The following is a 53,954-nucleotide window of genomic DNA, read 5'->3' as shown; positions in this document are numbered from 1 at the left end:
CCGGTTTAATATCTCGATGAATAACAGGTTGTGGTTGATTTTGGAGATAGACTAAAATTTTTAAAATTGAAATAGCAATCTTTTTAATTTCTTGAGGTTGCCACTGACGATAAATTACAGCAGATTCGGCATTAATATATTCTTGAATCATGCAGAAACCATCGGTAGTTTGAAAGGAGTCTAAGTATTTAGGAATCCCTGGATGCTTAAGACTTTTTAATACAGCTATTTCTTGTTTGTAGGCATCATATTCTGCCCAAGTTGCTCCTAGCTTGGCAAATTGAAATTGTTTGATAACTACGTTTTTTTGAGTCTTGATATTTTCAGCTAAATAAGTGACTCGCCCACCAATATTATTGTGTCCGAGTTCTCTAATTATTTGATAGCCATGAGAAGAAAAATTGGGGTAATTATTCATGGGTTTTTAGTCGGTTTTTAGGGAATAGGAAGCAATTAAATTATTGGATATACTTCCTGTAAGCAGTCAGCAGTCAGCATTCAGCGGTCAGCTATTTATTTTAGTTTCAGATAAAAGCTTTATTAGCTGAGGTAAATTTAATCTTACTATCAAAGCCGACTTTAAAGGTTATATTCATTTAAAGGTTTAGATAGGGTTTGCTGAGAGCTGATGGCTAATAGCTGTTTGCGCAGCATTCCGCAGGAAATACTTACTTTTTCCTAATACTTACATTTCGATTATACCTTAATTAATTTTTGCTCAGATTTTTGTAGCTAGCTATTATTTTCATAAATTTTAATCTTATATAAAATAGAAGTATTAGGGTAATAGAAAAAGAAGCGATCGCTCCGACTACTAATAGTTCTATTTCTCCTCAAGTTATGCAGTGTAGAAGTTCAAAATAATCTCTCCACAACCAACAAAAATTATTACCGAAAAATTTTGGTATAAGAGCTGACTCTTTTAAAGTTATGCAGTGTAGAAGTTCAAAATAATCTCTCCACAACCAACAAAAATTATTACCGAAAAATTTTGGTATAAGAGCTGACTCTTTTAAGGAGATAAAAAAAGAGTATTCCCTATTTTCAATTTACTTTGCTTTCCTACGAAATGCTGCGCAAAAAGCCTTAGGTACTGATAACTGATAACTGATAACTGATAACTGAAATGACCTTTCCGAACTCCATATATTACACTCAGTAGTATAATGTAACCATGAATCCTCAAAGTCGGGGAATATGCAAAAATAATCAAGAAAACAAGACTATCGAAAATAATACGGAGAAAAACTGTGGACTCCAAATATAACCCTGTATCCATTGAACAAAAGTGGCAAAAAATCTGGACCGAACAAAACCAAAATCAAACCCCTACAGACAAGAATAAACAAAAATTCTACGCTCTATCCATGTTCCCCTACCCATCCGGGAACTTACACATGGGTCATGTTCGTAACTACACAATCACCGATGTCATTGCCCGACTCAAACGGATGCAAGGTTATCGCGTCCTGCACCCCATGGGTTGGGACGCATTTGGACTACCCGCAGAAAACGCAGCCATTGATCGTGGCATCCCACCCGCCCAATGGACCTACCAAAATATTGCCCAAATGAAAGAACAACTAAGACGTTTGGGTTTCTCCATCGACTGGGAAAAAGAAGTCGCCACCTGTTCCCCCGAATATTACCGCTGGACCCAATGGATATTCCTCCAATTTTTCCAAGCAGGTCTCGCTTATCAAAAAGAATCCGCCGTTAACTGGGACCCCATCGACCAAACCGTACTTGCCAACGAACAAGTAGATGGCGAAGGTCGTTCCTGGCGTTCCGGGGCAAAAGTCGAACGTAAATTGTTGCGTCAGTGGTTCTTCAAAATTACCGACTACGCCGAACAACTCCTCAACGACTTGGACAAATTGCCTGGTTGGCCAGAAAGAGTTAAAACCATGCAGGCCAACTGGATAGGTAAATCTGTCGGTGCTTACCTCGAATTCCCCATAGTCGGTATGGATAAAAAAATTGGAGTCTTTACCACCAGACCCGATACAGTCTACGGCGTAAGTTACGTTGTCTTAGCTCCCGAACATCCTTTAACAGCACAGGTGACAACCCCAGAACAACAAACTACCGTCGAAACTTTCATTCAAGAAGTAGCTGCCGAAAGTGAACTAGAACGTACCGCTGAAGACAAACCAAAACGTGGCGTTCCCACTGGTGGCAAAGCTATCAACCCATTCAATAACCAAGAAATTCCCATCTGGATCGCCGACTATGTACTCTATGAATATGGTACAGGTGCAGTTATGGGAGTACCCGCTCACGATGTACGCGACTTCCAGTTTGCCAAACAATACGAGCTACCCATTACAAATGTTATTCTGCCAGATGATTCGGATAATGATGACTGGGAATTTACAGATGCTTATACCGATGTTGGTGTCATGGTCAACTCCGGTCCGTTTAATGGTCAAAAATCTACTGTTGCCAAAAAAGCAATTATTGAACTTGCAGAAGACGAAGGTTATGGAGAAGGTCGCGTACAATATCGTTTGCGAGATTGGTTAATTTCGAGACAACGTTATTGGGGCGCACCAATACCTATTATTCACTGTCCGAACTGTGGTGCTGTACCTGTACCAGATGAAGATTTGCCTGTGAAGTTGCCAGATAGTGTAGAATTTTCTGGTCGCGGTCCGTCACCGTTGGCAAAATTGGAAGATTGGGTGAATGTTCCTTGTCCGAGTTGTGGCACTCCTGCAAAACGGGAAACGGATACCATGGATACTTTTATTGATTCGTCTTGGTATTATTTGCGTTATCCAGATGCAACCAACGAACAACAGGTGTTTGACTCGGAAATAGTTAATGACTGGTTGCCTGTAGATCAATATGTAGGTGGTATCGAACACGCAATTTTGCATTTGTTGTATTCCAGATTTTTTACTAAAGTTTTGCGCGACAGAGGTTTGTGCAATTTTGACGAACCATTCCAACGTTTGTTAACTCAAGGAATGGTACAAGGTATCACTTACAAAAATCCAGTTACGGGTAAATATATTCCCTCTGCTGAAGTCAACCCGGAAGATGCCAAAGATCCGAAAACTGGAGACGAGTTGGAAGTCTTTTTTGAGAAGATGTCTAAATCTAAATATAATGGTGTCGATCCTTTAGATGTGATGTCAAAATATGGAGCTGATACCGCGCGGATGTTTATTTTGTTTAAAGCGCCACCGGAAAAAGATTTAGAGTGGGATGATGCAGATGTGCAAGGACAGTTTCGTTTCCTCAACCGGGTGTGGTTATTGATAACTGAATTTGCAGAAAATCATAGTTTAAGTGAGTTGAAAGTAAAAAATAGCGGTATTACTCAAGCAGACTTGAAACAGTTGGGTTGGTCTCGGTATTTGATTACTGAAATCACGAAAAATCTTGCTGCTTTTAAACTCAAAAATGTGGTGAAAGTTTATGCTGCTGCTGATGTGAAAGCTGCAATAGAAGCAAAGTTTAATCATCCAGAAACTCAACAAGAGACTAAGAATGATTTACAGAAAGGGTTGAGTTGGATAGCAACTAGGTTTGCTAAAGAGTTAACTAAAGCAGAGAAAGATGTACGCAGGGCGGTACATATTGCTATTAAGGAAGTGACAGAAGATTTGGATGGAGATTATCAGTTTAATACTGCTGTTTCTGAGATGATGAAATTGAGTAACGCTCTTGCTGATGCTAGTTGCAAAGATTCCCCTATTTATGCGGAAGGTTTGGAAACTTTGCTGTTGTTGTTGGCGCCGTTTGCACCTCATATTATTGAGGAGTTGTGGCAAGTTGCTGGTAATTTTGGTTCGGTGCATACCCATTCTTGGCCTAAGTTTGACCCGGATGCTTTGGTTGTAGATGAAATTACCTTGGTGATTCAGATTAAGGGTAAAACTAGGGGTACTATTCAGGTGTCAGCGCAAGCAGATAAAGCGACTTTGGAAAAGTTAGCGCGAGAGTCGGAAGTCGCACAGCGTCATTTGGAAGGTAAGGAGATTAAAAAGGTAATTGTGGTACCTGGAAAATTAGTTAATTTTGTGGTGTAGAAGAAGGAAGAAGGAAGAAGGAAGAAGGAAGAATTTTCCGTTGTCTGAGTTTTAAGCTTTTGATATTTCCTAAGCTTTGTTTTGACTGCTATAGCTTGATTTATCAAAATAATTGGGTCGCGCAACCTCGCTTTTTAAGGCAAAATATTTTTGGAGCGAAGCTCAAATACCTGTTACAAAAATAACTTCTGACTTCTAACTTCTGACTTCATTAAGGTGGGGAGTTTCTGTGCCACTTCCCTACTATTCCTAATTATATAGAACCCATTTGGTATCTTTTATACATCTGCTCCAAAAGTAGGGACGTTGTATGCAACGTCTTTAGAGAGTGAGGAGTAGAGGGAAAGAATTGATAAATAAAAGTGCAATAATTGATTTGATTTTTTATGATTGGAGATATTTAATGATAATTTGATATATTGAAAGTAGAAAAATGCTCCCTCTCCCCATCCCCCCCCCTCTCCCCATCCCCCCATCTCCTTCTCTATTTTTAAATAGATCCAAAATGGGTTCTATATAGTACGTTTTTTGCTTAGGACAATAAATCTGGGTTAAAAGGCATTCTTGCAAAAGCTAAAAAGCAGCATAAGAATGTACTAAATTAATGCGTAGAGACATATAGCGTATTCCACTTTGATGAGATACACCCCGAAGCGAGCAAGATACACCCCGAAGCGAGCAAGATACACCCCGAAGCGAGCAAGATACACCCCGAAGCGAGCAAGATACACCCCGAAGCGAGCAAGATACACCCCGAAGCGAGCAAGATACACCTCGAAGCGAGTAAGATACACCCCGAAGCGAGCAAGATACACCCCGAAGCGAGCAAGATACACCCCGAAGCGAGCAAGATACACCCCGAAGCGAGCAAGATACACCCCGAAGCGAGCAAGATGCTCGCACTGATAGGATTTAATTATTAATATCTGTACTTCATATACTTGTAATTTGCTGTATCTGTTTTTTATATTATTAATATATGAAGTTTTTGTTGGAAATATTCCTAATTCCCGATCTGTTTTTCGGAATCTGGATTTTATGAATTGAAGGTTAAAAAGTTGAAATTTTCTACAGAAAGTTTCAAAAATAGTTATGATTTAGATTCTTTAATTCATCTACCTTTTCTTTACCTAACAATGACTACTCCCGACAAATTACCAGATTTTAACAATAATTACGAACAACAATAATCGTATCCAGACATTCTGATTGAATGGCTTGAAACTAATCCAGATTATGAATATATGGTTCGCAAAGCAAGAGACAAAGCTAAAAGAAAAACATGGTATAGTACTCAGAGATTCTTAGGAAAGTTATGGATAGCACTACATGGATTAATATTTGCAAATGCGAGGGACTTTGATGGTGAAGAATCACCACCAGACAGCCTAAAAAAAGATTCTGATATCACAGCGGGAGTAGTATCAGGAGCAACTTTAATCAATGCAATAACAAACTTACCAATACTTTTTTATGCCTTCAAAGATTTAAGTATTTCTAGTTTAGCTCTATTAACCCCAGGTATTTTAACAACCTTAGCGCCATTGTTAATCAACCTAATTTTACTCAATTGGACTAATAAATCAGGCACAGCAGCATCAGACATAAAACATGGTGAAAAAAAGTTTTTTTTAGGATAGGAGCATCCTTATTTTTTGTAATAAGCATTATACAATCTTTAGTCGCTGGTGTTGGTTCTGAACTAATTAATAATAGAGGTGAGCTAAGTTACCAACTAGCACAGGAGAAAATTGAAGAGCAAACTGCATTAAATAGCAGATAAAAACACTCAAAATATAACCAATATATTATTGCTAGAGACACCTGTGCAAACAACAGAAAGCTACTTCAAAATACATCTTTCAGCAGTCAAGAACGATCGTCGTTGTACTTAGAAACTTATGGTAGCTATGAACAAAAGCAAAGTGGGATGGACTGGAGCGAATACCCCTTAGAAAGCATACCCTGGTGTCCCAAAGCGGACATTCTAAAAGAGGAAGTAGAAAAGAGTGAAAACGCATGGAATGAAAAACCTGAGAGTCGCAGCGAGATAGGAAACGATTTACAATTCCTTAGTCAAGAAACAGATGAGTTATACAAACGTCATTTTGACGAGAAAGGTAATATAAAAGTTGGTTCAGAGGAACTAAGGTTAGCCTTTGAAAACTTCTTTAGTAAGGCAATAGAAGGGGATTTAGACGGTCTGGGGTTCTCCCTATTTTTCTTCCTGATATCATTAATTACCAGCTTTGGAGCAGTCTCCTTAACAATGGCTCATGCTTACAGAAAAAGTGCAATAAGTATAACAAAACCTGAAGTAAATGAGGTAATTACAGTATGGTTACAATACATTTGGAAGTTAAGCCTAATAAGAGGAAATAAGGAAGATTCAGAATATCAATATCATAAAATTCTTATTGGTATGTATGTATCGAAATACCATCAATCACAAAGATGCGATTACCCGTTTTTAAAAGTAATTGCTAGACTTTCGGAAGATGGTAAATCCATATTCCCCCCTTCTCCATATCAGTTTGAAGCAACTTTACAAAAGCTAGACAAGTATATAACAGACATCTACAAATCTATAAATGAAATAGAAAGTACAATTTATGAAATTAATAATCAGTCAAAAAAAGCTAGTTCAGCTTCACCGAAATCATTTAAATAATCATAAGAACTATTAAAAATGAACATTGATTTTCTCACTCAAGCTCTAGTATCTTTGTTAAAGATGAGCGAAGAAAACAACATAATAAAAATTAAATTAGATAGCAAAAAAAACCAAGATACAACTAACTCTTTAGATACTAAAGATAGGATAAAACAAATATGGCAACGTCTCAACAAAGAAGCTCACTACCTATTCCAAAAATCAATCGATAAAAATAGTAATTCAATGCCAGATATTAAAGAAGATACGATATACCAATTACTAGATGAACTACCAGGTTTATGCTCCAGCCTGAAAGCAGAGAGACAGGAAGAAATTCAAAAAAAAATTTCAAGATAAATGAAAATTATTTAAGTTAAATAACTTCAATTTTTTTATGATGATAATTAATAGAAAGGCTATTTTCTGATAGATTAGAAAAAGTATCAAAATTTATAAACATGAGTCTAGTTATACCATTTGGACAATCTCCTCTGTTGCAGGTTCATAAGCAGGGAACAGGAAACAGGGAACAGTAGGAAAAACTTTTCTCTATCTAAACTTTATCATGTGAATATCTACAGGAAATTCAAGGTTTTTTCAAGCTTTTAAGCCTTCTTCCTTCTTCCTTCTTCCTTCTTCCTTCTTCCCTCTTCCCTCTTCCTTCTTCCTTCCTCCTTCTTCCTTCTTCAAATGACTATTTATTCAGAACATTGCAAATTAAATTACCCGCACCATTACGTTTAAATTTAACAATCTTACCATTTTTTTGTATTTTCTCTTTAGTGCGACAATTATAAATTTCCAATGGTTTTCTCCTACCATTAATACTAACTTCTGCTCGATATTCCCAATAGTTTTTAGCACTGCGCTTAATATTGAGAATACAAATTTTATTGCCGTTATAGTTACGACAAAAAGATGCTGCTGCGGGGGGTGCAACAGCAAAAAAGAATATGAATAAAAAAATTGACAAGATAATGTATTTCGGCATTTTGATATGCTATTTATTTTCTGAGCTAGCGATCGCATGGAAGTCAAAAGTCAAAAGTTAAAAGTTAAAAGTTAAAAGTTAAAAATCAGATTTTATCAGCTCAAAACTTTTACTATACAATAATTTCAGCAAATTATTTCACATTTAAAGTTGGAAACTATTTGTGACATCTTGAAAGTGAATTGGTATATCTACAAAATCTACAAATAAAAAATCAGGACTTATATCATGTCCGAAGGCAATCGTTTGTGTAAAAGTTAGCGTGGATATCTACAAGAAATTTAAGTTTTTTTCTTGCCTGTTGCCTGTTGCCAGATGAGCTGTTGCCTACCTTTGCTATACAATACCGATGCTACCGGACATGATATTACACATGAGGTACAAAAAACCAGAATGTGAGATTGCTTTCCGTTCCAAACTGCTCCGCAAACCCTGTCAGTCGCTTCAGACAAAAATACGTTGCAACTGCGTAAGTCCTAAAAATCAACTAAAGTCCGAAGCTCAATTTATCAATATCATAAACTCTTACTTCTGCATCTTCAGCTAAAAGTTCTGATATTTCTTCAATTAAAGGTGCAATGTAAGGTTGCTTAAGATGGGAATTAAGAGCTTCTCGATCTACCCATTCTTCAAAATACAAAAACGTATTAGGATTATCAAACTCTTCATATAAAGTATAACTAATATTTCCAGCTTCTTTGTGAGTTTCTTCAATACCAGGTTTTGCGAGTTCTAAAAATCGTTCTCGTTTTTCCGGTTTAATTTTGTATTTCCCAGCTAAAACAAGTGTAAATTTTTTGTCTTCATTTGCTTGATTCATGTTTAAGTCCTTGAATTTTGGGCGTTGGTGATTTGAGTTATGATATCATGTCCGGATAAGAGCGCGAACAAAAAAACTTTCTCTTCTACTGCTCTTTGCTTCTTAATATCATGTCCGGTAGCATCGGTATTGTATAGTGAAGCAAGGAAGAAGGTATCCCCCATACCCTCCTTTGAAAGGGGGGGGAAGAAGGCTTAAAAGCTTGAAAAAACGTAAATTTCCTGTAGATATTCACCCTTTATTTTACACAAAAACGCCCCAGCGAACATGATATTATTTTTTCCCTCCTGACTCCTGACTCCTGACTCCTAAAGAATTGCTTTCCGTTCCAGACTGCTCCGTAAACCCTGTGGATCGCTGCCGACGAAAATATGTTGCAGGTGCGTAAGTCCTATTACAGTAGTTTTCGAGTCTTGGAGGCACAAAGTTTGACTGCTCTAGGGAACACCGGAGCTGGGAACAGGAAATATAGGATAAGAATAGTGTTACAACCGTACCTCAAGCTTCCTTAAAAGTGCTGTAATTTTAACAAATTAAGTATATACAAAATTTATCATATAGGTTATAATAACAGCCTTTATATAAAATATGATTACAGTTAATTTATTCTCATCAACTTAGAAAAGCTTAACAATACTTAAATGCTTGTAATTAAGTAATAATAAAAAACGACAAAAATGATTTAGATCATTGTTAATTTAGATCACTAAGTAACATTTTAGAATATTTATCGGAAAATATCAGTTTATTCTAATAAAAAAATCATAAAATCAATTTAATTAATGAATTAATGTAAGTTAAGGTGATAATCTAGTTGATAGAAAAAATGTTTCGGATATGTCTAATAGATTTGCCTCACATCTGAACAGCAAATCAGATAGGTCAGAAGTGTGGACAATGATATTATTTAATATCTCGATCGAGTGGCCGTCATCTGCTCGGGTAAAGGCCGATAACTTACTAAAAAATTAGATGTTAAACTGTGTAAGAAAGCGATTATGCTAGGTAATGCTAACGCGATATTGCTCTAGAACGCTGACACAAACACAGTATTGAAACGAACATACCATAGCAAATTGGAAAAATTAAGCGGATAAACTATGGAATACAAAAACGCAGTCCTAGATGACAAAGCTCTGCAAGAAGGTTTAAATGGTATCAACCCCAAATTCGGGGACTTTTGTACTCGTGTGGCAGGTGAAGCATGGGGTCTACCACTCATAGACCAAAAAACCAAAGCTCTGATTACAATAGCAATTGATGTAGTCAATCAAGATCATGTAGGTCCGGGAAACCCTTTTGGCGCTCATGTTAATATGGCAATGCAACAAGGAGCTACCCGTGAAGAAATAGAGGAGTTATTATTATTCACCTGTGTTTATGCAGGATTTAATAAAGCAGCAGGTTGCTTCGGCGCTCTGAATGAAATTTTAGGCCCCTCCGCTTAACGAAGTCAGAAGTCAGAAGTTAGAAGTTAGAAGTTATTTTTGTAACGGGGATTTGAGAAAAGCTCCAAAAAAAAACCCAAACAATTTTCAGCACCCTGTAGACGGTGGGGTATTAAACCTGCCACAGAAAAGATAAATATCGTTAATCGCGATCGGGGGTAAATACAGAAAGCAAAAACTTATCTAAAGTTCATCAAAATTACTCATAATTATAGCTATCAAACTAAAATGAGTAATTTTGCTCAATTGTCTATTCATTGAGTCGTTATCAGCTACAATTAGGATATGAAGCTAGTTGAACGTCATGTTATTACCAAATCACATTATTTGTGGTCAGAAATAGACCACAAGGCTTTTTTGTCGAAAAATTTATTCAATTTAGCTAACTATTATTATCGCCAATATTTCTTTGAAAACAAAAAGAAACTTAGCTTTAATCAACTTTATCATCTAGTATCTAAGACGGATGATTATCAAGCTTTACCAACTAAAGTTAGCAAGCAAATAATCAGAAGATTAGACTCAGCTTGGAGTAGTTATTTTGCAGCTTTAAAAGCATGGCAAAAACAGCCAAATAAATTTTTAGGGAAACCAAAAATCCCCAAATATAAACATAAAACAAAAGGCCGAAATATTCTGCCCTATCCAGATGAATCAATATACAAAAAAACCTTAAAAAAAGGAATTTGTCACCTGTCGATGAGTGAAATAAAAATACCCACTTCACAGACAGAAATAATAGAAACCAGAATTATCCCCAAAAGTAGCTGTTACATAATAGAAATAGTCTATGAAAAATCCGATTCAACAACAGAAAATCAACAAATAGCAGGAGTAGATTTAGGAGTAAATAACTTAATAGCTGTAACTACAAATCAAACAGGAGTTTCACCTCTTTTGATTAAAGGCAGACCATTAAAAGCAATTAACACCTTTTATAATAAACAACGCTCTTATTTACAATCTCAATTAAATAGCCACAACCAAACTAATTCTCATCGGTTAAAAAAATTAACTCACAAACGAAATAGTCGAGTAGAAAACTATCTCCATACAGCAAGTAAAAGGGTAATAGATTGGTGTATCAACCATCAAATAGGAACCTTAATTATTGGCCATAATCAGAATTGGAAACAAGAAATAAAATTAGGGAAAAAGAACAATCAACAGTTTGTGAATATCCCTCACTATAGGTTAATAGAGATGTTAAGGTATAAAGCCCAACTAAGAGGAATAAAAGTAATAATTACCGAAGAATCCTATACATCTCAATCAAGCTGTTTAGATGGGGATGATTTGCCTAAATATGGAGAACAAAAACCGAAATTTAGTGGAAAAAGAGTAACAAGAGGATTGTATAAAACCAGAGAAAATAAATTATTAAATGCAGATGTAAATGGGTCGTTAAACATTATTAAAAAAGTAATTCCTGATGTTTTTGACCAGGGAATAAAGGGTTTGCCGTTTAACCCTGTAGTGGTTGATCCACTACGAATGACTAGACTTTCAGACCTTTAAGTAAGTTTGAGTAAGTTTAGTTGAGCGGTAGACACAAAAATTTACTAATATCTTCAAGCTCGAAGAAAGCACAATTTTATACTAATTCAGTTTAGAGATGTCACAAATAGTTTCAAATCTAAGATGTGAAATAATTTTCTGAAATTACTGTATTGTCAAAGTTTTGAGCCTGTAAAATCTTACTTTTTAAGGGCGAATACCATTCGCCCCTACGACTTCCGTGAAACGGTGAGGTTTCTTTAGCGATCGCTCGTCTCCCCCAGCAATTTTGTTTCAATCAATGAAAAAACAACTACAAATCTAGATATTATGAAAAAGCGCACAAATTACTACAAAGACCTAGCAGTAGATTATTCTCGAGCTGTTCCAGCAGCTGCTGATGTTGCTACAGAGATGATTGCTCTAGCAGAAAAAATCATTGCTATGAAAGAAGCAACATTACCAGAGCTAGGTCCTGACTACACATTAGAACAAATAGAGAAAGAAAATAAAGAGTGGTGGCCTACTCATTGTGAAGCTTTGAGACAGGGACGCGGTGATATTCTCACGGCGGAATATTATCAAGATTTAGTCTATTTGTGCCAAGACGGACAATATTTTGGTCTAGAGGAACAAAAAGAAAGGGAACAGCATTGGTGGGCGTTAATTTCTCAACCAGGAGTTATTATGTGTTGGCCAATTGTTATGTTTTCTGGAGAACATACATTCTTCGAGTGGAAAAGTGTGGATCTCGAAACCAACGAAACTATTGCCAAGGGAAATGTCACTTGGGTACGTCGTGGTCACAGAGGTGGTTGTTACTTAAAGACTGAGCAATTAACATTCTATCGTGATGTATTTGCTCCTGATTCACTCTTGAAGTTAATTACAACATAAGAGAAAAAGTTAGATAGTTGAACTGAAGGGAGTTGATAATAGTTTCCAGCTCCCTATTAACTATTTTTTTTTGCAGAAAAAGTATTTAATCTCAAATCTATTGTTTGACAGCAATATTAGAGTCAAAAAAAATCACAAAGGTAGGCTGTCAGATAATAATTGAGACACAAATAAAAAGTTAAAACTTAGAGGTTGTCTGAGAAGTCTCATTTACTACATCAAAGCCCCCTAAATCCCCCAATTTTGGGGAACTTTTACCAGCTAATTGATTCTTGTTCCCCCCAGAATTGGGGGGCTAGGGGGGCAAAATTCAGTATTAAACAACTTTTCATATATCCTATTAGGTAATTGAAAGAATTAGGTTCTATAGAGACTGAGTTATTACATCTGAGTTTAAATCTAAAAAGAGCAACTAAATAGCTATTTTTTGATAATAATGATGTGTAAAATTATAGTTACTCAGAATCAATGAGGATAATGTTATCCCTCGTAGATTCATTGTTTGATTATATTTTGTAAATAGTAAGGAGTAAAAAAGAATGACTACTGCAACAAAAGGTAAAATTGGAGTCTTAATAGAAGACCATTTTGATCCTACAGAATATCTGAAATTTAATGAATTTTTCCCTAAAAAAGGCTATGAAGTAGAATATATTACTCATTTATGGGGTAACAAAGAATTACATTTTGGCTCTAACCCAGAGAATAATATTGTCGAACAACAAGTTACTGTTTCTACAGAAGTTAATGATATTAACCCCTCAGACTATAAAGGGATAATTTGTATTGGCGCTTACGCTATGGATAGATTGAGATATCAGGTAAACCCCAAAAAAGGTGAACCAAACCAAGCACCAGCAGTAGCATTTCTTCGCAAAGCTGTCAATACTGAAAATGTAAAATTAGGAGCAATTTGTCATAGTTTATGGCTATTTTGTGCCGACAATGAAATGATTAAAAATAAAAAAGTCACCTGCGCTCATAACATTATTTGTGATGTAGAAAACGCTGGAGCAGATGTAATATTTGATGGAGATCAAACAGCAGATTTAGTGATAGATGGAAACTTAATCACAGCCAAACATCCAGGGGTAACAGATGAATTTATGGAAAAATTTGTAGAAGCGATCGAAGCTAACAATTAATATTGCTTTTTGTGGTGGTAGGTGTTACCTCAAGATTTAGGATTAAATTAGAGGATAAAAATTAAAACCTGCCACACTCAATACTCAATATAGAACCCATTTGATATATCTATTTATTTACAGCGGGTTCCACCTTGGTGAGATACACCCCGAAGCGAGCAAGATGCTCGCACTGGGAACATTTAATTTTTCATATCTGTACTTCATATACTTGGAATTTGCTGTATCAAAGATAGGGAGTGGAGGAGATAGGAGAATTTTTTGGTAGTGGTGCATTTTCATTGGTCGTGTATTGTCTGGCAATGTTTGTGACAAAAACAGTGGGAGCATCTTGCTTCCGTGCCAGGTATCCGTTGTTATTGTATACAATTATGCGACCAGGACTACTCATTTTTCTACCTTTTTCTTCTATTCAGGACTTACGCAAATTATTAGATAAAACGCTATCTGTAGAGGTAAAATGCAATTTACCCCTACTATATATGGTGCTTGGTGCGTAAGTCCTGCTATTCTCTAACTAATACCAATTCAGTTAAAATTTGACTTCTGACTTCCGTGAAACAGTATAAATTTCCTGACTTCTGACTCAGTCATCCAGGAGGACTGCTACCAAAAGCACATACCGCGTCCAAACATAGCAAATGGGTTCTATACATAAGACTTCTTGCAAAAGTGTTAATTCAATCAATTCAAGACAATATAATATATATGTAAACAATTTAATCTCCCTATTCCCTATTCCCTGACTTCTACAAGAAGTCTATAAAAAAACTCGTAAACACAGTTAAAGATAATCAAAAATGACTACCCAAATAGAATTTAGCTTTTCTGACTTAATCGCAGGATATGTTACCAAATACGACTCAGAAACAGATATTTTTGGTATCAAAACAACAGACGGCAGAGAATTTCAAGCCAGACTAAGTCCGATCTCTTACGCCAAACTCGTACAAAACTTAGACGAAGCATACCCAGATGCTACAGGTTCCATGCGGTCAATGTTAGTACCCGGTCGGTATTTATTCACTTATGGAGTATTCTTCCCAGATAGTCCCATATTTGAAGCCAAACAAATTATATTTGTCGGTCGTCAAGCAGATGACTACGTTTTTGAGAAACCAAACTGGTGGGTAGACCAGGTGCGTTCCCTTGCTAATTTTTATGTCAAAGCTCAGTTTGGCGACGAAGAAATTGACTACCGCAACTATCGCACAACCCTAAGTCTATCCGGTGCAAAATCTCAGGTAAACTTCTCTCAAGAAACTGATACTATTTCCCGGATGGTTTACGGAATGGCAACTGCTTATATGATGACTGGGGAAGAAACTTTTCTAGAAGCAGCAGAAAAAGGCACCGAATATCTGCGAGACCATATGAGATTTGTAGACCTAGACGAAGGAATTGTCTATTGGTATCACGGTATTGATGTACAAGGAGAGCGGGAACAAAAAATCTTCGCTTCAGAATTTGGCGATGACTACGATGCTATCCCTGCTTACGAACAAATTTACGCCCTTGCAGGTCCGTTACAAACATATCGACTCAATGGCGACCCTCGGATCATGGACGATACCGATAAAACCATCAAACTATTCAACAACTTCTACCTGGATAAGAGCGATCGCGGCGGTTACTACTCTCACCTAGACCCCATAACTCTAGACCCCCTCAGCGAATCATTAGGACGAAATAAAGGTACCAAAAACTGGAACTCAGTGGGGGACCACGCACCAGCATATTTAATTAATCTCTGGTTAGCAACAGAAAAACCAGAATATGCTGATATGCTCGAATATACCTTTGACACTATTGAAAAGCGGTTCCCAGACTACGAAAATTCTCCCTTTGTCAATGAAAAATTCTTTGAAGACTGGAGTCCAGACCATACTTGGGGATGGCAGCAAAACCGAGCAGTGGTTGGTCACAATATGAAAATTGCCTGGAATTTGATGCGGATGAATAGTCTCAAAGCTAAAGATTCTTATGTGGATTTGGCCAAGAAAATTGCCGATCTTATGCCAGCAGTGGGCAGCGACCAACAACGGGGTGGTTGGTATGATGTGGTGGAGAGGGTATTAGGTGAAGACGAAAAAATCCACCGTTTTGTTTGGCACGACCGTAAAGCTTGGTGGCAACAGGAACAGTCTATTCTTGCATATTATATTCTCGCAGGAGTTTTGGGAGAGCCAGAATATCATCGTTTAGCGCGGGAAGCTGCTGCTTTTTACAATGCTTGGTTCCTGGATACAGAAGATGGCGGAGTTTATTTCAATGTTCTTGCTAATGGTATTCCTTTCTTGGCAAGTGGTAACGAACGAGGTAAGGGGTCTCACTCCATGAGTGGTTATCACTCTACAGAGTTATGTTTTCTTTCTGCTGTTTATACTAATCTTTTGGTTAATAAGCAGCCAATGGATTTTTATTTTAAACCTATTCCTGGTGGTTTTCCCGATAATATTCTGCGGGTTTCGCCAGATATTCTACCTCCGGGTAGTATTAAAATTGGCTCTGTAGAAATTGATGGTCAACCCTATAGTGATTTTGATGCTGAGAAACTGAGTGTCAAATTGCCTGATACTAAAGAAAGGGTGAAAGTTAAGGTAAATATTGTGCCTACCTGAAGGAAGAGTGTGGGGAGTGTGGGGAGTGTGGGGAGTGTGGGGAGTGTGGGAAGTGTGGGGAGTGTGGGGAGTGTGGGAACTCAAAAAAATATAGGGTTTTCAATAATTGATAATTGATAATGGATAATTGATAATTACCTCTCCCTAAAACGGAATTGATTGAATAAAAGGAAAAAATTTATTTTTTCCCCTTGAAAGGGGAGGATTTTTACCTGAATTATTGAATTATTGAATTATTGAATTATTAATTCTTCGGTAAATATTCTCTCCAGGCAAAGAATTTGCCCTGTCCTACTCCTCTACTCCCTACTCCCTACTCCCCTACTCCCTACCCGGATTATATATAATACTTGTGTGTTGGGTTTTCTCCTTATCCTGTGGATAAGTTGCCCTAACGGAGACGTTTCACATTGGCATTAGTCTGTCCTAGACAAACGTTTCTCAACCCAATCTATCTAAACACCTGAGTATTATTAGACTAAATCCAATGGCAATCGAAATTAATATTAGAACAATAGAAGAAAATATTACAGTAGTAGAACTAACAGGGGACATTGACGCTAGTACAGCACCTAAAGTTTCAGAAGAAATTCTCCCCCTAGCGACTCCTGGGTGCAAAATTCTGATAAATATGAGCAATGTGCCATATATGTCTAGTGCAGGGTTGCGCACATTACTATCATTGTACCGACAAACAACAGCAAAGGAAGGAAAAGTTGTATTAGTTGGACTTTCTGAAGAGCTTCAAGATACTATGTCTGTGACTGGGTTTCTAGACTTTTTTGCCACTGCTGAAAATGTTGAGTCAGGAATGGCAACACTAAATTAAAGAAGGCAATAGTTCAACAATTAATAATTAATAATGGCTTTGTTGCACAAAAGACGATCTGGTAAGCTATTTTTTTGCTAGTCCCTTACTCAAGCGATCGCTCAGTTTCGGGAGATGGATGGGGTGATTTATCTATTATCCAATAGTTATGTTGAGTTTAGATAGAGTCAGAGTCAAGCGATAGAACATCCGTTCCGTTTCACGATCGCTCAGTTTCGGGAGATGGATGGGGTGATTTATCTATTGTCCAATAGTTACAGCAGTTACCGCGCATTATTGTTGTACATCTCGGGAGTCTAGTCGCAGCTATATACTTTCATGCAACAAAGCCATTAATAATTAATAATTAATAATTACTGGAGAGTACAAAGTTATTCAAAAAAAATGACTTAATCTCAAGGCTGAAAATATTACTAGAAAAGACTTGCAGCACATACAGTTCCTAAAGTGCTAGTTTATAACCTTAAGATTGCCGAAAGCTTTAGCTAGCAATAGTTTTTCCAAGAAGTTTGTACTGTCTATTCATTAATTGATAATGGATAATTGATAATTACCTCTGGTTAAAACCGCTACGGAATTGAATATAAGGAAATATTATTTCTTTTCCTTAAAAGGGGAAGCTTCAAGGCGCGAATTATTTAATTAGGGTTTGCTGATTAAATCTAAAAGAACTGACATATAAAGGTCTTAGCATTTTTTAGTTAAAAAAAGTCCAAGCTTTTAGGTCACTTAGGTTCAAAAAATTAGCATTTTAAGCGCATAGTTGCGCAGAAAAATCAAGGGATTATTCTTCCTCCTACCTCCTCTATCATTCCCATTTCTCCTGACTCCTGACTCCTGACTCCTGACTCCTACCCTCACCCATAAGACTTTTTGCTGCAAACCCTAATTATTAATTATTAATTATTAATTATTAATTATTAATTACCTCTCCTTCAAAATAAGAGGATCGACTTTAAACCCTAATTATTTGGTAAAATCTTGTTAAGCTGTTTAGCATTTAAGTACATATCCAATTTTTGTGAAAGGGACTAGGAAATATAAAATCTAAATGCTTCTTAGCTTACCTAAAACCTACAACCTAAAACCTACCACCTACAACGTATTCTCCCTTTAATCAAAAGTCATGCAATTAGATCGTATTGATATTCATCCTACCCACAGTCACGGTGACTTGAAACTGCGTAGTGGGAAACCCTTTCCATTCGGTGCAACTCTAGTACCTGGAGGAGTGAATTTTTCCATATTCTCCTCTAATGCTACATCCTGTACATTGGTTTTGTTTAAAAAAGGCGCTCTCCAACCAATGGCAGAAATTCCCTTTCCTGAAGAATTTAGAATTGGGAACGTTTATTGTATGGTCATCTTCGACCTGGATATAGAAAATATCGAATATGGCTACCGGATGGAGGGACCGAATAACTTCCAGGAAGGTCAATGGTTCGACAAGAGTAAAATTCTCATGGACCCCTACGCTAAAATTATTGGAGGTCGAGATGTTTGGGGAGTATTTCCTAACTGGGATGACAATTATCAACATCGAGCTAGAATTGCCTATGATGATTTTGACTGGGAAAATGACCGCCCTCTAGAAATTCCACCAGAAGACCAAATTATCTATGAAATGCACGTTCGGAGTTTTACCGCTCATCCCTCTTCTGGAGTCAAATATCCTGGAACATTTGCTGCCATCCGCGAAAAAATTCCTTACCTCAAAGAATTGGGTGTTAATTCAGTAGAATTGATGCCTATCTATGAATTTGATGAGTTTGAAAATTCCCGCCCCAGCCCAATTACAGGAGAAATGCTCTACAATTATTGGGGTTATAGTACGGTCGGATTTTTTGCCCCAAAAGCAGGTTATGCAGCCACAGGTAAGTTAGGGATGCAGATGGATGAGTTAAAAACTCTAGTTAAAGAACTGCACAAAAATGGAATAGAGGTAATTCTAGATGTTGTATTCAATCACACAGCAGAAGGTAACGAAAACGGTCCGACTATTTCTTTCCGGGGTATTGACAATAAAGTATATTATATGCTAACGCCAGAAGGTTATTACTATAACTTTAGTGGCTGTGGTAATACGATTAACTGTAATAACCCTATTGTTCGTGGTGTAGTGTTAGATTGTTTGCGCTATTGGGCAAGTGAATATCATATTGATGGTTTCCGGTTTGATTTGGCTTCAATTCTCGGTCGTGACCCCTGGGGAGCGCCATTGGCAAATCCTCCACTTTTAGAGACTTTAGCTTTTGACCCCATTTTAGCTAACTGTAAATTGATTGCAGAAGCTTGGGATGCAGGGGGTTTATACCAAGTGGGTTCTTTTCCAGCTTTTGGACGTTGGGCTGAATGGAATGGTAAGTATCGCGATGCAATTCGCAAATTTATCAAAGGTGATTGTACTGTAGGGGAAATGGCGCAAAGATTACAAGGTTCCCCAGACCTATATGCTTGGCAAGGTCGCGCTCCTGCAACATCTATTAATTTTATTACCGCCCATGATGGTTTCACCCTAGCAGATATGGTTTCCTACAATGGGAAACATAACGAAGCTAATGGCGAAAATAATAACGATGGTGCTAATGATAACGAAAGTTGGAATTGTGGAGCAGAAGGTTGGACAGATAACCCGGGAATTAATGCTTTGCGTAGCCGTCAGATGCGAAATGCGATCGCGATTATGATGGTTAGTCAAGGTGTACCTATGTTATTGATGGGAGATGAAATAGGACGCAGTAAACATGGTAATAATAATACCTACTGCCATGACTCGGAACTAAATTGGCTTAACTGGGAATTTCTCAAAACTAATGCGGAGTTATTTAGATTCGTGAAAAACTGCATTGCATTCAGGAAAGCACATCCAGTATTAAGAAATCGCAACCATTTCAGAAATCAAGATTATATTGGTAGTGGTTATGCAGATATTACTTGGCATGGAACCCAGGTGTGGAATGTAGATTGGTCTGAAAGCTCCCGTACTATTGCTTTTATGCTCTGTGGCAAACACGCTAAAGAAGGAAAACAGCCAGATAACTATATTTATGTAGCAATGAATATGCACTGGGAAAGTCTCTGGTTTGAAATTCCTGGTTTGCCCCAAGGAATGCAGTGGCACGTTTTTGCTAATACTACCTGTCCATCGCCAGAAGATGCTTGGGAACCAGGAACTGAACCTGTATTGGGAAATCAACAGGGGTTATTAGTTGGCGATCGCTCAGTAGTTATTCTGATAGGAAAATAATATCATGTCCGGTTGAGATGAAGGAGTCGTAGGGGCGAATGGCATTCGCCCGTAAAGGAGTCAGGAGGGAAGAAAGAAGAAGAAAGAGAAAGTTTTTTTGATCGCTAGACATCTGTTTAATAATGGATAATGGATAATGGATAATTGATAATTGATAATTGATAATTGATAATTGATAATTGATAATTACCTCTCCCTAAAAGGAAGAGAATTGAATAAAAGGAAAATTTTTTCTCTCTTGGTCGATTGGATATGGTTAGGAAACCCATCCATCCCACCCTTCGGGAAGCTGCGCTAACGACTGCTTTTTCCTCTTAAAAGTAGAGGTTTCAAGGCGCTAATTATTTAATTGTTAATTATTAATTATTAATTAGAGTTTGCTGAAAAAGTCTTTTAGTAGGGGTAGGAGACAGGAGACAGGAGACAGGAGAAATGGCTCGGGAGCGAGGAGGTAGGAGCAAGAATTGTAAGAATGATTTTTCTGCCCAAATCTTGACCAAAATCCGCTCATTTTTGAACCATTACCACTTAAAATTTCGCACTTTTTGATACTTAAAAAGACTAAAACCTTTATCTATAAATACTTTTAGATTTAATCAGCAAGCCCTAATTATTCGGTGAAAATAAAATCAATTATTATCCATAAATTATCAATTATCAAAAAAATTGTATCTAATACAAAATCTCAAAATTCTTGCTACATCTCCTAGAGAGTATAAAGTAGGGAGTAGGGATTAGGGAGTGGGGTTCAAAGATATAAGATATCTTGGTTTAATACCGATAATCGTTACAAACATTACTGGAACATTATTATTACTTAATAACTGAAATCTTCATAAAGAAGAACATTAATGCATGGAAATTAGTATAAAACCTTGCCTTTTAAAGCGAAATATTTTTGGAGAATTGCTCAAATCCCCGTTACAAAAATAACTTCTGTACGGGCGTTAACGATAGTTATGCGAAGCAAACGGCCGTTCGCCCCTACTAACTTCTGACTTCGTTAATTCTCCCTGTTCCCTGTCCCCTATTTTGGTGGAGATGTCTACTAATTATCCGAACATGATATAACTCAGGAATGATATGATAGAAAAACCAAAAATATCGCTCAGTAGTATAAATTACGACGAAATTAATAAATAAGGGAAAATTATGGCTTTTGAAGCAACTCTAGAAACAACAAACGGCATCGCTAAAATAACTTTATCTGGAGAGCTAGATGGGTCTACCGCTCCAGCTTTTAAGAAAAAAGTAGAGGAAGCAGCAGCCGAAAACCCGAAAAGACTTGTTTTAATAATGAATGACCTAGAATATATGGCAAGTGCGGGTCTCCGGGTATTGATTTTCTCCAAACAAAAAATGGGAACAGGTGTTGATATTTATATGGTAGGTGTTCAAGAAATGGTGCTGGATACCATCAAGAAAACAGGTTTCGATCAAAGTATTTATTTACTGGATGAATATGATGCAGCTAAGGTAGAGAATATTTGAACAAAATTTATGCATTGAAGAAATAGTCAGTAGTAGAGGCGAACAAAGGTTCGCCCGTACAATTTTAAATAGGGTTTGCGCTTCACTAGTCTTTTTTCAGGAGTAGGGGAGCGCTTGTGTAGGGGAGTAGGGGAGATTTTTTTTACCCAACTATGCGCCCAAAATGCCAACTTTTTGAGCATGAAGAGCTGAAAACCAGTTATTTTTTAAAGTTATAAAATTGTTCAAACCTTTATATATAAATGCTTTGAGAATTAATCAGCAAGCCCTAAATAGACTTTCTTCCCTACGATATTCCTAAGCTGGATGATTGGAAAATAGTTGCCTGTTTTCATCAGGCCAAGCAAGTAGCTGGAGACTTTGACGATGCTTTTCTAAATTAGTAGTAGTTGATAGGTTTTTTCCATCTTCAAAAACTTGCTCCTACTGTGGTCATGTTCAAGATATGCCCTTAAATAATCGTACTTATGACTGCGGTGATTGTGGGATATCTATAGACCGGGTATAAGACGCAAGTATTAATTTAAGTAATGCGGTCAGCTTGACCGTTGATGCCTGTGGACGGAGTGCTGCCGACAGTTCCGGTGGAAGCAGGAAGTAAACATTAAAATGTGACACTTGTGACGTTTTATATCGGTTTTATGAAGCAGATATACTAATCAGTTATACTGAGGCAAAATCTCCTGAAGGAAAGTTATTTACAGATAATAAGCAAAAATAAATAGTATAAAAATCTGCTAGTTATGCATCATAATTGATGAAACGCATTAAAGATAATTTATTTACTTAGGGTTTGCTGAAAAAGTCTTATGGGTGAGGGTAGAATACAGGATACAGGATACAGGATACAGGAGAAATGGGAATGAGCTAGGATGTAGGAGCAAGAATTTTTCTGGATGTTTCTGTCCAACTATGCGCCTAAAATACGCTCCATGCATGAGCATGAATAGCTCAAACAGGCGTACTTTTTTTGACCTAAAAAAAGCACTTGTCTTTATATGTCAATGCTTTTAGATTTAATCAGCAAGCCCTACTTATATTGATGATGCGCCACAATTTGATGATCTTACAATGTTAGCGGTGCGTAGAAATTAATGAAAACTATTACTAAAAAAAACTCAAAAAAGGAGCATTATGGAACCTTTAATAGTGTCAGGTAGCCTAGACTCTTTAGGAAAAATTGGTCAATATATTATGTCGGCAGGAAAAGAAGCTGGTTTAGAAAAAAAAGCATCATATAAATTACGTTTAGCAGTAGATGAAATAGCAACAAATATTATTACTCATGGCTATGATGAAGCTGGTTTAGCAGGGAATATTTCTATACAAGCCGAAATAAATGAGCAAAATTTAACTGTTTATATTGAAGATACAGCTATACCTTACGATCCTACTCAAGCAGAAATGGTAACAGAAGAAACTTTACAACAAGCCTTAGAAAAACGCCCTATGGGTGGATTAGGAGTATATTTAGCAAAAGACAGTGTCGATCAGTTTATGTATAAACGAGTGGGTGACAAAAATCGTAATATTTTAGTTGTGAATAGAGTTGGGTAAAAGAAGGAAGAATGAAGAGGGAAGAATGAAGAGGCAGGAAGGCTTAAGTTAATATAACAGCAAGAAAAAAACTTAAATTTCCTAGGTGGTGGTGCATAGTAATGGTAGAGGGAGTGGGGGAGTGTGGGGAGTGTGGGGAGTGTGGGGAGTGTGGGAGAAATTAAAAAATATATATCCTCACCATTACCATGCAGGACTACCAATTTCCTATATATATTCATAATATTCACCCTTGAATTTACACAAACGCGCCCCAGTGGATATGATATTATCTATCCCTAGCTCCCTAGTTCCCTATTCCCTAAATAATAATATGCTAAATCAAAATTGGTTAAAACCTGGTGACTTACTACAAGTTATTTCACCAAGCGGTTGTCTGCGAGAATTAGATGCTTTTGAAAAGGGAGTGGAAATTTGGCGATCGCATGACTACCAAGTAGAATTAACTCCTGGTTATGATGAACAATGGGGTTATTTAGCAGGTACAGACGAAAGTCGCTTCACTCAATTAATAGCAGCGATGAGTAATGAAAATTATCGTGGTCTTCTCTGCTCTAGGGGTGGTTATGGCACGACTCGCTTACTCGAAAACTGGCCAAACCTCAATGATTTTTCATTGCCTATTCCTAAATGGTTGATTGGTTTTTCTGATATTACTGCCCTGCTGTGGACTTTTAGTAAAATTAGCAATTTTTCCTGTGTTCATGGTCCATTATTAACTACTTTAGCTGCGGAACCAGAGTGGTCAATTCAACGACTATTTGACTTGGTGGAGGGTCGTTCCCTAGAACCTTTAAAAGGCAATGGTTGGGGTGGAGGCCAGGCCAAGGGATATTTAATGCCTGCAAATTTAACTGTAGCTGGTCATTTATTAGGCACTAAGTATCAACCAGATTTGAGTGGGACAATTTTAGCCTTAGAAGATACAAATGAAGTTCCTTACCGTATTGACCGAATGTTGACCCACTGGCGGATGGCTGGGGTTTTACAGCAGGTAAATGGTATTGCTCTGGGGCGGTTTAGTCAATGTTCCCCTGGCCTTATGAATAATACAGAGTTTACTGTTGAAGACGTATTGCGCGATCGCCTGGCTGATTTAAACATTCCCATCGTTTCCGACCTTCCTTTTGGCCATGATAGTCCAAATGCAGCTTTACCTGTAGGAGTTGAGGCCCATATTGATGGTGACACAGGTGTTTTAGAAATTAAATCAAACCCGCTTATCTGATTTGCAGCACTGTTTAAGTGTTTAAGATGGGTGAACCACATAGACAAAAGCAAAATCCTTGTAGGGATGTTCCATGGAATGTCCCTAGAGTGGTCTACTAGTGTAGTAGTCAGGAGCTAGGGGTTGTATCAAATCCGGTAGCATCGGTGTAATTAGATTCATAGGGTGGGTAGTGTGGGGAGATGGGGATATCAAGTAAAGATGTGACAATGGTGCTGAGATGGAACATTTTTTCATACCGAATTAAGCAAGTATAATATTATATCATAATTCGGAAATGCTAATAGTTATTGTAATAGACAGATAGGTTAAAACATAGCTATTTACAGGGAAATGTTTTTAAATCTGTTGCTTGTTGTCTGTTCCCTGCTATATCATAAAAAATTGGCACTTTGTAGGTTAGGTTAAGTTAAGTGCAGAACCAACCTACAGTATTATTACTAATTATCCGTTCTAGCATGACACCTGATACCTGAAAAATGACTAATCAACAAACTCTCAGGCAGAAACTTTTAGACTTAGACAACTGTAACTACAAAGCTTACAGAGATATTCAAGGTAGTTACGAATTTCCTGACTTTACCCTAATTATTGATTATATTCAGGGAGACCCCTTTGGCGCTCCTAGTAAACTTCGGGTGCAGGTGCCTTATACAGTTGCTGCCTTTCCTCCAGAACTTTATAAAAGTCCAATTCGAGAAGTGGCCCTACGGGATTTCCTAACTCGTAAATTTGACAGAATGGCTTATGAGGTCAGTGGACGGCGTGGCACTGGCAAAAGTGGGATGGTGGCAATTACGAAAATGGGACAGGAAGTGCTGGAACGAACATCAGTATACTTGGCTAATATAGATCCTCCAGCTCCTAAAGTTGTTTCTCCTGGGTCAAACCCTGCTTTACAAAGAGGAAAACCTATAAAATTAAAAAACAATACTCAAAAAGGTGTTGAAGTACGATTAATAGTTGGATTACCGGCAAATGGTCGTCGTATTCTAGGCAGACAGGCCGCAGAAATGTTGTGTGATGATATGCCTTATATTGTTCATCGGAGTCTCAAATATGAACAATTAGATGCTGATGCTTGTCGCCGTCATGTAGAAACTGTAGAAGATACAGATTTTTTGCGGAAGCAGTTGGTAGAAAAAAATCTGGTGGCTTTTGTTGCTAATGGTGCAATTTTACCACGTCGTAGTGGGATTGACAGTCGCCCTTTGTCATCTGAGAATGTAGTGCCATTTCAGTCTCCTCCATCTTTGGAAGTAGAGTTTGAATGCCCGAATCAAGGTAAAATTTCTGGCATGGGAATATCTAAAGGGGTGACATTAATTGTGGGTGGTGGTTATCATGGTAAGTCTACCCTCCTCAAAGCGATTGAATTAGGGGTTTATAACCACATTCCTGGTGATGGACGTGAATTTGTTGTGACAGATCCAGCAGCGGTGAAAATTAGAGCAGAGGATGGTCGTAGTGTTGCAGCTGTAGATATTTCGCCGTTTATTAATCAATTGCCTCAAGATCGTTCTACTACTCAATTTACTACTGAAAATGCTAGTGGTAGTACCTCTCAAGCTGCAAATATTATGGAAGCTTTGGAGATAGGTATTAAAAATGATAGACCTGAAGGATCTGAAGAAATTGTGACAACTTCCCCTGTCTTGTTAGTAGATGAGGACACGGCAGCAACTAATTTTATGATTCGCGATCGCCGGATGCAAGAACTTATTGCCAAAGATAGTGAACCTATAACTCCTTTTATTGATAAGGTAAGACAGTTATATACTGACTATCAAGTATCAACAATTTTGGTTATGGGTGGTAGTGGTGACTATTTTGAAGTGGCAGATAAAATCATTGCTATGGAAAACTTTCAAGCTAGAGAAGTTACAGAAAAAGCTAAAGAGATTGCCGAACAATACGTTACTGGTCGTACTCTAGAAGGTGGTGAAAAATTTGGCGAAATTCGAGCGCGCATACCACTACCAGAAAGTTTAGATCCTAGTCGAGGGCGACGAGATGTGCGTTTAAAAGTACGAGATGTTGATGAAGTGGTGTTTGGTAGCGAGGATGTTGACCTCTCTAGTGTTGAACAGTTAGTGAGTAAAGACCAACTAACGGCGATTGGTGCAGCTATGGTTTATGCTAAAAAACAATACATGGATAGTGATCGAACATTGTCAGAAGTTGTTGATGCTATTATGGCAGATATTGAATCTAAAGGTTTGGATGTTTTGCTTCCTTTTCCACAAGCAGATTTAGCTATCTTCCGACGTTTTGAGTTGGCAGCAGCAATCAATCGTTTACGGACTTTGAAAGTTAAATAATTACTGCTTAGGAGAAATCATGTTTAATATTAGCATTTAGCATAAGCTGTTTAGCATTGAAATTGGGTATATAAATATTGACTCATTGAATAGAGCTGATAGTTTAACAGTCTTTCTCTGTTCCCTGTTATATTATGTCTGGTTGAATACTGATCAATAGACCTCTGGTGAAAAAGATATAAATTTTTGCCTGAAGTAGGGAACAGGGAATACCAAGCATGACAAATGTTTGCTAGAAATAATTATGTGACTACTTAGGAGTCAGAACTCGGAACTCAGTTAGGGTATCTGTCGTTAGGGCGACGTACAGAATTAATATATTAAGTATCATGTCTTAGCTAGAAGACTTCTTTTTAGTCACTTGTAACATCTGATCTCAAGTATTTTAACTCTCCTAATTATTCGTAACATTTTTTTCACGCTTGGTAGAACAGGGAAGAGCTTTTTGGGAAAAAGGTACAAAAAATGATTTATTTGGTCAGGACTTACGCAACAGCACTAGTTATAGTGATTGTATCTAGAATAATGACGAAGTTATATGCTATATATAGCGGTACTGTATAAGTCCTGTTGGTGATCTCACCCCCGGTTTAATACTTATAAATAAGTGAGGTTAGGGAGTAGGGAGTAGTAGGGACGTTGCATGAAATGTCCGTAGGTCTTAGAGATCAAAAAGAGATTTGCGATAGCAACTGAAAGAATAGTTTTTTTTCATAACTAATAGACATCTCCAAAAAATAAATAAATTGTGATAGAATCATAAAAAATGTAATTTTCAGTTGCTAATTATGACCAGTATGCTTGAGTACATTTACAATCATCTACAAGAATCAGAACGTTTATTAGGCATCAAGTATGAACAGCTAGAAAAGTTACTAAAACAAGCAGAAAAACTCCACAATAATAAGCAAGAAATAGCCACAGCTAAAAAGTTAGAATAATTGCTTATGGTGGTGGTAAGCCACCTAAATTATCTATCTCAGACCAAATTATTTTAACCTTAACTTATTTAAGACATTTGACAACGTTTCAACTACTAGGCATTCAATTTGGAGTGAGTGAAACTACAGCTAATGATACCTTTAATTATTGGTGGCCAATTATTGGGTATTTATTACCGAAAAATTGTGGTTTAAAGCCTCCCCTTTTAAGGGGATAATAAGCGGTCGAGGGATGGCGAGGTCTCCTCGCCATATCCAATCGACTCCTGTGAAGAAAAATTTTCATGATTAGTCAATCCTCTTCTTTTCAAGGAGAGGTAATTATTCATTATTCATTATTCATTATTAATTGTTGAACAACAAGTCTCTTAGAACAGGTAAAAAAAACAAAGTGACTATGAAATTGTCAAAGAAATATTAACAGAATTTGAATTAATTGTAGATGGCTACGAACAGGGGATAGAAAGACCAAGAGAATATGAAAAACAAAAGGAATATTACTCAGGAAAGAAAAAAACTCATACAAAAAAGCGAGTGCTTCATTCGCCGTCGCACGGCGAATGTAAGAAGCACTCAAGAAAAGGGCAAGTAATTGTATTGCCAAAAGGTAAGGATATTGTGGATATTTCAGCAGGAGAACCAGGGAAAAAAAGTGATATACAATATTTCCGTGAAACTGAGAAAAAGTTTGACAGTAAACAAAAATTTAGTGGAGATAAAGCCTATACTGGAGAACTGAGGATTAAAACACCTAAAAAAAAGCCGAAAAAACGAGAACTAACAGACTCAGAAAAATCTCAAAATAGAGAATTTGCGCTACTAACGAATTTTTGTTGAACATATAATTAGATTAGTCAAAATATTTAGGGTAGCTCAAGAAAGATTTAGATTAAATCCCTACAAAGGCTGAGCAAATAATTATGACTATTTGTGGGTTAGTAAGATTACGAATAGGGACATTTATTTTGTAGTAATAAATAAATCTTGAGCAAGATAATAATTATTGAATTTATATTGCTATTTTTGAACTTGTTTTTAAGAGCTGATTCATAAAGTAAATCTAAAGAAAGCTAGTCGCTTGACCATGAGTTGGATTAATGAGCCATAAATCATTGCTTCACTTACATCTGAATAGACTTCATAATCCTTACTTAAGCGTCTAAATCTATTTAGCCACCCATGCATTGCGTTCAACAATCCATCGCCCACGGCAATTGCTCAAAACTCTCTGATGTTCGTTTGATCACTTCCACCCTGACGCCATCGCCACAAACCTGCCTAACAGCATTGGCAAAGTTTTTACCAGAATAACCCTGATCTACCCAGACTACCTCGCTCTTTCGATAGCTTGCTCTTTGCCTCATTGAGCACAACTACTGCTCCTAAACATTCTGAGGCATTTGCCTTACTCACCAGAACTCCAATTAATAATCCTTGAGAATCTACGACTATATGGCGCTTACGCCCTTTAACTTTCTTACCACCATCGCGCGCCGTAGACAGATCCCTTTTTTCTGTTGTTTTGACTGCCATAGGAATCAGCGATAACCTCCGGTTAAGCGTACGCTATCGCAACGGTGGAGTGCTGATCTCTGTCTAGTTGTGTTCTTAATTTTTGCCGAACTTGCTCGTGGAGAACTTGCCAGAAACCACGAGGCTGCAATTTCTGGAAGTACCTGTATACAGTTGTATAGGGTGGTAAGTCATGGGGCATCATTTCCCATTAGACATCTCCAGAAAAGAGGCAACAGGCAACAGGCAACAGGCAACAGGGATAAATAATTGATAATTTATGGATAAGAATTGATTTTATTTTTGATTTTTGGAGATGTCTATTGACATCCAGTTCTTTGTACATAAAATATACCCCATACGAATCTCTCGGAAATCCACTTGAACAGGATGCCCAAATCCCTTAAACTTAGGTAGCAGAGGCTTAAGTATATCCCCCAGTCGAATCACTCAGGTCTCTTGGGTATGGTTGACTTTTAGGGTTGGCGATCGCAGGTAGACGACTCATTGGTTACAATATGGATCAACTATACTCAATAGTAACACCTAATTTGACTGGGACTAAACTTTCTTTAGATTCTCTTTATGAATCAGCTCTAATAGTAAGTATCTATAATACTGATTTTACGGTAAAAATCAACTATCTTAAGTATTGGCGAACGCTCTCCAAAAGATAGTTAGAGTAAGTGTTTGACTATTTTCGGAGATATATAATAGAGTTGTCGCTAAATAGAGGGAAAAAAATCGCTCCAACCTAGACAGAGCAATAATTCTAATACTTTTTGGTTGCCAATGGCTACAATCCTTACAGAACAAAGTTTTTGGGGATTTTTTAAGTTATAGAACCCCTGATCGTATCTTCATAAATATCAAGTTTTTTTAGCCTTGAGTCAGGAGAAAGGAGACAACCCACCCCTACTGCTCCTAGGAGGGGGAGATAGGAGTTCATTAATGGATAATGGATAATTGATAATTGATAATTACCTCGGGTTTTAACCGTTACGGAATTGAATATCAGGAGATATTATTTCTTTTCTTGGTCGATTGGATATGGCGCAGGAAACCTGCGCCATCCCATCCTACGGAATGCTGCGCAAACGACCGCTTTTTTTCCCCTTAAAAGGAGAGGCTTCAAGGCGCGAATTATTTAATTACAGCGGTTTTCATGATTAGTAGACCACAGTAGGGACGTTCCATGGAACGTCCCTACAAAGTTTGATGTGTGAAGATGTGGTTCATCAATTTGAAAAGCGCTGTATATCATGTCCGAAGGCAATCGTTTGTGTAAAAGTTGGCGTGGATATTTGCAGGAAATTTAAGTTTTTTTCTTGCCTTCCGGAGCTGTTGCCTTCCGGAGCTGTTGCCTATTTACTATACAAGACCGATGCTACCGGACATGATATTATTAATTATTAATTATTAATTATTCGGTAAGAGGGAAGAGGGAAGATGTGGGGAGAGACAATACAAAAAATTAAACACTCCTTCAAATGATTTTTCCTCAAAACTGATGCGCGAAAAGACTTGACTACCATAATTATATAGCTATCAAATGGGTTCTATAAAGCGACAAGTCTAATTATCCGGAGATGATATTACCTGCACGTTTGCATACCAACTGCACCGAAAGTGCTATATGTATATTTAATCTACAGGACTTACGCAGTACCGCTACATATAGTGTATTATTTGGTCATTATTGCTGATATAACCAGTATGATTGTTGCCGTTGCGTAAGTCCTGATCTAGAAGGAAAAAATTATGACGATCGCTAAATTTATGGAAAATTTGGACAAGCATTGGTGTTTGTTTGCCAATTATACCAAGGTAGCGATCGCGTTCTATCAAATCACTAAGCTAATTACAAATTGCTCCTCTAGTGTCAACTTCTAAAGCTTTTACTTCTGTAACTACTCCTTGATTTTTCCAAGTATCTGCCATTGCTGTTACTACTGCTGATGTTGTGAGTGAATTTGTCAGTGCTAATAAAGTCGGTCCTGCACCACTGATTACCATTTCATCAGCACCAGCATCTAAAGCAGCTAATCTAACTTTTTCATATCCTTTGATTAGAGACTTACGGTAGGGTTGGTGAATTTTATCTTGCATTCCAGCTTTTAACCAATCTCCATTACCAGTTTCTAAACCTCTTAACAAAATGCCTAAATGGGCAGCATTGAATATTGCATCGGCGCGACAGTATTCTGTTGGTAAGACTCGTCGCGCTTCTGCTGTTGAAAGTTCAAAGTCTGGAATTGCTACTACTGGCACAATATCAGAATGCCAAGGAATATCACATACTTCCCAACCACTAGGAGTCGAAGCAGTTAAACAACAGCCCCCGAGTAAGGCAGGTACAACATTATCTGGATGTCCTTCAATGGCGATCGCTAAATTCATTATTTCTGTTTTACTCAAAGGATGTCCCGCTAGTTGATTTGCTCCGAGTAAACCTCCGACTATTGCAGTAGCTGAACTTCCTAAACCCCTAGCTAAGGGTACCCCTAAGTCGATTTCTATTTCCACAGATGGGGGTATTTGGTTGAGATGTTCATATAATTTGACGAATGCTTGATAGGCAAGATTGGTTTTATCTGTGCTGACTCGTGCAGCTTCTTTGCCAGTGACAGAAATTTTGAGTTCTGTTGCGCTATCCGCAATAGAGAATTTTAAGCGGTTATATAAGGAGAGAGCTGCACCGATGCAGTCAAAACCAGGGCCAATATTTGCGGTAGTTGCAGGAACGGTAATAGTAACAGAAGAAGGTGTGGTCATTTCAGTTATCAGTTATAGCTACGCTAGGGAATAGGGAATAGGGAATAGCAAACTGTTTTTCATCTCCTTGTAGAGCGCCAGGTCGCGACGCAGCTAAGGGGAGGCTATTGACCCTCTTTTTTGGTCATTGTTATTTTAGAATACTGATAATTTGTTCAGTTGACAATATTCTCAGGACTTACGCAACGGCACTGATTATAGTTGCAATATCAGAAAAATGACCAAATTACCTATTTATAGCGGTACTCTCTAAGTCCTACAAAATATTCTTTACCAAAAAATGAGGGTATGTGCCTCCCCTTTTAAGGGGATGAAAAAAATATTTAGTTCAGTATTTCAAGCCTCCGACTTCAGTCGGAGGTTCACTGATAACTGATAACTGATAACTGATAACTGAAATGACCATCACCAATACCGTTTTTCATACTACCGTCTGGCATAATGGTATTGTTAAAAATAGCATTCTTCAGTCTAGCTGACCTGAGATTAGCATCTTGGAAATTAGCTCCACTCAAATTAGCACCTTCTAAGTTAACACGATAGAGGTCAGCTCCTGTCAAGTTAGCGTTTTCTAGGTTAGCATTATCCATGTATTTCTTTGTTAAAATGGCTCCATTCAAATTAGCACCTGCCAGGTTGAAATCGCTAAAATAAATTTTTCGCAGATCCATACCTGCTAGATTTGCACCAGGTCCAATATAGACTAGTTCAGACAAGTCAGTTCCCTCTGGAAAAATTGTTTGGTAACTGTAGAAGGCATCCTTCAACTTAACATTGCTAAGGTTGGCAGCACCCAGGTTTGCTCTAGTTAAGTCGGAACCTCTAAAATCTGCTGACTCTAGATTGGTATCTTGATTAAATATGACTCTACTGTGAATGCGGATGTTTCGGAAGTCAGCATGACTTAAGTCTGCACCACTAAAGTCTGTACCATCACCACATATATCCGCCAGCACCATATTTGTGAGGCTGGTGTGTGAAATGGGATAGTCACGATACTCAGAATCGTAGGTACGCATGACCGCTGTTTCCTTATCTACAACTAGAACACAGCCTTCTGCACAATTATCTGGAATGGCCTCAAAAATCAACAGCCAGTTAGGAAGAAAATCTCCGTATCCAGCAAGTGCTGCCTCATATTCTCTTTGAGAAGTTTCCAGAGTCTTTTCAAGGGACAAAAATCCATACAATCCTTTCCCATTCGAAATAAAAATTTGCGGGTTTGTCATTCCATTATGCCACTGGTAAAGTTCGTAGAGTTCTTCTGGCAAAGAAAAAGGTAAGTCTTTAACTAGCTCATCTATTTGTGTTCTTGTCAGTCCTGGTTGTAGTTCTTCTACTGCGAAGGGACTGTGTTTAAGATGATACTCTTTCATTCGTTCTAAAGCTTCGATTAATGCTGACATGAGATTTACCTCCTGTAAGTTTTTTCTGTTAGTAGTTAAATAGTGATCGCCTCCCTTTTCTACTAATGCGTATGTCGCAATAATACAATGTAATATAAATGTAGTTCAGAGGTTGATGGAGAAATATGGAGCGATCGCTCAATTGAGATCTCTTTTCTACTAATGCGTATGTCGCAATAATACAATGTAATATAAATGTAGTTCAGAGGTTGATGGAGAAATATGGAGCGATCGCTCAATTGAGATCCCTTTTTTACTAATGCGTATGTCGCAATAATACAATGTAATATAAATGTAGCTCAGAGGTTGATGGAGAAATATGGAGCGATCGCTCAATTGAGATCCCTTTTTTACTAATGCGTATGTCGCAATAATACAATGTAATATAAATGTAGCTCAGAGGTTGATGGAGAAATGTAGAGCGATCGCTCAATTGAGATCCCTTTTTTACTAATGCGTATGTCGCAATAATACAATGTAATATAAATGTAGCTCAGAGGTTGATGGAGAAATGTAGAGCGATCGCTCAATCGAGATCCCTTTTCTACTAATGCGTATGCCGCAATATTACAATGTAATATAAATGTAGTTCAGAGGTTGATGGAGAAATATGGAGCGATCGCTCAATTGAGATCCCTTTTTTACTAATGCGTATGTCGCAATAATACAATGTAATATAAATGTAGCTCAGAGGTTGATGGAGAAATGTAGAGCGATCGCTTGATTCAGATATAAAAATCTTGATGGGAATTATAGATGAGGAGTTGGGTGTCTTAAAAAAGTATTTTCAATTATTGTTTAATTCCCATGTACGACTGTGTGCCTCTTGACATACTCCCGACGTTGCGCATAGCGCGACAACGCGGGATTCTTACATTATGAAAAAAATGACCGCTGTTTCGTGTGAGGTGATGTCCTTCCCCTGTGTTAACCTTCGTGATAACATGCATACCTCCTAGCTTGTCAAGGGTATAGGAAGGTTTTATTTTTGGAGGTATCCGACTCAAGGCCCTGGCTTGACCATCCCTCCGCTCCCCTAATAGCTGCCGCCACCATCCTCCGCCAACGGGAGAGCGCGGGACTTCCCGCCAGGGAAGTTAAATTTTGACTTTTGACGCGGGTATTGGAAGATTGACAAATATTTGGCAAAAGTAAAGTAGATCAGAACTACAAAAGTCAATTCAGAGGTTAAATTAAAATGCAATTATCACAACGTTTAGCTCCCTTAAGCTTTAATGTATTTGCCGATATGGACCGGGCAAAAGCATTGGCAAAAGCAGCAGGGCAAAATTTGATAGATTTGTCTCTTGGGTCTTCTGACTTACCCGCGCCTTCCCACGCTTTAGAAGCGATCGCTCAATCTTTGTCAGACTCTACTACTCATGGTTATTCGTTATTTTCTAGCACTCAAGCTTTTCGGCAGGCAGCAGCTCAGTGGTATACGGATAAATTTGACATTCCAGTAGACCCAGAAACTGAAGTTTTACCTCTAATTGGTTCCCAGGAAGGTACGGCTCATTTACCCTTGGCTATACTTAATCCTGGTGATTTTGCTTTACTGCAAGACCCTAGTTATCCTTCTCATAGTGGTGGGGTGTTTTTAGCAGGGGGTCAAGTTTACCCAATGCCTTTATTGGCAGAAAATGGATTTTTGCCTGTTTTGGCAGACATTCCTCAAGCTGTTTTATCTCAGGCCAAAATGATGGTTTTGAGTTATCCTCATAATCCCACAACAGCGATCACTCCTTTATCTTTTCTCCAAGAAACAGTTGCTTTTTGTCAAAAACATAATTTAGCCTTAGTTCACGATGCTCCATATTTAGACTTTGTTTTTGATACCTTTTCTCAAGCACCCGAAAAACAATCTATTGCTCCTTCTATTTTTCAAGCTGACCCAGAAAAAAGTGTTTCTATAGAATTTTTTACGATGTCAAAATCTTATAGCATGGGGGGTTTCCGAGTTGGTTATGCCATTGGTAATGCTCAATTGATTCAAGCTTTGCGACAGGTTAAAGCTTGTATTGATTTTAATCAGTATCAAGGCATTCTCAATGGAGCGATCGCTGCTTTGACTGGTCCTCAAGAGGTAGTTAGAGAAACTGTGGACATTTTTCGCCAACGTCGGGATGTGTTTGTTGGGGCATTGCATCAAATTGGTTGGCCTGTACCTACTCCATCGGCCACTATGTATGTTTGGGCGAAACTACCGGAAGCATGGGCTAATAATTCTGTGGAGTTCTGTGTGGACTTAGTAAAAAATACAGGGGTGGCAGTAGCCCCTGGAGCTGGTTTTGGCAAGGCTGGAGAGGGATATGTGAGGTTTGCTTTGGTTCATAAGTCGGAGATTTTGTCAAGGGCTGTGGAGAAAATTTCAGTGTTTTTGCAGAAATAATGTTTTGTGCTGCTGTTAACGCAATAGTGGGTTAAATTAATTTAAAAGTTAGTCATAGTGAGTGTTTCCTGAGAAGATCCTGGGGAAACACTATCTTTTATTTTGGATTTTTTTGAAATGGGAAAAAATGATTATTTATAGAAGTAATTAATTCATTATATGGACGAGAATTTTTGTATTGATAATGATTTAGGTAGAAATACATAAGTGTTTTCTAGGAGTTTTTCTAAATACTAAGCTTCACTAAAATTTCATATAAAAATCGCCTAGAAATATAGACATTCGGTGATAAAACTGCTTATAATGGATTTAAGTGAAAGAAAAAAACTTAAATGACTGGCAAACAATATAAAACCTAACAACAGGTGCATTGTTATACAAAAGAGTAAACAAGAATCATCAGCTCAAGTGATTTGAAACACACAAAATATCTTGTTACTTATGCTTTGATAAACATAATAGATAAATTTCCATTTCACCAGTCAATATATATTTTTCAATCTAGCTAATTGTTACAACACACAAATTAAATTAAGGAAACAAAAATCATGGCAGGATTAGTAAAGAAATTTTTAGCAAGTGCTTCCGTTGTCGCTGGTATGAGTGCAGTATTCGGCGCTCCAGCAATGGCTGCTACTTTTAGCCCAATAGGTACAGATTTGATATTGCGCGAACAAGTAGGTAATGGCTTTCAAGAAACTGACTTGAGCCAGTTAAATTCAGTCCTACAAGGAGATAGCTCTAATCCTGGTGGTAATGTAGAGTTCGGTAGTAGCGATACAGGCGGTAACCCACTTGCTGGAGTACAAGCTCAAAATAGTCAGGGAACTGCTAAATTCACCAATGTGACTGAGGACATTTACAATGATGTTACTTGGCAACAAACTGTTGGTTTAGAATGGTTTTCTGATGCCTGGGCACAAACTGCTTTGGCAGGCAGTACTGCGATGAAAAGCGCTGCTTATGGTATGTTTAAAAGCAATGGAGGATTTGATCTGATTAGCGATCCCAACATTTCTTACATAAACGCAGTCGGTGACGACATTGTGGTTGGTTTAGCAGGTCACTTCAACTTAGCAGATAGATTCAAAGACGTACACATAGGTTTAGCAAACTTCTTAGAAGGTGTGCAAATGAGTGAAATTCTTGCATACGATATTGATGGAGTTACTGGTTTCGCTTGGAGTGACTCCGCTACTGCTACTGGATTAGCTGACAATGATGCAGCAGGTTCTTTCAGTGGTAACTATGAAGTTGTTATAGGAGGAGGGGGTGGTATTTTATCTGAACCTCCTGCTGATGCACCTGAGCCTTCTACAGTATTAGGTATAATGGCTATCGGTGGTTTGGTTGCTGCTACTAAGCGTAAGTCTGCAAAGTAAAGCATTAGAATAGCTTCTCTATTTTTGTTAGTGAGTATTAAAGTCTGGAGAGGGAGTTTTGACTTAGTTTACAATTTACGTATGTAAGCGATATAAAACGATATTCTCTCCCATAGTAGTAATGAGTGTGAGATTTGTATCTTCTGTTCTAATCACTGCTTAAACATTTCTGATAGTCGTTTCTATTGACAAAGACTTAAATACAAGTGTAAACTTGACGGATGCGGTTGGCTTGACCGTCAATGCCTGTGGATGAGTAACCGCCGACGGCCTCAATTGAAGCAGGAAATAAACAGCCTCCTAGGTCGGAGCTACGCTATCAGATTGTCACGTTATATGATATTTTGTATCAGTTTTATGAAGCAGTTGATGAGACTCCCTTATTTTTTTGTAACGTTGTAATAGTAGGGGGGCTTCCAGTTCAAATTACAGCGGTTTTTATTTCAATAAATCACAGTAGGGACGTTGCATGCAACGTCCCTAGATTTTGATTATGGCGATGTGGTTCATCAATTTGAAAAGTGCTGTAATAAATACATCAACATTCAATCATAAATCCTGCCTTAATCCACAAAATTAGATTTATCTCAACGTTGGTTGAAGACCCGCGCTCTCCCGAAGGGGAGCGTCGTATGGGAAAACCAATCAATTTTGCGGCGCATGTCAATAGTGTGTTAGACTTAGAAATATGGCTGCTGGGCTAGCAGTTTCAGTCTGTGGAGCGCGCTTTTAGACCGAAAAGAGGCTCGACCTTGGAGGCTGGTGCATTGTTAGCGCAGCTCCTCTGCAAGAGGCAGCAGAAAGGCCTAATCAGCGATGGTTAGGAATCCCGCGCTGTACCGTCAGGTCAGCGTCGGGAGGATGTCAATATATGTCCGGTTGAATATTTATAATTAAAGTTTGTAGTAGGGTTTTAGCCCTTGAAATATCTATCTCAGGGCTGAAGCCCTACTACAAACAAAAACTTTTTTATCACTAATTATCCAGACATAATATTAATCCAGTAGTAGTCTGACACACCTAAAATGTTGCAGTAGTAGGGGTGGGTTCCCCCTGAAATTATTCTTGCTCAACATTAAATCAAGTTAACTCGCCCCCAACGAAAGGCGAGCTTTGAGGACTTATATAGAATCTAGTTAAATAGTCGTCCGCAGCGACGATAGGAAGCAATCAACCTACGACTCTGAGATTGCTTCCTTCCACTCCATTCCAGTCCCAATGACGTGGGTAAATTATCCGGCGTTTATATTATCCCTAATTTTCAGGTTTTCGGTTAAACCCACCACTACTGAGCAATAAAATCAAAAAAAATAGGAGCCAGAATATATCAAATATTCTGACTCCTGACTCTTAAATTCTTTCGTTTAATTAAGGTACTTATTTTAATGGGCAAGTGCCAGTTGTACAACTGTCGTATGCACTGAAACCTCCTTTTTCAATAACACATTCTGCTCCAGCTTGTATACTCATACTACCACCCGCAGTAGCAGCCCCACTACACTCGACTAATCCCCATACACCTATTTGATTTTGCACACACATTAGATCGGCGGTACAACCTCCAAGAGTTACAGATGTATAGTCGTTTAGCTCCGTATCGTAACCTAAACTTGCATTACCATAGGAATTTTCATTTGACAGTAACACCATTCCAAGGTCATCTATAGGAACATCAACAACCTCTGCCATACTAGCCCCAGCAGCAGAGAAAGTTAAAAAAGCTGTAGAAGCGATCGCTGTAAGTAATTTTTTCATGGATATATTTACCTGTAAATAGTGAACAAAAATTATTGGTTATCAGAATTTAGATATTCGGGAGCTAATAAGTATTTTTTTATATCCTCAGCCTTCTAAATAACTAGGTTGCTTTAAAAAATTATAAAATCTAAGTTATTTCAAAAAGAAGAAGAATTAGTGAGTTTTTAGTTTTAGCCAATCTACACTCTTGTTGAATTACATCTACTATCCTAACCAGAAAAAACAGGATCGTCAACTAGAGTAAATACACAAATTTTTTTTAAAGATAATATGAAGATAGGATTATATGGTAGAAATGATATCTAGATAGATATAGACAAAATCTCAACTGTGGGCAATTTTTGCTCCAACTAGATTGATGTACACATTATAAATCTAAACTATGAAAGGAACTAATATCAGTCAAGTACCAGTCCAGGCAGTTAGATTTATGAAATTAGCTGGAATTATCTTGGTACTATTTACTATTATCAATTATGTTTTACTTCTATTTACTATCAAGATAGGAGATACAGACTGGAGTCTCAATTTCACAACTACAATAGTAGAAGAAGGTATTGTACCAATTTTAGGAATAGCTTTAATGTTTTGTGCCTATGGCTTTGAAGAAATTCTTGGTTTAGCTCCAACACAACCTAAACTTAGCTGGAATAGCTTAAAATTTTGGGTTTATTTATTATCTTTTTTCTTGGGCATAATATTTTTGCTAATTATTCCTCTGCATATTAGTAATACTTTAGCAGTAAGCAATGAAGCAGTGGAAGCAGCAAATCAAACTGCCAAAGAAGAGAAAGAAATATTAGAACAACGTTTAGATCAGCAACAAAATGTCATAGGTGATATGCTCCGGGATAGGCAAAAATTAGAGGCTTTTACAAGAAAAAGACAATTGAGTGAAGAACAAATAGATAATTTAGAAAAGTTTAAGAATAATCCTAATGCTTTTAAAGTAAAAGTAGAAGAAGTTCGCTCAAATTTAACACAACAAATAGAAAGGAAACAACAGCGAGAAATACAAAAATCACAACTATCAACTTTTCATTCCAGTATCAAAATAGGCTTAACAAGCTTATTACTGGCAAGTTGTTATTTAACTATTGGTTGGAGTGGGTTTAGAGGTAAACCCAGGAGAGTTCGGTAAGTAGTGACAGGTTCTGTAATTGATTTTGATGGGGATAATTTAATTAACTAAACCTGCCCAGTACTATTAATTATTGTACCTTTATTAAAAGTTGGGGGCGGGTTGATCTGAATAATTTATAACACCATTAACTTAACGCGGAACCTGCCCCTACTATTTCTGTCGCTCTATTTTCAAGGCAGCAATAACTTTTTCATACTCCACTTTAACCTGAGAAAAAATCTCTATTGCTTCTATTGGAGTAGCATTTTCTGACTCATAAGCTAAACGAGCCATAATTTCTAATTCTTGACAAATTTTATAAAGAATCATTGCTCCTAGAGTACCACTAATAGACTTGAGAGAATGAGCAGCATTCTTGAGTATAAGTGGATCGGCTTGATTAATAGCAATATTAATATTCTCTAGAAGTTCGGGAGAAGTATCTAAATAAATATCTATTACTTCATCTAGAGCTTCTACTTCTCTCAATCCTTCTATTACCTTACTCTCAAGAATAGTCTGTTCTGTGAAAATGTGATTATCGTCTGGAACGGTTGCTGGAGATAAATTTGATTGTGGGAAAGTCAATTTTTCCTTTCCTTGTGACACAACAGACTTAGCTTTACTTAAAGCTTCTATAAGTTGCTCCATCCGTATTGGTTTACTAATATAATCATCCATTCCTGCAGCTATACATTCTTCGCGATCGCCCTGCATAGCATTAGCTGTCATGGCAATAATTCGAGGTCTTCGCTGAGAAACTTTTTTAGGATGTTCTATGATATTTTCATATTTTTGCCGAATGCGACTAGCAGCTTCTAGGCCATCCATCAAAGGCATCTGTACATCCATCAAAACCACATCATAAGGCAAACTAAATACAGCTTCTAAAACTTCTAAACCATTACTAGCAACATCAGCACGATATCCCATGCGTTGTAAAATTTGTAAAGCTACTTTTTGATTAACTAAATGGTCATCTGCTAATAATATTCGCAGCGGTAATTGTTCTGCTAATAAAGGAATAGTTTGAGAATTCCATTTACTATTATTGTTTGTGATTCTAATTTCAATACTTTTACCAGAAAAAATATTTAGTAAGATTTCATAAAGCTGAGATTGTTTAACAGGTTTATTAATAATGGCTGCAAATAATTGATAAAAATCATTAATTTCTTGCCTGCCAAAAGAAGTCAAAATTACTAGAGGTAAATCCCGATACATTGGATTTTGACGAATTTTCTTGGCTAAAGTTAAACCATCAATTTCAGGCATCTGCATATCTATAATTGCTAGATCGAATTTGTACTTTTTAGCCATTAAATCTAAAGCATGAGTAGCATTTTCAGCAGTGTTAACTATCATGCCCCAGGATTCAGTTTGTTTCAACAAAATTTTTCTGTTTGTAGTATTATCATCGACTATTAGTATTTTTTTATCTATTAAATTATGTCGATTATCATCTAAATAATTAGTTTGAATTAATTGATCTTTAATAGTTTGAATGCTACATTCTGTGACTATTGTAAAATGAAAATTTGATCCTGATTTTTCGTTGATATACTCTAATTTTTTATCTAAAAATTTATAGCCTGCTGGGGGATTACCTCCAACTGCACCCATACTTTCAACCCACATTTGACCACCCATCATTTCAGCTAATCTTTTACTAATAACTAATCCTAAACCTGTACCCCCATATTCCCTACTGGTAGAAGAATCAACTTGACTAAAAGACTTAAATAAACGATTCATGCGAGTAGCAGGAATACCAATACCTGTATCTCTGACTGAAAATTGTATTTCATATACGGGAAAAATATCACAATTATCAAATTCTGAGTTATTTTTTGCCTTTAAATTCTGTGAATTTTCTTCTGCTTCTAGCTGTCTACTGCTAACAGAAACTAATACCTCACCATGAGAGGTAAATTTTACCGCATTGCTCAAGAGATTAACTAAAATTTGACGTACGCGAGTAATATCTCCGATAATAGTAGTTGGAGTTTCTGGAGGGATGAAATATACAAGTTCTAAATTCTTTTCACTAGCTTTTGCGGCTAACAAATCAATAGATTCTTCTAGACAATTTTGTAAATCAAAAGGATTTGCTTCTAAATCTAGTTTCTCAGATTCTATTTTTGAGAAATCAAGTATATCATTAATGAGTGTAAGTAAAGTCTCACCACTACTACGAATAGTCTGAACAAAATCTTTTTGGTCTGTTTTGAGAGGAGTATCTAATAGTAAACCAGTCATGCCAATAACTGCATTCATTGGGGTTCTAATTTCATGGCTCATAGTAGCTAAAAATTCACTTTTTGCTCTAGTTGCAGCGAGTGCTTCATCTCTAGCTTTTGCTAAATCATTAGCGGTTTGTTGACGTTCTAATTCTCCACCTATCCACTGAGCCATTAGTTTTAATAACTCTTTATCTACGGCTTTCAAAGGTTCATTTAGGACTTGAGGACTCCAGAAATTGAGAGTACCATAAACTGAGCCTCCCACCATAACTGACGTTCCCATATAAGCTTCGATTTGGAAAGCCATATCTACTGTGATACAAAAACCTGAATATTGAATAGATTCAAAACATATTGGCTGTTCTGCTATTGCTGCAAAAATAAATGTTTTTTCTAAGTCAAATTCTTCTCCTTTCAAAATAGAATTATCTGGAGTTTTAGCTGCAACAATAGTATATTTATTATCTTCAATTCTAGACAATACCCCTATTTCTAGGCCGAACTTTTGACAGCCCATTTCTAATAATTTTTGGAGGCGGTCATCAAAACAGAAGATAATAGAATTATCTTGATTTGTACTTTGACAAGGAGTAGAAGTTATTTCATACAATCTCCGAATAGCAGCTTCACTTTCTTGTAATTCTTGTTCTCTTTGTTTACGGTCAGAAATATCACGAGAAACTGCAATTATTTCTTGTACTTTCCCAGTTTCAGGATCGCGAATTGTACGAGCGGTGGTTTCAAACCAAATATATTTACCTTCTTGACAAAGAACGCGGTAGGCAATAGTGTAAGTTACGGGATTGTTAATAATAGTGTGATAAGCTTTGGCAATTGCTTTAATATCTTCAGGTGCAAAAAACTCTTTTGGATGAGTACCAACAATTTCTAATGGAGAATATCCCATCAGGTTGCGACAAGCGGGGGATACATAAAGGAAAACCCCATCTGGAGAGTGACGAGAAATCATATCAGTGGAGTTTTCTGCCATTAATCTATAGCGTTCTTCGCTATATTGGCATTCAAATTGAGAATGTTGTAAGACTTCTAGCATTTTATTAATAGTCTGGGCAAGGCTTGACAATTTATCATTCCCTGTCATTGGTAGGCGCATTGAAAGGTCTCCACTAGAAGCTATTTGATTGACTATTTTGTTTAATTGTGAAACACGAGAGACTAACAATTTTGCTCTGACTGCAAGCATAACGATCCCAAAAACTAGACCTACTATTACCCATAAAAGAATAAAGTAACTCCAAAACGATCGACTGTGGTGGTGCATAATTCGCTCTACTTCTCTTTGTAAAATGAGAGCAGGTTGAATATAGATATCTTTGATAGTTGTATAACTATTTACTTGATCTGAATTGAGCGGTTGTAGGACTATTTCCGAAGTTTTCCGTTGCTGATTAATTTGTTGCAAGTTATTTTCCCACCGGCTAAAAGTTAGTGAGAATTTTGTTAATTCAGCTAACCTTGTTATTGTTGCATTATCTAGGTAGTGCCCAACAATTAGGGTGACGTTATTTAGACTATCTATTTCATTCACAATGGGAGTAGAAGCAATCAGGAAAGGAGCTTTTGATAAAAGAATAATACCTGAATGCTTACTTATATTTTTACCTATCGGTAGATATTTTTTCCAGCTTTCAGGTATGAGTATTTCCGTTTGTTGACTTTGATCGAATCTTTGACTAAATAAAATTTTTCCTTGAGCATTAAGTCGTAATAAAAAGTTCAGTTTTTGATTAATCTCAAAGTTATCGACTGAATTAAAATTAATAAATTTATTTATAGTATTAGATTCTAGTTTCTTCTCATCAAGTAACTTTTTTGATAAGGCAAATATTGTCTCCTGTTTTGCCTTTACAGATAAATTAGATATCTCATCATCTAATCTATTTAATTCCCTTGCTACATCTAGGCAAACGTAATTTACTTCCAAATTTTGGCAGCCATAAAACAACATCATTGATGCTGTAATACACAAGACCACTATCAAACTAGCGATCACTGTACTAATAACTATTAATGTTTTTTGACGAAGTTTCATCGGCTTTTTCCCTATTGCTCCTATGCAGCAAACCACTACAAATTCTGATAACTCTTGTTATACCATTTTGAAAAAAGAATGTTACAAATAAACTGACTAGTAAATAATTAATAATTTACCTACCACCTACCACCTAACACCTAATACCTAGAAAGTTATTTGTAGCAAACATTTATCAATTTGGTATTAGAACATAAGAATTATGAATTAGTGATTTGCTTTTCCCTGATAGCTACTACCCTAGACATAATTGTGTCTAAAAGTGTTCTTTAAATTTTCTTTCCTAGAAATAGTTTCCTAATTACAGCGTAGCAATTTCAAATAGCAGAAGGTATGAATATCTCCACAAAATTATCAGGGTTTTCTCAGGATCTGTAGCTAAGTTAATGAAAATTGTAGTTTAAATATTTTTTACTCATAGTTAAGTTTAAGATGAAATTTATCACTAAATGGCCTAAAAATCCCAGATTAGAGCGGTGGAAACTCGATCCATCTTCTTTGCAAACACGTCTAACATTAGGTATTGCATTATTTTCAGTATTAGGACTAGGGAGTGTAGCCTTGTGGACAAGTTGGAAGATGCAGCAATTATTGATCGTCACTCATAAGCATAACATTGAGCAGATAGCTGAACGTTTTCCCAGAGATGTTGAAATGTACAGTGAAACGTGGTACGTCAAGAAAAGTTTACAAAAAGCTATTGATAATTTAACATTGGCCAATGTATTTATTTGGGTCAAAAATCAGCAAGGTACTGTGATAGTTCAATCACAAAATTTCCAGAGTGACAGTGACCACTTTGTTTTAAAATCTTTAGCTGAAATGCCCTCAAAACCTTTAGTATATCCAATAAATGGACGCTATTTTGTGTTATGTGGTGGTCCGTTAACAGTTAATGGGATGAATGTTGGTAAACTCTATATCGCTCTAGACATTTCCCGCGATCAAAAGATGCTAGTGACGATGGTGATGAGTTTAAGTGTTGCGAGTATTTTGGCAATAATTGGAGTAACACTTGCTATAACTGTCTATATTCAACGTTCTCTCATGCCTCTGCGTCATATTAGTCAACTTGCTGATAATGTTAATGCCGATATTCTGGATCGAGCAACAGTTTATTTAGAACGCGCTCCTAGTGAAGTAAAGGAGTTGGCGAGAACTTTAGATACTATGTTGGGCCGGTTGTCTGATTCTTGGGAACAGCAAAGACAGTTTGTGAGTAATGTTTCTCATGAGTTAAGAACTCCTTTGACTATTGTTTCTGGTTATCTTCAGAGTCTTTTGAGAAGGGGTAATAATTTAACAGAGACTCAGAAAGAGGCTATTTCGATAGCTTCTGGGGAAGCACAACGCACTATTGAGTTATTGAAAGATTTGCTGGAGTTGGCAAGAGCAGATAGTGGCCAAATTCATTTTCATTTAGAAGCAGTTGTACTGAATGATTTGGTAGCAGAAGTAGTAGAAATGGCTAAACAATTTAGCGATCGAGAAATTATTCTGAGGTTTGGCAATGGAAGTAATGTTGTTAATTTAGAGCAAATATTTAGTGATAATAAAAATTCAATTATTACAGAAAAAAATAATCTAGTCTCTACCCAGATTGACAACTCTAAAAAACTAAGTTCAGAGCAAAAGATAAACAATAATTATATTGCTAGTAAATTAAGTTTAAAATCAAAAAATATTGTCGGTAAATCACAATATAAGATTGATAAAACTATAAATTTATCGTTAATTGAAGTCATGGTAGACCGCAATCGCCTGAAACAGGTTTTACTAAATTTAATTGATAATGCTGTTAAATATTCTGGTGAAGATTCTCCTATAATTTTAAATTTGTGTCAAGAAAGTGGTGAAGCGATCGTTCAGGTATGTGACAAAGGTCAGGGTATTTCTTTATCACAACAAGCTAAGATTTTTGAACGTTTTTATCGAGCGGATGAAGCTAGAAATCGTTCTGGTGGAGCTGGTTTAGGTTTATCTATTGTTAAAACTTTGGTAGAAGGAATGGGAGGAACTATTCAAGTTTATTCAAAGTTAGATCGAGGCAGTATATTTACTGTAAAATTCTCAGTTAAAAAATAGTTTTTGTGGTTTGCAATTATAGCGGTTTTCACATAGATAAACTAAAGTGGCTAAAGCATTTTTCGGTTGTGCATTACCAAAGTGTGGGATAAGTAAGTAGGGCAGGGGGTTGGTAATCACTCAGCACTGATATATATAAGGTTGAGCGTATTTTTGTCGCGAAAAAAGTGCGAGTTGTTAAGCTTGTTGGACCAAAAAGTTAGGACGGCATCAAGACAAGCACAATAAATATACACCCAACAATTATTCCTCCTACTTTCTTTCTCAGCTCTCCCCACACTCCCCACACTCCCCACACTCCCCACCCTCCCCACACTTCCTTGACGCACTACCCATTTTTCTATCCCCTATTCCCTGCTCCTTGCTCCTTAGCTCCCGCGCGCAAAAATAATTTTGTAGTCTACTTAAATGAAAAGCGCTGTAAGCATTTATCTTTTTCTTTTGGGTTTAATACCCCGCCATCTACACGGTGTTTACAAACTTGTTGGCGTTATAAGACACAAAGTGGCAGGTCGTTGACTATCCCCATCCACTTTTTCCTTCTTCCTTCTTCCTTCTTCCTTCTTCAAGGAAGCTGTAAGCATTTATCTTTTTCTTTTGGGTTTAATACCAAATTCAAAAAAGGTAGTTACATCTTAATTTGTGATTTATTGCTACAATTAAAAATTGTATATATCCATCAAATTTCAAAGTTAAGCATTTTTTCCCCTTTTTTATCCAGTTTTTCTTTCCCTGTTGCCTGTTGCCCGTGTTGAGACTGTAGCAATATTTTATGAAATTGGTATAATACCCCACCATCTACATGGTGTTTACAAACTTGTTGGCGTTATAAGACACAAAGTGGCAGGTCATTGACTATCCCCATCCACTTTTCCTTCTTCCTTCTTCCTTCTTCAAGGAAATTGATTTGTACAGCTTAATTTTAATCTTTCCCTGTTTCGGAAAATTCTCTAATATCAAATCCGGTAGCATCGGTGTTATTCAGTCTTTAAAGATAAGAGTCTATACTGTAGGGGCGAATGGCCATTCGCCCTTACCGATTGCATGACTATCAACAGAATTATATTACTCCGAAGCCAACGGATTTGATATAATACCAATTTGATAAATATTTGGTACAAATAACTAGATTATTTCTTAGGAGTCAGGAGGGAATAAAGAAGGAAGAATAAAGAAGCAAGAAGCAAGAATAAAGAATAAAGAGGAGGAAAAGGAGAATTTTTTTTGATCACTAATTATCCGGACATGATATAACAATCTTATTTGAGTTTTTAGGTCTCCTAGACTTTTAGGAAACTCTTAACTGGAAATAGGAAATAGGGAATGTGAAACACCGAAGCAATAAAATTTTTATCAATCATTCCTAATTAGTATATATACAGGACTTACGCAAAGACACTATATATAGCCCATAGCAAGTAGAGCGATTGCTGACGCAAAGCTCCGCTAACGCTATGATTCTTAGAGAGCGATCGCCCAGTATTTCTGATACTATCTATATCCATAAAAACTTAAATAACTGTCATTTTAATTGCAGTATGTTTGAGTTCAGATACTAGATATTTAGATAATAATTGATGTTTGAGTTGATAAATAGTTTTCCCCATAATGTAGACCATTTTTTTTAAATTATTCCAGACTAACATGGCACAAGCAATATGATTTTTTTGAATTTTTTCTCGACGACACTGGCAAAACTCTATTCCCGTTAACTGCTTGATTTATCTATGAAATTCTTCGATTTTCCTATTTGTTTTTGACTCAAATTATACACCATCTTTAGAAAATTGACTTAAGTCATTAGTAACAATGTATTCTTTCCTATTTGCAGAAATAGTAACCCAGAATAGCTTGATTTTTTTTATCCCTTAGAAAACCTTTTATTTTTATTATTTTACCCGCTCTTTTTTCTGATTGATTCCAACTTAATGCAGAAATATTTTTAGATTTTTATACACCTCCAGTATCATCTACTAAACGATTCATTTTTAATTAAAAATAATAAATTTTTCCTAAATTATCTATCAATGCCATTAATCTTGGCATTGCATAAAAGCTCTCCATCAATACAGTTTTCAATGGTAATTTATTCTTATTTACCACATCAAATATCATTTATTCAACATTATCTATTTTAGTTTTTTGATCGTTATCTGAAATAATATATACGATAATCTATTATCCAAAAATGTTCACTTTTAGGATTAAAATAGATGCAATTAACTATTCCTATACCCAGAGTTACCTGATGTTCATTACCACTGTATTGTCGTCGCACAAGTTCAATTTTTATGGCATATTTTTTATTAATAACTGTATCATCAAAAATTAGGTATCTCTCTAGGCTTTTGACAATTTATCCTTTCGCATTTCGCCATAAATCTTGTGTTTGCGCAGCATTCCGATAGGAAACTCAAGTCTTTAACTTTTAAATAACGATTTATTGTATCATCGCTAACTTTTTCTATATTGTTCGCTAAATTTGTAATGGTATAATTTGTATGAGAATTAAGTAAATATTGACAATAATCAACATAGTTGAAATTCATATTATTAACTCAAACCAATAATCACACTATTAGAGAATAGTTAGAGTTTTTTGGCAAGATTTATTTACATTGAGCTATACTTGTAAAAATCAACTATACCTAAGCATTAAGTCCTATTAATTTTTGATGGGGACAAAACCAGTAATGGTAAGCGATCGCTCTACTTACTATACGCTATATATAGTGTCTTTGCGTAAGTCCTGATATAGCAATCTTATTTGAGTTGTGAGATATTGTAGATTTTAGGAAATAGCGGTGTGACCCCGCGTCGGCGTTAGATGCAAGCGGTCGTTAGCGCAGCTTCCCGTAGGGTGGGATGGCGTTTTGCTCCGCAACATGAAAAGCGTTAGCGTTAGCGTTTGCGCAGCATTCCGATAGGAAAGCTCCTCTGTAAGAGGCAGCTCCTCTGTCACTCTTCGGGTCTCCTCGCTGGCCGACCATCGACCAAGAGAGGGAACGCGCACTTCTGTGAGGGAATCACGAAGTAATAAAATTCTCATAAATTATTCCGGATTTCTATATAGCAATGTGCGCTGGCATATTTACAAATCACAGGAGGTGTCCAATAGCTAAAAGTCTTATATTATTCCAACGGAGATGCTGCGCAAACAGCTTTTATTCCCCCTATTGCCTCACAGGAGTCAGCATTCCGCAAGCAAGCTGGCGTCGTCGCGGGTTCTGACCGCTGTTGCCTTCCGGAGCTGTTGCCTGCGCACAGCGCTATACATACAAAAATATGCGTAAAATCTAAAATTTTTCTATACATCCTGTCAGTAAAATCTCATAACTCAAATAGGACAGCTATTTAATTCAGATATTTATTTCTCCTGAATTTGTGACTTTTAAATTCGATTTATATACTAATAGTATTAGCCTTCAAACCCTCTAAAAAGTATTTTAAATTTATGACAGCTGATAAAATTATTATTACTAAAGTTATTTGAAAAAAATAAGAAAGACTACTTAAGCCATTTATATGATTTATGGGAAATAATTAGAAATTAAAATTACCTGATACTTAGTTGTGAAATTGTATAAATGAATATGGCTAAAAGTGACTGATATTAGTCAAGGTTCCCATGAAAAGTTTCATTCTTATTAAGTTCTGTTTAGGTCAACTTTAAAATTTAAACTTCCTATATAAATCTGGTGGTTAGGCTATGAATAATTCTCATCAATATAGTGTAAGTAGTCAGGAAATATGCCAAGATATTATCAAGTCTATCGAAAGTGTATTATGGTCAGTTGAACCATTAACAAAAAATATTCTTTACCTTAGTGATAGTGCTGAAATAATCTACGGAAAACCAGTATCTGATTTATTAATAAATCCTCTCTCCTGGCTAGAAGTAATTTATCCTGAAGACCGGCAAAAAGTAGAAGATTCTATAGCTATTATTAGCTCAAATAAATTATTAAAACTACAATATCGAATCCTTCGTTACTCTTCTAGTTCTGAACAAGAAATTAGATGGTTAGATGTTCGAGCTAAACTTGTTTGTAACGATTGCGGAGATATGATTAGGATCGATGGTATTTCAACAGATATAACTAATGATAAAATATCAATCTTTCAAGAAATTGTACAAAATGATAGTACAAAAAAATCTCCTATTTCACTTTTCAATCGTAGTCTGATAGAAAGCTATAATTCTCAACTTCCATATCTCGCTCGAGACCTGGAAAAGCAAATACTTGAACATCATTTTATTGAATTAGATAATTTATATAGAATCGATCAAAATAGACAAAAAGCATGGGTTTCACAAACTGATTATTTTAATAAAATTTCAACCATTTCCTCAAAAAAATTCTGGATTAATCAAGATATTTTTCAATCTTTGACTCAAATTAAACGAAATATCCATCGAGGTTTGCTAGAGTCTAAAACTGTATTAAATCTTTTACAAATAGGATTTTTTATTACAGATAATATAGGTAATATTATTGAAATTAACCGCAAAGCAAAGCAGATTTTTAGTTGGCAATGGCAGGAAATGAAGTCAATCAAAGCGACTAAATCAGAGTGGAAAATAATTAGAGATGATGGCACATATATGCCAAAAGAAGAATATGCTTGGATTGTAGCTTCTAGAAAAAAAGGCACTGTTGAAAATTTACAAATGGGGGTAATTCAAGACAGTCAAGAAGTAATTTGGCTTAGTGTGACATCTACTTTTATATCAAGTTTAAGTGACATAATTATTACAACTTATGTTGATATAACAGAATGCAAAAGAACTGAAAAAAAATTAAAAAATTCAGAGCTTAAGTACCGTGCATTTATGCAAGATGCGGGTGAGGCAATTTTAATTGCTGATTTACAGGGAAAGATTATAGAAGCTAACTATAAAGCCACAGAAATATTGGGTTATCAGAGAGAAGAATTTATGCGAATGCACACCAAAGAAATCCATCCACCAGAAATACACCAAAAAGTAATAGCGACAATACTGGAAACAGCAAAAAAAGGCAAAAATATTATACCAAATATTCTGGCTTTGAGGAAAGACGGCAATTGGCTTTGGATAAATATTATTTATAAAATTATTCACTTAGAGAATGATGAAAAATTTTATCAAGTAATTTTTCAAGATATCACTTCCTATGTTTTAGCTGAAGCAGTAATAAAAGAAAGTGAAGAAAAATTTCGTGCGACTTTTGAACAGACTTTAATGGGAATATTTTTTGCTACCTTATCAGGAAAAATATTCCGATTTAATCAAGCATTTAGGAATATTTTAGGATATAGTAATGCCGATTTATCAAAGTTAAATTTGATGGATATTATTTACTCAGAAGAACGGCAAGATTATGAAATAAATTTACGATATCTTATGGCAGAAAAAATACAAAATTATGCAACTGATAACCGTTTAATTCACAAAAAAGGTAAAATTATTTGGTCATATTTGAATATATCTTTAATCAAAACTTCCCAAGAACCAAAATATTTAATTGGCTTGATTAAAGATATTACTCAGCGTAAACAAATGGAATTAGATTTAAAAAAAAGTGAAGAACGTTGGGAATTAGCGTTGCGCGGTAATAATGATGGTATATGGGATTGGAAGATTAAAACTAATGAATGTTTTTATTCAACCCGTTGCCAAGAAATTTTAGGTTATACAGAAACGGAGATTTTTAATCATGTAGATGATTGGAAAAATCGTATCCATCCTGATGATATTAATTTAGTAATACAGTCTATTCAAGAACATCTTAATCGGAAAACACCGTACTTTACTACTGAATATCGTATCCGATGTAAAGATAATACATATAAATGGATTTTAGATAGAGGTCAAGCACTTTGGGATGAAGAAGAAAACCCATTGCGAATGGTAGGTTCCTACACCGATATTACAGAACGTAAACAAGTAGAAGACTATTTACAAAGACAGACTCAACAAGAACAACTTATTCGTAAAATAACAGAACGTATTCGCCAGTCTTTAAACTTATCAGAAATTCTGCAAAAGGCTGTAGATGAAGTGCGAAATATTTTACAGGTAGAGCGAGTAATTATTCAACGTAAAATGTTAGATAAATCTATTCTTGTTTTAGCAGAATCTTTAGCTCCAGGGAAACCCTCAATGTTAGATTGGGAAATTAATGATTATATAATTACAACTCAACAGCTTATACAAGAAAAAAAATCAGATAAAATTATAGCAGTTACAGATATTTATCAATCTACAGTGAAACTATCTTCTACTAATTTATTAGATTTTTTCCAAATTAAAGCTTTCTTAATTATGCCAATCTTTATCCAAAAATCTACAACTAATAATATTCAAGAAAAAAGTTTAGTTGTTAGAGCTAATTATAGTAAAGATGATACATTTTGGGGAGTCTTAGTTGCTCATAACTGTAGCAATAAACGCCAGTGGGAACAATGGGAAATCAATTTATTAGACCAATTAAGAATTCAACTAGAAATTGCTATTCAACAATCACAACTCTATCAGCAACTGCAAAATGCTAATCAAGAATTATATCAACTTGCTACATTAGATGGATTAACAAAAATAGCTAATCGACGTTGTTTTGATCGATATTTAGAGAAAGAATGGTTACGTATGGGGCGAGAGAAAAAACCATTATCTTTAATCATGTGCGATATAGACTTTTTTAAAAAATATAATGATACCTATGGACATCAACAAGGTGATGAGTGTCTTCAGCAAGTAGCAAAAGCTATCTCGAAAGTAGTCAAACGCCCCACAGATTTAGTAGCTCGTTATGGAGGAGAAGAATTTGCTATTATCTTATCTAATACTAATCTAGAAGGAGCAATTCATCTTGCCAATATAGTTCAACAGCAAGTATATAAATTACAGATTCCCCATCGAAATTCACCAATATATAAACAAGTTACTCTAAGTTTAGGAGTATCTAGTATTATCCCATTTCCTGAAGCCACTTATCAAAGTTTAATTGCAGGAGCAGATCGAGCACTTTATCAAGCAAAAGAAAAAGGTAGAAATCAGGTGATTCCTTATGTAGGTGATATAATTATTAATTAACTAAAAGATCGAACTTAAAATTGAAAATTATAAAATATAATTTTTGACAAGTCTTCCTATCCGACTCAGGAGACTAATATCAAATCCGGTAGTATTGGTGTAATTAGATCAAGAGTGCGGGGACTCACCCCTAACCCCTCGCAGGAGGCAGGGTCAATTTATTGTCACGCTTAGAATAATTGATAGGGAGTGGGGGAAGTGTGGGGAGATGGGGAGATGGGGAGATGGGGAGATGGGGAGATGGGGAGTGGGGGAGTGGGAAAGTAGGGGAGTAGGGAAGATTAAATATTGGGTAGTCCTGCATGGTAATGGTGAGGATATATATTTTTTAATTTTTCCCACACTCCCCATCTCCCCACATTCCCCTCCACCGGAGGGGTGCGCGGGTGGGTCCCCATCTCCCCACACTTCCTTTACC

36 protein-coding genes and 2 pseudogenes are annotated in these 53,954 nt (G+C 36.6%); 27 read left to right on the top strand and 11 right to left on the bottom strand.

The features are described from left to right. On the bottom strand, positions 1 to 418 hold a 418-nt coding region (locus tag F6K23_RS30570; protein ID WP_293162957.1), incomplete at its 3' end, for a protein kinase family protein. Positions 419 to 1,250: 832 nt separating this feature from the next. On the opposite strand from F6K23_RS30570, the gene leuS reads away from it, so the two are divergent. Continuing rightward, entirely contained in the window at positions 1,251 to 4,040 is a 2,790-nt protein-coding gene (gene leuS, locus F6K23_RS30565; RefSeq protein WP_293162954.1) for a leucine--tRNA ligase, read from the top strand. 278 nt (positions 4,041 to 4,318) lie between these two features. On the opposite strand, the gene F6K23_RS30560 is transcribed toward leuS, so the two are convergent. Further along, positions 4,319 to 4,516, bottom strand: a complete 198-nt coding sequence (locus tag F6K23_RS30560) for a hypothetical protein (RefSeq protein ID WP_293162951.1) — start codon at positions 4,514 to 4,516, stop codon at positions 4,319 to 4,321. A 582-nt stretch (positions 4,517 to 5,098) separates the two neighbouring features. On the opposite strand from F6K23_RS30560, the gene F6K23_RS30555 reads away from it, so the two are divergent. From F6K23_RS30555 to F6K23_RS30540, 4 genes are all read left to right on the top strand, one after another. Continuing rightward, positions 5,099 to 5,230, top strand: coding sequence for a hypothetical protein (locus tag F6K23_RS30555; protein WP_293162949.1), 132 nt, complete (start codon positions 5,099 to 5,101; stop codon positions 5,228 to 5,230). 54 nt (positions 5,231 to 5,284) lie between these two features. Further along, the gene (locus F6K23_RS30550; protein ID WP_293162946.1) at positions 5,285 to 5,680 is read left to right on the top strand and encodes a hypothetical protein; all 396 of its coding nucleotides are present in this window, start codon (positions 5,285 to 5,287) and stop codon (positions 5,678 to 5,680) included. Positions 5,681 to 5,925: 245 nt separating this feature from the next. Further along, positions 5,926 to 6,711, top strand: coding sequence for a hypothetical protein (locus tag F6K23_RS30545; RefSeq protein WP_293162944.1), 786 nt, complete (start codon positions 5,926 to 5,928; stop codon positions 6,709 to 6,711). Positions 6,712 to 6,729: 18 nt separating this feature from the next. Next, positions 6,730 to 7,053 (top strand): hypothetical protein, encoded by a 324-nt coding sequence (locus tag F6K23_RS30540; RefSeq protein ID WP_293162941.1) that lies wholly within the window; start codon positions 6,730 to 6,732, stop codon positions 7,051 to 7,053. Positions 7,054 to 7,390: 337 nt separating this feature from the next. Here the strand turns inward: F6K23_RS30540 and F6K23_RS30535 are convergent, their stop codons facing one another. Then, positions 7,391 to 7,669 carry a hypothetical protein gene (locus F6K23_RS30535; RefSeq protein ID WP_367267865.1) on the bottom strand — a complete coding sequence of 93 codons (279 nt, stop codon included), beginning with the start codon at positions 7,667 to 7,669 and terminating at the stop codon, positions 7,391 to 7,393. A 505-nt stretch (positions 7,670 to 8,174) separates the two neighbouring features. After that, a complete protein-coding gene (locus F6K23_RS30530; protein ID WP_293162935.1) occupies positions 8,175 to 8,507 on the bottom strand; it encodes a putative quinol monooxygenase in 333 nt (110 codons plus the stop codon). 1,100 nt (positions 8,508 to 9,607) lie between these two features. Here F6K23_RS30530 and F6K23_RS30525 point away from each other — a divergent pair. From F6K23_RS30525 to F6K23_RS30455, 16 genes and pseudogenes are all read left to right on the top strand, one after another. Beyond that, positions 9,608 to 9,955, top strand: coding sequence for a carboxymuconolactone decarboxylase family protein (locus F6K23_RS30525; RefSeq protein WP_287276254.1), 348 nt, complete (start codon positions 9,608 to 9,610; stop codon positions 9,953 to 9,955). 285 nt (positions 9,956 to 10,240) lie between these two features. Then, positions 10,241 to 11,473 (top strand): transposase, encoded by a 1,233-nt coding sequence (locus F6K23_RS30520; protein ID WP_293162932.1) that lies wholly within the window; start codon positions 10,241 to 10,243, stop codon positions 11,471 to 11,473. A gap of 309 nt (positions 11,474 to 11,782) precedes the next feature. Next, positions 11,783 to 12,349 (top strand): hypothetical protein, encoded by a 567-nt coding sequence (locus tag F6K23_RS30515; RefSeq protein WP_293162929.1) that lies wholly within the window; start codon positions 11,783 to 11,785, stop codon positions 12,347 to 12,349. Positions 12,350 to 12,888: 539 nt separating this feature from the next. Then, positions 12,889 to 13,494 (top strand): DJ-1/PfpI family protein, encoded by a 606-nt coding sequence (locus F6K23_RS30510; RefSeq protein WP_293162926.1) that lies wholly within the window; start codon positions 12,889 to 12,891, stop codon positions 13,492 to 13,494. A gap of 800 nt (positions 13,495 to 14,294) precedes the next feature. Beyond that, positions 14,295 to 16,115 carry an AGE family epimerase/isomerase gene (locus tag F6K23_RS30505; RefSeq protein ID WP_293162923.1) on the top strand — a complete coding sequence of 607 codons (1,821 nt, stop codon included), beginning with the start codon at positions 14,295 to 14,297 and terminating at the stop codon, positions 16,113 to 16,115. 487 nt (positions 16,116 to 16,602) lie between these two features. Then, entirely contained in the window at positions 16,603 to 16,944 is a 342-nt protein-coding gene (locus tag F6K23_RS30500; protein WP_202225038.1) for an anti-sigma factor antagonist, read from the top strand. A gap of 1,126 nt (positions 16,945 to 18,070) precedes the next feature. Further along, a complete protein-coding gene (glgX, locus tag F6K23_RS30495) occupies positions 18,071 to 20,191 on the top strand; it encodes a glycogen debranching protein GlgX (protein ID WP_293162918.1) in 2,121 nt (706 codons plus the stop codon). A 1,152-nt stretch (positions 20,192 to 21,343) separates the two neighbouring features. Further along, entirely contained in the window at positions 21,344 to 21,682 is a 339-nt protein-coding gene (locus tag F6K23_RS30490; protein WP_293162915.1) for an anti-sigma factor antagonist, read from the top strand. 388 nt (positions 21,683 to 22,070) lie between these two features. After that, a pseudogene (locus F6K23_RS30485) lies at positions 22,071 to 22,190 on the top strand (zinc ribbon domain-containing protein); the annotation flags it as partial. 626 nt (positions 22,191 to 22,816) lie between these two features. After that, entirely contained in the window at positions 22,817 to 23,239 is a 423-nt protein-coding gene (locus F6K23_RS30480) for an ATP-binding protein (RefSeq protein ID WP_293162912.1), read from the top strand. An 85-nt stretch (positions 23,240 to 23,324) separates the two neighbouring features. Continuing rightward, the gene (locus F6K23_RS30475) at positions 23,325 to 23,462 is read left to right on the top strand and encodes a hypothetical protein (RefSeq protein WP_293162909.1); all 138 of its coding nucleotides are present in this window, start codon (positions 23,325 to 23,327) and stop codon (positions 23,460 to 23,462) included. A gap of 90 nt (positions 23,463 to 23,552) precedes the next feature. Continuing rightward, entirely contained in the window at positions 23,553 to 24,467 is a 915-nt protein-coding gene (locus F6K23_RS30470) for an LD-carboxypeptidase (RefSeq protein WP_293162906.1), read from the top strand. A gap of 479 nt (positions 24,468 to 24,946) precedes the next feature. Beyond that, positions 24,947 to 26,788 carry an ABC-ATPase domain-containing protein gene (locus F6K23_RS30465; RefSeq protein ID WP_293162903.1) on the top strand — a complete coding sequence of 614 codons (1,842 nt, stop codon included), beginning with the start codon at positions 24,947 to 24,949 and terminating at the stop codon, positions 26,786 to 26,788. 797 nt (positions 26,789 to 27,585) lie between these two features. Continuing rightward, entirely contained in the window at positions 27,586 to 27,729 is a 144-nt protein-coding gene (locus F6K23_RS30460) for a hypothetical protein (protein ID WP_293162900.1), read from the top strand. 77 nt (positions 27,730 to 27,806) lie between these two features. Beyond that, entirely contained in the window at positions 27,807 to 27,947 is a 141-nt protein-coding gene (locus tag F6K23_RS42275; protein ID WP_367267864.1) for a transposase family protein, read from the top strand. A gap of 184 nt (positions 27,948 to 28,131) precedes the next feature. Next, positions 28,132 to 28,566, top strand: a complete 435-nt coding sequence (locus F6K23_RS30455) for a transposase family protein (RefSeq protein ID WP_367267866.1) — start codon at positions 28,132 to 28,134, stop codon at positions 28,564 to 28,566. Between the two features lie 462 nt (positions 28,567 to 29,028). Here the strand turns inward: F6K23_RS30455 and F6K23_RS30450 are convergent, their stop codons facing one another. Then, entirely contained in the window at positions 29,029 to 29,262 is a 234-nt protein-coding gene (locus F6K23_RS30450) for a transposase (RefSeq protein ID WP_293162898.1), read from the bottom strand. A gap of 69 nt (positions 29,263 to 29,331) precedes the next feature. Here F6K23_RS30450 and F6K23_RS30445 point away from each other — a divergent pair, with 69 nt between their 5' ends. Beyond that, positions 29,332 to 29,511, top strand: coding sequence for a hypothetical protein (locus tag F6K23_RS30445; RefSeq protein WP_293162896.1), 180 nt, complete (start codon positions 29,332 to 29,334; stop codon positions 29,509 to 29,511). Between the two features lie 1,401 nt (positions 29,512 to 30,912). On the opposite strand, the gene F6K23_RS30440 is transcribed toward F6K23_RS30445, so the two are convergent. The 3 genes from F6K23_RS30440 to F6K23_RS30430 form a co-directional block, all read right to left on the bottom strand. Further along, on the bottom strand, positions 30,913 to 31,089 hold the full coding sequence (locus F6K23_RS30440; RefSeq protein ID WP_293162894.1) for a hypothetical protein: 177 nt from the start codon (positions 31,087 to 31,089) through the stop codon (positions 30,913 to 30,915). A gap of 9 nt (positions 31,090 to 31,098) precedes the next feature. Then, complete coding sequence (gene thrB, locus F6K23_RS30435) at positions 31,099 to 32,016, bottom strand: homoserine kinase (RefSeq protein ID WP_293162891.1); 918 nt, start codon at positions 32,014 to 32,016, stop codon at positions 31,099 to 31,101. Between the two features lie 362 nt (positions 32,017 to 32,378). Beyond that, positions 32,379 to 33,422, bottom strand: a complete 1,044-nt coding sequence (locus tag F6K23_RS30430; RefSeq protein WP_293162889.1) for a pentapeptide repeat-containing protein — start codon at positions 33,420 to 33,422, stop codon at positions 32,379 to 32,381. Between the two features lie 1,198 nt (positions 33,423 to 34,620). Here F6K23_RS30430 and F6K23_RS30425 point away from each other — a divergent pair. Both F6K23_RS30425 and F6K23_RS30420 read left to right on the top strand, forming a co-directional pair. Further along, a complete protein-coding gene (locus F6K23_RS30425) occupies positions 34,621 to 35,814 on the top strand; it encodes an LL-diaminopimelate aminotransferase (RefSeq protein ID WP_293162886.1) in 1,194 nt (397 codons plus the stop codon). Positions 35,815 to 36,362: 548 nt separating this feature from the next. Continuing rightward, positions 36,363 to 37,196 carry an NF038130 family PEP-CTERM protein gene (locus tag F6K23_RS30420; protein WP_293162883.1) on the top strand — a complete coding sequence of 278 codons (834 nt, stop codon included), beginning with the start codon at positions 36,363 to 36,365 and terminating at the stop codon, positions 37,194 to 37,196. Between the two features lie 1,377 nt (positions 37,197 to 38,573). Here the strand turns inward: F6K23_RS30420 and F6K23_RS30415 are convergent. Next, a complete protein-coding gene (locus F6K23_RS30415) occupies positions 38,574 to 38,951 on the bottom strand; it encodes a hypothetical protein (RefSeq protein WP_293162880.1) in 378 nt (125 codons plus the stop codon). Between the two features lie 385 nt (positions 38,952 to 39,336). Between F6K23_RS30415 and F6K23_RS30410 the strand changes: the two genes are divergently transcribed. Next, positions 39,337 to 40,095, top strand: coding sequence for an HpsJ family protein (locus F6K23_RS30410; protein WP_293162877.1), 759 nt, complete (start codon positions 39,337 to 39,339; stop codon positions 40,093 to 40,095). Between the two features lie 153 nt (positions 40,096 to 40,248). On the opposite strand, the gene F6K23_RS30405 is transcribed toward F6K23_RS30410, so the two are convergent. Next, positions 40,249 to 44,373, bottom strand: coding sequence for a response regulator (locus F6K23_RS30405; RefSeq protein ID WP_293162874.1), 4,125 nt, complete (start codon positions 44,371 to 44,373; stop codon positions 40,249 to 40,251). A gap of 432 nt (positions 44,374 to 44,805) precedes the next feature. On the opposite strand from F6K23_RS30405, the gene F6K23_RS30400 reads away from it, so the two are divergent. Further along, positions 44,806 to 46,458, top strand: coding sequence for a cell wall metabolism sensor histidine kinase WalK (locus F6K23_RS30400; RefSeq protein WP_293162871.1), 1,653 nt, complete (start codon positions 44,806 to 44,808; stop codon positions 46,456 to 46,458). A gap of 1,511 nt (positions 46,459 to 47,969) precedes the next feature. On the opposite strand, the pseudogene F6K23_RS30395 reads toward F6K23_RS30400, so the two are convergent. Next, positions 47,970 to 49,007 (bottom strand): annotated as a pseudogene (locus F6K23_RS30395) (IS701 family transposase). Between the two features lie 1,160 nt (positions 49,008 to 50,167). On the opposite strand from F6K23_RS30395, the gene F6K23_RS30390 reads away from it, so the two are divergent. Beyond that, on the top strand, positions 50,168 to 53,536 hold the full coding sequence (locus F6K23_RS30390; protein WP_293162868.1) for a PAS domain S-box protein: 3,369 nt from the start codon (positions 50,168 to 50,170) through the stop codon (positions 53,534 to 53,536). Positions 53,537 to 53,954 lie beyond the last annotated feature (418 nt).

The organism is Okeania sp. SIO2C9 (assembly GCF_010672455.1).
Classification (GTDB): Bacteria; Cyanobacteriota; Cyanobacteriia; order Cyanobacteriales; family Microcoleaceae; genus Okeania.
The sequence above is the reverse complement of the archived record's forward strand: the minus strand, read 5'-3'. Positions and strand labels throughout refer to the sequence as shown.

What these genes read in the sequence shown, in the direction of transcription:
- F6K23_RS30465 (WP_293162903.1), top strand. Translation starts at nt 24,947, where the DNA reads ATGACTAATCAACAAACTCTCAGGCAGAAACTTTTAGACTTAGACAAC.
- F6K23_RS30410 (WP_293162877.1), top strand. Translation starts at nt 39,337, where the DNA reads ATGAAAGGAACTAATATCAGTCAAGTACCAGTCCAGGCAGTTAGATTT.
- F6K23_RS30405 (WP_293162874.1), bottom strand. Translation starts at nt 44,373, where the DNA reads ATGAAACTTCGTCAAAAAACATTAATAGTTATTAGTACAGTGATCGCT.
- F6K23_RS30430 (WP_293162889.1), bottom strand. Translation starts at nt 33,422, where the DNA reads ATGTCAGCATTAATCGAAGCTTTAGAACGAATGAAAGAGTATCATCTT.
- F6K23_RS30480 (WP_293162912.1), top strand. Translation starts at nt 22,817, where the DNA reads ATGGAACCTTTAATAGTGTCAGGTAGCCTAGACTCTTTAGGAAAAATT.
- F6K23_RS30500 (WP_202225038.1), top strand. Translation starts at nt 16,603, where the DNA reads ATGGCAATCGAAATTAATATTAGAACAATAGAAGAAAATATTACAGTA.
- F6K23_RS30510 (WP_293162926.1), top strand. Translation starts at nt 12,889, where the DNA reads ATGACTACTGCAACAAAAGGTAAAATTGGAGTCTTAATAGAAGACCAT.
- F6K23_RS30425 (WP_293162886.1), top strand. Translation starts at nt 34,621, where the DNA reads ATGCAATTATCACAACGTTTAGCTCCCTTAAGCTTTAATGTATTTGCC.
- F6K23_RS30400 (WP_293162871.1), top strand. Translation starts at nt 44,806, where the DNA reads ATGAAATTTATCACTAAATGGCCTAAAAATCCCAGATTAGAGCGGTGG.
- F6K23_RS30530 (WP_293162935.1), bottom strand. Translation starts at nt 8,507, where the DNA reads ATGAATCAAGCAAATGAAGACAAAAAATTTACACTTGTTTTAGCTGGG.
- thrB (WP_293162891.1), bottom strand. Translation starts at nt 32,016, where the DNA reads ATGACCACACCTTCTTCTGTTACTATTACCGTTCCTGCAACTACCGCA.
- F6K23_RS30540 (WP_293162941.1), top strand. Translation starts at nt 6,730, where the DNA reads ATGAACATTGATTTTCTCACTCAAGCTCTAGTATCTTTGTTAAAGATG.
- F6K23_RS30515 (WP_293162929.1), top strand. Translation starts at nt 11,783, where the DNA reads ATGAAAAAGCGCACAAATTACTACAAAGACCTAGCAGTAGATTATTCT.
- F6K23_RS30550 (WP_293162946.1), top strand. Translation starts at nt 5,285, where the DNA reads ATGGTTCGCAAAGCAAGAGACAAAGCTAAAAGAAAAACATGGTATAGT.
- F6K23_RS30415 (WP_293162880.1), bottom strand. Translation starts at nt 38,951, where the DNA reads ATGAAAAAATTACTTACAGCGATCGCTTCTACAGCTTTTTTAACTTTC.
- F6K23_RS30450 (WP_293162898.1), bottom strand. Translation starts at nt 29,262, where the DNA reads ATGGCAGTCAAAACAACAGAAAAAAGGGATCTGTCTACGGCGCGCGAT.
- F6K23_RS30560 (WP_293162951.1), bottom strand. Translation starts at nt 4,516, where the DNA reads ATGGGGGGATGGGGAGAGGGGGGGGGATGGGGAGAGGGAGCATTTTTC.
- F6K23_RS30470 (WP_293162906.1), top strand. Translation starts at nt 23,553, where the DNA reads ATGCTAAATCAAAATTGGTTAAAACCTGGTGACTTACTACAAGTTATT.
- F6K23_RS30525 (WP_287276254.1), top strand. Translation starts at nt 9,608, where the DNA reads ATGGAATACAAAAACGCAGTCCTAGATGACAAAGCTCTGCAAGAAGGT.
- F6K23_RS30460 (WP_293162900.1), top strand. Translation starts at nt 27,586, where the DNA reads ATGCTTGAGTACATTTACAATCATCTACAAGAATCAGAACGTTTATTA.
- glgX (WP_293162918.1), top strand. Translation starts at nt 18,071, where the DNA reads ATGCAATTAGATCGTATTGATATTCATCCTACCCACAGTCACGGTGAC.
- F6K23_RS30520 (WP_293162932.1), top strand. Translation starts at nt 10,241, where the DNA reads ATGAAGCTAGTTGAACGTCATGTTATTACCAAATCACATTATTTGTGG.
- F6K23_RS30490 (WP_293162915.1), top strand. Translation starts at nt 21,344, where the DNA reads ATGGCTTTTGAAGCAACTCTAGAAACAACAAACGGCATCGCTAAAATA.
- F6K23_RS30420 (WP_293162883.1), top strand. Translation starts at nt 36,363, where the DNA reads ATGGCAGGATTAGTAAAGAAATTTTTAGCAAGTGCTTCCGTTGTCGCT.
- F6K23_RS30505 (WP_293162923.1), top strand. Translation starts at nt 14,295, where the DNA reads ATGACTACCCAAATAGAATTTAGCTTTTCTGACTTAATCGCAGGATAT.
- F6K23_RS30390 (WP_293162868.1), top strand. Translation starts at nt 50,168, where the DNA reads ATGAATAATTCTCATCAATATAGTGTAAGTAGTCAGGAAATATGCCAA.